Source organism: Cohnella ginsengisoli (genome assembly GCF_029525555.1).
In the GTDB taxonomy this organism is placed as follows: Bacteria; Bacillota; Bacilli; order Paenibacillales; family Paenibacillaceae; genus Cohnella; species Cohnella ginsengisoli.
Map to the genome: position 1 here is coordinate 1 of NZ_JAPDHZ010000008.1, position 57,671 is coordinate 57,671.

The window sequence follows — 57,671 nt, forward strand, 5'->3', positions numbered from 1 at the left end:
TTTTATCCGTTGAGCGATGGCCCTTCATTCAGTACCACCGGATCACTAAGCCCGACTTCGTCCCTGCTCGACTTGTGGGTCTCGCAGTCAAGCTCCCTTATGCCTTTGCACTCTTCGAATGATTTCCAACCATTCTGAGGGAACCTTGGGGCGCCTCCGTTACGCTTTAGGAGGCGACCGCCCCAGTCAAACTGTCCGCCTGACACGGTCCCTTCACCGGATTCACGGTGACAGGTTAGAACCTAGATACGATCAGGGTGGTATCCCAACGGCGCCTCCACCTAAGCTTGCGCTCAGGCTTCCAAGGCTCCCACCTATCCTGTACAGACCGTACCCAAGTTCAATATCAAGCTACAGTAAAGCTCCATGGGGTCTTTCCGTCACGTCGCGGGTAACCTGCATCTTCACAGGTACTAAAATTTCACCCGGATCTCTCGTTGAGACAGCGCCCAAGTCGTTACGCCATTCGTGCGGGTCAGAATTTACCTGACAAGGAATTTCGCTACCTTAGGACCGTTATAGTTACGGCCGCCGTTTACTGGGGCTTCGGTTCACAGCTTCGGGTTGCCCCTAACCGCTCCCCTTAACCTTCCAGCACCGGGCAGGCGTCAGCCCGTATACTTCGCCTTACGGCTTCGCACAGACCTGTGTTTTGCTAAACAGTCGCTTGGGCCTATTCACTGCGGCCCCCTCGGGCTATTCACCCTACCGAGGCACCCCTTCTCCCGAAGTTACGGGGTCATTTTGCCGAGTTCCTTAACGAGAGTTCTTCCGCGCGCCTTAGAATTCTCTTCTCGCCTACCTGTGTCGGTTTGCGGTACGGGCACCTTCTCCTGGCTAGAGGCTTTTCTCGGCAGCGTGAGCACGGAACCTTCGGTACTGTAATTTTCCCTCCCCATCACAGCTCAAGGTATTAGTGTGCGGATTTGCCTACACACACCCCTCACTGCTTGGACGAGCTATTCCATCAGCTCGCGTTCTTGCCCTCCTGCGTCCCCCCATCGCTCATAACGGATTACGGTGGTACAGGAATTTCAACCTGTTGTCCTTCGACTACGCCTTTCGGCCTCGCCTTAGGTCCCGACTTACCCTGAGCGGACGAACCTTCCTCAGGAACCCTTAGGCTTTCGGCGGACAGGATTCTCACCTGTCTTTTCGTTACTCATACCGGCATTCTCACTTGAATGCAGTCCACCGGTCCTCTCGGTCCGACTTCAACCCGCATTCAACGCTCCCCTACCCAAGTACCCTAAGGTACATGCCATAGCTTCGGTGGTGTGTTTAGCCCCGTTACATTTTCGGCGCAGAGTCACTCGACCAGTGAGCTATTACGCACTCTTTAAATGGTGGCTGCTTCTAAGCCAACATCCTGGTTGTCTTCGCAACTCCACATCCTTTCCCACTTAACACACACTTGGGGACCTTAGCTGATGATCTGGGCTCTTTCCCTCTTGACGACGGATCTTAGCACTCGCCGTCTGACTCCCGAGCATACATCCATGGCATTCGGAGTTTGACTGGACTTGGTAACCCTTGGCGGGCCCCGCACCCAATCAGTGCTCTACCTCCATGATGCTAAATCTCGAGGCTAGCCCTAAAGCTATTTCGGGGAGAACCAGCTATCTCCGAGTTCGATTGGAATTTCTCCCCTACCCCCACGTCATCCCAGAGCTTTTCAACGCTCACGAGTTCGGGCCTCCAGTAAGTGTTACCTCACCTTCACCCTGCACAGGGGTAGATCACCCGGTTTCGGGTCTACGACTACGTACTAAAGCGCCCTATTCAGACTCGCTTTCGCTGCGGCTCCGTCTCTCCGACTTAACCTCGCACGTAAACGTAACTCGCCGGTTCATTCTACAAAAGGCACGCCATCACCCCTAGATCGGGCTCTGACTTCTTGTAAGCGCACGGTTTCAGGTTCTTTTTCACTCCGCTCCCGCGGTGCTTTTCACCTTTCCCTCACGGTACTGCTTCACTATCGGTCGCCAGGGAGTATTTAGCCTTGGCAGATGGTCCTGCCGGATTCCCACGGGGTTTCTCGTGTCCCGCGGTACTCGGGATCCGTCTCGGAGGGAGTAGACTTTCGGCTACAGGGCTTTTACCTTCTATGCCGGACCTTTCCAGATCTCTTCGCCTAACCTATCCCTTTGTAACTCCATGTGAGACGTCCCACAACCCCTGAGAGCAAGCTCTCAGGTTTGGGCTAATCCGCTTTCGCTCGCCGCTACTGACGGAATCACTCTTGTTTTCTTCTCCTCCAGGTACTTAGATGTTTCAGTTCCCTGGGTGTGCCTCCTTATGAGCTATGTATTCACTCATAGGTGACTGGGCATGACCCCAGCCGGGTTTCCCCATTCGGACATCCCCCGGATCAAAGCCCGCTTACGGCTCCCCGAGGCAATTTCGCTGTTCGCCGCGTCCTTCTTAGGCTCCTGGCGCCTAGGCATCCTCCGTGCGCCCTTAATAGCTTAACCTGTCGGCTAAACCACACAAGGCATTGCATGAGAATTTCTAATTTGCGCATTTCGTTTCGCTATCCGGTTTTCAAGGTGCAAACTTTCTGCTTCCTCCGCCCATCTGACAAGCAGGCTGTGCGGAGAAGTAAAGATGGTGGAGACTAACGGGATCGAACCGTTGACCCCCTGCGTGCAAGGCAGGTGCTCTCCCAGCTGAGCTAAGTCCCCATGGGAAGTATTCAATTGAAACTTGGTGGTGGGCCTTAGTGGACTCGAACCACCGACCTCACCCTTATCAGGGGTGCGCTCTAACCAGCTGAGCTAAAGGCCCGCATTCTATGGCCAGTCTCGCTGGCTTGATCTTCATTCCGATAAAGGAATCAAGACCGGCTTGGCGACGTCCTACTCTCCCAGGACCCTGCGGTCCAAGTACCATCGGCGCTGGAAGGCTTAACGGTCGTGTTCGAGATGGGTACGCGTGGAACCCTTCCGCCATTATCACCAAACCGGTATCGATGAAGGATTTCTCCTTCAAAACTGAACTCGAGCGTTAAAACCACGGACTTCGTATTGCCCCGAAGGGCTCCTTAGAAAGGAGGTGATCCAGCCGCACCTTCCGATACGGCTACCTTGTTACGACTTCACCCCAATCATCTACCCCACCTTCGACGGCTGGCTCCCTTGCGGGTTACCCCACCGGCTTCGGGTGTTGTAAACTCTCGTGGTGTGACGGGCGGTGTGTACAAGACCCGGGAACGTATTCACCGCGGCATGCTGATCCGCGATTACTAGCAATTCCGACTTCATGCAGGCGAGTTGCAGCCTGCAATCCGAACTGAGACCGGCTTTGGTAGGATTGGCTCCGTCTCGCGACTTCGCAGCCCGTTGTACCGGCCATTGTAGTACGTGTGTAGCCCAGGTCATAAGGGGCATGATGATTTGACGTCATCCCCGCCTTCCTCCGGTTTGTCACCGGCAGTCGATCTAGAGTGCCCACCCAAAGTGCTGGCAACTAAATCCAAGGGTTGCGCTCGTTGCGGGACTTAACCCAACATCTCACGACACGAGCTGACGACAACCATGCACCACCTGTCTCCTCTGTCCCGAAGGAAAGGTCTATCTCTAGACCGGTCAGAGGGATGTCAAGACCTGGTAAGGTTCTTCGCGTTGCTTCGAATTAAACCACATACTCCACTGCTTGTGCGGGTCCCCGTCAATTCCTTTGAGTTTCAGTCTTGCGACCGTACTCCCCAGGCGGAGTGCTTAATGTGTTAACTTCGGCACCGAGGGGTGGACCCCCCCCAACACCTAGCACTCATCGTTTACGGCGTGGACTACCAGGGTATCTAATCCTGTTTGCTCCCCACGCTTTCGCGCCTCAGCGTCAGTTACAGTCCAGAGAGCCGCCTTCGCCACTGGTGTTCCTCCACATCTCTACGCATTTCACCGCTACACGTGGAATTCCGCTCTCCTCTTCTGCACTCAAGTCTCCCAGTTTCCAGTGCATCACGGGGTTGAGCCCCGCACTTAGACACCAGACTTAAAAGACCGCCTGCGCGCGCTTTACGCCCAATAATTCCGGACAACGCTTGCCCCCTACGTATTACCGCGGCTGCTGGCACGTAGTTAGCCGGGGCTTTCTTCTCAGGTACCGTCATCGAATGTGCAGTTAACACATCCTTATTCTTCCCTGGCAACAGAGCTTTACGACCCGAAAGCCTTCCTCACTCACGCGGCGTTGCTCCATCAGGCTTGCGCCCATTGTGGAAGATTCCCTACTGCTGCCTCCCGTAGGAGTCTGGGCCGTGTCTCAGTCCCAGTGTGGCCGTTCACCCTCTCAGGTCGGCTACGCATCGTCGCCTTGGTGAGCCGTTACCCCACCAACTAGCTAATGCGCCGCAGGCCCATCCCAAAGCCACAGCTTGCACCGTGTTTCTCAACCCGGTCATGCGACCCAGTTGCCTATCCGGTCTTAGCATTCGTTTCCGAATGTTATCCCGGTCTTTGGGGCAGGTTGCCTACGTGTTACTCACCCGTCCGCCGCTAACTCAGTTTGTAGCAAGCTACAAACTAAATCCGCTCGACTTGCATGTATTAGGCACGCCGCCAGCGTTCGTCCTGAGCCAGGATCAAACTCTCCATAAAGGTAAGCTTGACTTGCTCATTTCATTGCTGGTATAACTTTTGCTTCCGCCCCGAAAGGCTTCAGCGTCCGTTTGTTTTAACGCTCGATGTTCAGTTTTCAAGGAGCAATCTCGTCTTCGCTCTCGGCCTCTTGCTCGGCGGCCTCTCAGCGGCGACTTGAATAATATATCACACTCGCCCAATCCGATGCAACACATATTTTCTGGAAGTTTGCTTTCTTTCCAACGGCCGTTTGGCCGCCGCTCTTAGGCGCGAGAATTAATTTAACACATCTCGGTATAGGTCGTCAATGCGTTTCGCTCTTTTTCTTGCATTATGAGATAAGCATGTGCTGCAGGCCGAGTACGAGCGCGACGCCAGGCAGCCCGAGCAGCGTCACCGCGCCGATCGTCGCCGGATTCAAGGGCACATGCCATCCGCTAATCCAGCCCGAGAAATTAAGCGCATAGATCGCGAAGGCCGCTAACGCCAGATGGGTACCGAACCGCAAAAGCCAGCCTCCCGGAGCGCTTCTCCGCAAGAGAAGCAACAGCAGGGAGGCTGCAGAGACGACCAGCATGATGAGCCATACCGTCTTCACGCGCCTTCGCCCCCGACTACGGCAGACTCCATGCGAAACTCGGGCAGCTGCGCGGCTTGGTCTGCATGCCAGTGCATGCGCGCGCGCCGAAGCGTCATGTCGAGCTTCTGTTCGGCCGCTTCAAGTAGATAGATGGCATAATCGACCTGATCTGCGCCCAGCGCATCGTCGAAACGAACGCACGCCTGCCTCCACTCCGCCTCGGCCAGACGAACCTCGTCCACGAGCCGTTCCCGTTCGGACATGCGCTGCTGCGCCGCCAATCTGTCCCGTCTCCCCTTCAGCATTGCTCACCGCTCCCTCTCCTGTGTGGTCAAGCGCCCGCGAAGGACAACCCGATACCATTTATATGTCACAGAATCGGTATTCAGAATCAGGCAAGCATAGAAAAAAGCGCCCATAGGCGCTCTTTCGCAAATATTTTATTAAAAATCCGAGCTGGAGCGGCGCTTCAGAATAGCTCGCGGCGCCCTTCGAGCGCCTTGGAGAGCGTCACTTCGTCCGCGTATTCCAAATCTCCGCCCACCGGCAGGCCGTGCGCGATGCGCGTCACCTTGATGCCGAATGGCTTCACCAGCCTGGACAGATACATCGCGGTCGCTTCTCCCTCGATGTTCGCGTTGGTCGCCAAAATCAGCTCCTGCACGCGTTCGTCGCTAAGGCGCTGCACAAGCTCCTTAATGCGAATATCGTCGGGACCTACGCCGTCCATCGGCGAGATCGCCCCGTGCAATACGTGATAATAGCCGCCGAATTCTCGTGTGCGCTCCATGGCGACAAGATCCTTAGGCTCCTGCACGACGCAGATCGCGGAAGGATCGCGGGTCTTGTCGGAACAAATCCGGCAGGGGTCCGTGTCGGTAATGTTGCAACAGATCGAGCAATACGTCAAATTGCGCTTGACGCTGACCAGCGCCTTCGCAAAATCGATCGTGTCTTCTTCCTTCATCCGAAGCACGTGAAACGCAAGCCGGGCCGCCGTCTTGGGACCGATGCCAGGCAGACGGGAGAAGGACTCGATGAGCTTGGCGATCGGTTCAGGATAGAACAAGAATCAGGCTCCTCGCTTAGAACAAGCCCGGAATCTTCATTCCGCCCGTATATTTGCCCATGTCCGCGTTCGCCAGCTCGTCCGCCTTGGTCAGGGCGTCGTTGACGGCGGTCAGCACCAGATCCTGCAGCATTTCGACGTCCTCCGGATCTACCGCTTCCGGCTTGATCGTCACGTTCAACAGCTTTTTGTGGCCGTTCATGGATACCGTCACGACGCCGCCGCCAGCCGTACCCTCGATCGTCTTCTCGCCGAGCGCCCCCCTGGGCCTTCAGCATCTGCTCCTGCATCTTCTTCACTTGCTTCATCATTTGGTTCATGTTGTTCATCTTATAGTCCTCCTCAGTCTTCTCTAATAACGACCAATTCTTCTCCGAAAAGCCGAAGCGCCTCGTCGATCAGCGGTTCGCCCTGCGGGCCGGCGCCGTCGTCCGGGACGAGCTGCAGCTCTTCGGGCTCTTCCTTGCCCGCCGCCGCGGCACCGGCGGATGCGAGCGCCTCCTGCCACTCCTTCTGCAGGAGGGTAGCCAGCTGGGTCGGTCTCCCGATCACCGCGCTAAGCACGCCTTCGATCACCTGCCGGTTGGCAGGCTTCTCCGTCGTCTCGCGGTGGATCGAATTGCGGAAGGCGACGAGCACCGTATCGTCCGCATAGGACACCGGCTCTCCGTCGACCAGCCAGGCATGCACGGTCACGCGCTCTTCCTTGACCCGCTGCATGGCCTGCGGCCACTTGCCGAGCGCCTGCAGCGCGTCCGGCGAGCCCTTGGCCGCCAGGAACGGCTCGACCTTGACGCGGGCGCGCATCGGCGCCTTGGCCGAGCCCCCCCGACGCCGCGGCGGAACCGGCGGAGCCGCGGGCCGAACCGGAGCCGCCGACGCGACCGCCGCCAGCGTCGGCGGAACCGCCCGCGCCCGCAGCTCCGGCCGCCACGCCCGTACGCGCCAGCTCCGCGAGCTTGCGCTCCAGGCCGGCCACCTGCTGCTGAAGCCGCTGCAGGTCGGCGCCACCGGCAGCGGCAGCGGCAGGGGCGGCTGCCGCCCCTGCTTGTCCGCCGGAAGCGGTGGCGCCGCCGTCCGAGCAAAGCTTGAGCAACGCGATCTCGAACATGGTCTGCGGATGCGCCGCGTACTTCATCTCCGTCTGATATCGGTTCAGATGGTCGATGACGGCGAACAACCGCTCCCGGCTAAATCCCGCGGCCGCCTGCGCGAGCGAAGCCGGATCGCCGGCGCGGCCCGTCGCCCCTTCGGCATCCGGAGCCAGCTGCGACAGCAGCATGTCGCGAAAATAATGCATAAGCTGCTCGAGACACTTGTCCGCGCTCTTGCCGGCCTGCATCATCTCGTCGATCTCGCGAAGCGCCGCGGCTGCGTCCTGATCCCTGATCGCGTTCGCCATGCGCACGAACTGATCGGCCGGCAATCCGCCCGTCGCGTCGACCGCCCCCCTGGAGCGTGACTTCCCCGCCCGTGAACGAAGCAATCTGGTCTAGCAGGCTTACCGCGTCGCGCATCCCGCCGTCGGACAGCCTGGCGATATAGCCCAGCGCGTCCGGCTCGGCCGCGATGCCCTCCTCGACGGAAATCTCGCGCAGCCGCTCGACCTGCTCGGATAACGGCACGCGGCGAAACTCGAAGCGCTGGCACCGCGAGATGATCGTCGCCGGCAGCCGATGCGATTCGGTCGTCGCCAGAATGAACATCACGTGCGCCGGCGGCTCCTCGAGCGTCTTGAGCAGGGCGTTAAAGGCCTCTGTCGTCAGCATATGCACTTCATCGATAATATACACTTTGCGCCGAACCTCGGTCGGCGCGTACTTCACTTTGTCGCGGATGTCGCGAATCTCCTCGACGCCCCGGTTGGAGGCGGCGTCGATCTCGACGACGTCCATCACCGCGCCGGACGTGATCCGCCGGCAAGCGTCGCATTCGTTGCAAGGCTCCGTCGCGGGGCCGCGCTCGCAGTTGACGGCCTTGGCCAATACCTTGGCCGCCGTCGTCTTGCCCGTGCCCCTGGGACCGCTGAAAAGATAAGCATGAGACAGCCGGTCTTCCCGGATGGCGTTCTGCAGCGTCTGGACGATATGTTGCTGCCCGACCATGTCCTTGAACGTCTGGGGACGCCAGGCACGGTACAATGCCATATGGGCCATTCCAAGTCGCTCCTGCCTGTGGTGTATTGCTATTTATTATACATCATCGGGGGGGAAACGCTCCACCGCCGGATGCTTGATCGCCTGGACCGGAAGGGACGCAGGGAATCAAGACGGTGAAAACCGTGCCGGCCTCCGAGGAGGCGACCGCGATCCTCCCGCCCAGATCGTGAACGATCCGCTGGCAAATGGACAGGCCGAGTCCCGTTCCGTTTTCTTTTGTCGTATAAAAGGGGTCGAATATGCGGTCGAGCGCGGCTTTGGGAATGCCGGGACCCGAGTCGCACACTTCGACCGCGACGAAGCCGGAGAGCGCGGGACCGCCATGCCGCTCGCGAATGAGCAGACGGCCGCCCTTGCCCATCGCTTCGATCGCGTTTTTGCCTAAATTCAAAATGACCTGCTTGAGCATCTCCTTGTCCGCGAGCACGGGCGGAAGATCCGGCTTCGTCTCGTACAGGAGGACAATATCGTGAAGCGTAGCCTCATTGCGCAGCATCGGCATCATCTCCCGCATCACGTAGCCAAGACGCACCGAGGAAAGCTTCGTCTCCTTCGACTTGCTGAGCAGCAAAAATTCGCCTACCAGCTCCTGCACGCGGTCCAGCTCGGACAGTACGATATGCGCATATTCCTGCTCCTTGGTCATCTGGCGCTCGTCGAACGACTTTTTCATCAATTGGACGAAGCCCTTGATCGCCGTCAGCGGATTGCGAATCTCATGCGCGGTTCCCGCCGCGACTTGTCCGATCATCTTGAGCCGGTCCGAACGGCGCACCTGCTCTTCGAGCATCATCCAAGGCGTGACGTCGTGGAAAAGCAGATAGGCCCCGATTACTTCCCCGCCGGAGACGAGCGCATCCCCGTCGACGACGACTTCCCGGGACTCCCCGTCTTTGGACCATGCCAGCTTGCGGTTGCGAAACGCTTCTCCTTGAAGAAGAGAACGCCCGAAGGGCAGCGGCAAGCCCAGCGTCTCGGCCCAAGCGTCCGCCGGCTGACCGGCCCACGCGGACCGGTCGCCGCCGAATATGCCGCCCGCCATCGGATTCGCCTCCACGATCCGGAAATCGGCGTCGAGAAGCAGGACGCCCGTCCATTCGTCGGCCAGCATCCGATCCGCGAACAATCGCACGAAGTGATCCCGGCGCGCTCGCGGATCCCCCCCGCCACTGCGCGACCGCCCTCAATGCCCTTTGCTGCTGACTCTTGTCCCCCATGCTTCCCCTCCGCTCTGACACCTCGACCGTCCGCGCCGCCCGCCCTCTCGCGTTGGAATACGCTTACGCAGAAAATGAAAAAACACACCTCGGCGCAGCTCTGTCTACGCTGAGGTGTGTTGATGTTGGAATATGAAAAATCGTCCTCGAATGAAGGACCGTGCACCTGCCCTCGATCGATGCCATCCAGCCGTACCTCGCTCGTACGCTCCCGAAGGGCTACCCTTCAGCACAAGAACGTGACCACTTACGGCTGCTTCCTTCCGGACCTGACCGGGTTCATGGGCGTCCCTCGCGAAGGACCCTGCGATCAACGCGCCGGGACGAAGCCGGAACTGCGTGGCATGACCTCAAACAGGAATTCGATCTCGCTATAGCGGATTGCGAGTGACAGGGCACCGCTACCTCCCCATCTAGCACGGCATGACCTAGTATAACGAATATCGTCGCCAGGCGCAACTAAGTCCGACATATCTCCGCGCGGGAATCGTTCCCTGTCGGCGGCGCCCGACGATCGGAGCGACCGCTCGGCCGGCGGGCGCCGCCGTAAGCCCATGTCAGCGGCCGCCGACCGTACTCACGTGAATATTGTATCTCGGGAAATTGAAACGTAGCACGGTCGTCGCCTGGCTCTCCACCGTCTGCCGCTGCTTGGCGTCAAGCCCCGGCTTCAGCTTCACGGTCACGTAGGCGTCGGCGCCGTTGAAGGTGACTTGCGAACCTGCGACGCCGTTCAGGTTTTTGATCGTCGTCGACATCATCTTGAAGTCGTTGTCGTAATTGAGCGCCATATGGCGCCCGGGAATGCGCGGGTAGCTGCTTGTCCGTCCGAGCAAGCCGTCGTCCGCATAGCTTTGCTGCTTGATGGAGCTGCTGTTGGAACCGCCGGAAACGCCGCAGCCGGCGATCGGCAGCGAGGCCGCGAGAAGCGCGGCAGCCAGCAGCATATTAAGGCGGAATCCCGTTGGCTTAAGCATGAAAAAAACCTCCCTTCGTATCCGTTCAGGATGCGGAGGGAGGCTGCGCTCTATTCGTGATGATACGGCTTCGATTAGATGCCGTACTTCTTCTTGAACTTGTCGATCCGGCCGCCGGCGTCCAGGAACTTTTGCTTGCCGGTAAAGAACGGATGGCACGCGGAGCAGATTTCGACCTTGATGTTCGGGCGAACCGAACCGGTCTCAAACGTGTTGCCGCAAGCGCACGTAGCCGTCGTGACGGAGTACTTCGGGTGGATGGCTTCTTTCATCTTAGAATTCACCTCTTCTGCCCTGGAACGCATGCGGATCCAGAGTTAATGGACATACCCGAACATTATAGCACCAATGTCCGCATCCTGCAACGGGATCGCATACGTGCGTTAGACGCGGGCGATCGCCCGGTTTTTCCGCGATGGCGGAAGATGCGTGTAGGACCCGATGACGACGTCCGGCAACTCCTCGCGGAAAATCTCGAGCAGCGTCTTCATGCCGTAAATCTCGCCCTTGGCCTTTGGGATTAAGTTCAGGTAAGCGTCGGGATCGATGTTCAGGTTGCGCATCTGAATGAGCTTAAGCTTCGTCCGTCGCGCAAATTCGATCATGGCTTCGATCTCTTCCTCCCGGTCCGTGACGCCGGGGAAGATGAGATAGTTGATCGAGGTATAGACGCCTTGGCTCTCCGCGTATTTCATCGTCTTTTCGACGTTGGCGAGCGTGTAGCCCCGCGGCTTGTAGTAAGCGTTGTAGTGCTCGTCGATCGCGCTGATCGTGCTGACGCGCATCAGGTCGAGCCCCGCGTCGGTAATGGCGCGCAGATGATCGCTGAGTCCGGCATTCGTATTGATATTGATGTAGCCGTTCGACGTGCGCTCGCGCACCCTTTTTGATCGCTTCGATGATCGTCTTGGCCTGCGTCGACGGCTCGCCCTCGCAGCCTTGGCCGAAGCTGATGATCGTATCGGGCTTTTTCAGATGCTCGAGCATGATGTCGACGACTTCTTCCGTCGTCGGCTTGAACTTGAGACGCGTCTGCGGAGCCACGAAGCCGCTGTCGTCGGGCTGTTCGGAGATGCAGCCGAAGCAGCCGGCATTGCATGAAAACGACACGGGCACGGCTCCCTCGAGACGCTGGAGAAACGTATTGGAAGCCGTCAGGCACTCGTAACCGAGCGCGCAATGAGAAAGATGCTGGTACAGCCGATTGTCCGGGTAGGAGGCAAGCAACCTGCTCACTTCGACCTCCAGTTCCTTGCGGTCGCAGTTGTCCGGATTCCAAGGCTCGGGATCGTCCGTGCCCGCAGCCGCTACGTAGAAGCCGCCGTCTTTCCAGACGACGGCCGTATAGCCGAACAGAGGGAATATCTGCGTCTTGTCCGTCTTGGTGTAGCCCGGGACATAGAACCGCGTGAAGCCCTGAGGCAGCAAAGCGCCGACCGCCTGGCTGCCCGCAGGCAAAGCCTTCATCTCGCCGGTCTTGGGATTCATCCCGATGGCGCGCGTGTGCGGCAAGCCGACCAGCGTAGCGCCGGCAGGGAGCGGAATCAATTCGTCTTCAAGCAGCTCGACCAGCCTGTCGCCGCTCCGCGCAACGGCATGAAGTTTGTCGTGATCGTATACATTGCCGTGCTCGTCGGCGTAAACCAGGTACATGGCGTATAGCTCCTTTCGTGACTCGGACGCGCCCGGACGAAGCCGGGCGCGTCCTGTATGACTGAGGCGGGCTTATTCGCTCGCCGGGTTGTTCTTGGTCGTGCGCCGCTGGCGAGGCGCTTTGGCCGGCGCCTCGGCTTCCGCGGATGCGGCTGGCGCAGCCGGCGCGGAAGCCGCGGGCGCATCGCCTGCGGCGCTGTCCGCGGCCGCCTTGGCGGCGCGAGCGCCCGTCTTGGCGCCCGCGGAAGCGCGGGTGCGCGGCGCGGCGGGCTTAGCCGCTGCCTGCGGAGCCGCGGCGGGCTCCGGCGCCGGCGCGGCTGGCGCGTCTTCGGCCGCCGCCGAGGCGGCACGGCTGCCGCGGGCGGTGCCGCGCGGCGTCGAAGACGAAGCGCGCGCGGACGTGCGCTTCGCGGCGGATGGCGCGGCGTCGCCGGTTGCCGGCGCCTCGGGCGCCGAGGCAGCCGGCGTAGCGGGTGCCGCCGGCGTCGGTGCGCTTGGCGCGACCTTAGCTGCGCCCGCCGCCGTTGCCGACTCGGCGCCAGCCGGCGTCGACGACGCTGGCGCCGCTGCGTTGGCCGCAGGCGAAGCCGTTGTTGCCGGCGCCGCTGCCGTTGGCGCGACAACAGGAGGCGTCGCTGCTGCCGTCGCATCGGACTGCGCAGCCCCCGAGGCGGCGGCAGCGCCGCCCGATGCCGGACGGCTCGGCGCGGCGGACGTGCCGCCAGCCGGCCTAGCAGCGCGAGACGCCGCTTCTGGCGAAGACGCGGCTGGTCGTGTCGTCGCTCTCGCGGCCGACGATGCAGACGAGGCGGACGATGAGGACGTCGCGCTCGTTCTGGACGAAGCGTTCGGACGCGGCGCGGCTCCCGTCGGCGCAACGCCGCCCGCCGAAGCGGTCGTGCCTGCGCCCGGGTTCGTCGCGGCCGAAGGCGCGATTGGCGCCGTGTTCCCTGCGCCCGGAGCTGCGCTTGGCGATGTCCCTGCCCCGGTCCCCACCGTTGCCGAAGAGCCGGCAGGAGAAGACGGCGCCTGAGAGGCAGGCGATCCGCCGCCCGCGGACGTCGAAGACGCGTTAGGCCGTCCGCCATAGGAGGAAGTGCCGTTCGAATAGGTCGGACGGCTGCTCGAGTAGCTGCCGCCGCGCGGTCCGGCATTGTAACTGCCCGGACGCGACTGAGACAGCGGCCGGGAACCCGACGTGCCGGAATACCGCGGACCGCCGGTCGATCCGGCGCCGGAGCTGTAGCCCGTCCCCGAGCCCGATACGCCGCCCGAAGACGAGCCGCCGGACGTAGAGCCCGCGGATGCAGACCCGCCGCTCACGGACGAGCCGTTCGTTGCAGTGCTGCCGGAAGTTCCCGGAGACGACTGGCCTCCGGACTGTCCCGGACGCAGCGGCCCGCGTCCAGGCGCGTTCGCAGCGCTGTCCAGCACGGCCAGGAATTCCACGTTGGTCTTCGTGCCGCCCAGCTTGCGCAGGAATTGATCCACGAACTCGATCGAATCGTTCATGCTCTTGCGCAGCGTCCATACCTTGTCGAGCTCCTCCTTGGAGAGGAGCATCTCCTCGCGGCGCGTGCCGGAACGGCGGATGTCGAGGGCCGGGAAAATTCGGCGCTCGGCGAGCTTGCGGTCGAGATGCAGCTCCATATTGCCGGTGCCCTTGAACTCCTCGTAGATGACGTCGTCCATCCGGGATCCCGTCTCGACGAGCGCGGTCGCCAGGATGGTCAAGCTGCCGCCTTCCTCCACGTTCCGCGCGGCGCCGAAGAAGCGCTTCGGCCGATGGAAAGCCGCAGGATCGACGCCGCCCGAGAGTGTACGGCCGGACGGCGGCACGACGAGGTTGTAGGCGCGCGCCAGCCGCGTGATGCTGTCGAGCAGGATGACGACGTCGCGCTTGTGCTCCACGAGACGGCGCGCCCGTTCGAGCACGAGCTCCGCCACTTTAATATGGTGCTCGGGCACTTCGTCGAACGTCGAGGCGACGACTTCGCCTTTGACCGAACGCTGCATATCCGTGACTTCTTCAGGCCGCTCGTCGATCAGCAGCACGAACAGATCGATATCCGGGCGATTCGCCGAGATGCTGTTGGCGATCTCTTTGAGAAGGAGCGTCTTGCCTGCTTTGGGAGGAGCCACGATGAGGCCGCGTTGGCCGAGTCCGACGGGAGCCAGGAGATCCATGATGCGGGTAGACAGGCGATGAGGCGTCGATTCGAGTACGAGCTTCTGATCCGGAAAAAGCGGCGTCAGCGCCGGGAAGTGAAGTCTCTCTTGCGCGACTTCGGGGGGTCTCGCCGTTGACGAGGTTTACTTGCAGCAAGCCGAAGTAACGTTCGTTTTCCTTGGGCGTCCGGCATTTGCCGGAGACGAGATCGCCGGTGCGCAAGTCGAACTTGCGAATCTGGGATGCGGAGATGTAGATATCCTCCGCGCTGGGCAAATAGTTGATCGGGCGAAGAAAGCCGTAACCTTCGGGCAATACCTCCAGCACGCCTTCGAGAAACATGTGTCCGCCGCGTTCGGCCTGCGCGCGCAGGATGGCGATCATGAGCTCCTTTTTTGATCATCTGGCTGTAGCCTGCGATCTGAAGGTCCTTTGCCAGCTTGTAGAGCTGGGTCAGGCTGAGGCCTTCCAGATCGGACATTTTAAAATCCGTCAATACAATCCCCACTTCATATTAGGATGTGCGGAACGCCGGAGCGGCTGCCGCCGCTCAAGCTTCGCGCCATACGTCCGCGCCAAGGCCGCGCAAATGCTCTTCAAGCCTCTCGTAACCGCGGTCGATGTATTCCAGACCGGTGATCTCCGTCACCCCTTCTTCGACGGTCAGCGCAGCCACGACGAGCGCAGCGCCCGCGCGCAAGTCGGATGCCCGAACCTTGGCGGCGTTGAGCTTGCCGCCTTCGACGATTGCCGAGCGTCCTTCGACGCGGATCTGAGCGCCCATCCGCGCAAGCTCGGGAACATGCTTGAACCGGTTGCTGTACACGAAATCGGACAGGATGCTCACGCCGGTCGTCTGGGTGAGCAGGCTCGTCATCGGCGACTGAAGATCCGTGGCGAACCCCGGATAGACGAGCGCCTTGACGTCGACGGCTTCGTAGTCTTGCTGGCCGACGACGCGGATGGATTCGTCCATCTCGTAGACGTGAACGCCCATTTCTTGAAGTTTGGCGGTGAGTGCTTCCATGTGCTTGGGAATGATGTTGTCGATGAGAACGTCGCCGCGCGTCGCGGCGGCCATGATCATATAAGTGCCGGCTTGAATGCGGTCGGGAATGATGGAGTGTCTGCAGCCGTGCATGCGGTCTACGCCTTCGATGCGGATCGTCTCGGTACCCGCGCCTTTGATCTTCGCGCCCATGGCGTTGAGGAGCGTGGCCACGTCGATGATCTCGGGTTCCTTCGCGGCGTTTTCGATGATCGTGGAGCCCTTCGCTCTGGCCGCTGCCAGCATAATATTAATCGTGGCGCCTACGCTGACGACGTCCATATATATTCTAGCTCCGCGTAATTCGTTAGCTTTGATGCGGATAGCTCCATGTTCGTTGGTTACGATTGCGCCCAGGGCCTCGAAGCCCTTAATGTGCTGGTCGATCGGTCTCGGCTCGAAGTTGCAGCCGCCCGGCAGTCCGATGGTGGCTTCGCCGAAGCGTCCGAGCAGAGCGCCCATTAAGTAATAAGAAGCTCTCAATAGCTTGACCCGGCCGTTGGGCATCGGGATCGATTGAATGCCGGTCGGATCGATAGATAAAGTCTCCTCTTGCCAAGAGACCCGGCAGCCTAGTTCTTGTAGCAATTCCTTATAAATCTCGACGTCGCTGATATGAGGCAGATTGTCGAGCCTGACCTCGGATTCGGCGAGAATGGCGGCAGGGAGCAGCGCGATCGCGCTGTTCTTGGCGCCGCTGATGGAGACCGTTCCGCGAAGCGGACGTCCCCCGCGTATCATCAGTTTTTCCATGAATGCATGGTCCTCCTCGTAGATGCTTCATCTACTCCGGGGGGCGCGTGGCGACCGCGTTCGATGAAGGAAAGGAAAGACGCCCGGCGAGGCGTCTTGTCCGTACGTAAGACAGACGCCGCCGTCCGTCCGGATCTCCGGCTGCGGACAAGCCGCGGCGCGGCGGGACGGATTGCGGCGACTATTCTTCGATTAGGCTTGGTTGCTGCTGCCGAAGAGACGGATCTTCTCTTGAACGACGGCCTTCATCGCGGTGCGCGCAGGCGTCAGGTACTTGCGGGGATCGATGACGTTGGCATCCTTGCCGAGCACTTCGCGGATCGCCGCGGTGCAAGCGACTTGGTTTTCCGTGTTGACGTTGATCTTGCCGGCGCCCGCTTGGATCGCCTTGCGGATCATGTCGTCCGGTACGCCGGAGCCGCCGTGCAGAACGATCGGCACAGGAATCTTGGCGACGACCGCTTCGATGATATCATAGTGGATCTTGACTTCGCCCTTGTACATGCCGTGAGCCGTGCCTACTGCGATAGCCAGCGCGTCGACGCCGGTTTCTTCGTAGAAACGGATCGCTTCTTCAGGCTTGGCCAGCGATGCGTCGGCTTCGTCCACGCTCAGGTCGTCCTCGACGCCGCCGATCGTGCCCAGCTCGCCTTCGACGGAAACGCCCATCGCGTGAGCGGCCTTGACGATCTCCTTGGTCAGCTTGATGTTCTCTTCGTACGGGTGATGCGAGCCGTCGAACATGACGGAGGAGAAACCTGCGCGGATACACTTCATGGCGATGTCGAAGGTGCTGCCATGGTCGAGGTGCAAGGCGATCGGAAGGCCGGATTTCTTCGCTGCCGCCTCCGCGATGGCAACCGTGTACTCGATGCCCATGTACTTCAGCGCGCCTTCGCTGACGCCGAAGATGAAGGGGGGATTTTTCTTCCATGGCGGCTTCGGTGATCGCTTGGGCGAATTCAAGGTTGTTCATGTTGAATTGGCCTACCGCGAACTTGTTCGCCTTCGCCTTGGGAAGGAATTCGTTCATTGATACGAGTGGCATTGTGATTCCTCCTGCGCTCTGAATAAGTCGTGTGCTGTCTTACGCCCGACTTGCATGCGACGTTATTATATCACAAATGAAAGAAGGATTGTAAAATGCCTGCGTCCGGCAAAGCGCCCGCCCTGCGGCACGAAAAACAAAAACCGCCGGTCGTCTCCGGCGGTTCCCGCTTCGATATTCCCAGTCCTTCTCAGGTGCCCGCCGCAAACCTCGGCGACGGCCCGCCCTCCGTCAGCTGCATATTGACGGCCACTCGCAATTCGTCGATATCGAAGGGCTTCGTGAAGTGCATCAGCGCGCCCAGATCGGTGGCTTCCTTGATCATGTCCAGCTCGCCGTACGCCGTCATCATGATAACCTTGACGTCCCGGTTCATTTCCTTGATCTTTTTCAAAATCTCAAGCCCGTCCATGCCGGGAATCTTCATGTCCAGCAGAACAAGATCCGGGGTATGCGTGCGTACGATCTCCAGCGCCGCGCGTCCGTTCGCCGCCTGGAAAGTCTCGTAGCCTTCGACGCTGAATACCTCGAGCAGCAAGATCCGAATGCCGATCTGATCGTCGACAATTAGCAATCTCTTCTTGGCCACTTCATGATCCTCCTCTTCCTGTTGGTTCCTTCTTCCCGTATTCGCGCCCCGACCGGGAATTCCTTCCTAACTTCTGGCAATTGCAAAAAAAAGCTCCGGCTTTTGCCGAAGCTGGAATGCTTATGTTGAAATAATCAAGATTCTTCGCCGCCCAGCGCCGCCTTGACGAATTCGCGGAAAAGCGGCTGCGGACGGTTCGGACGCGAGATGAACTCCGGATGGAACTGTACGGCCAGGAACCAAGGGTGGCCCGGCAGCTCGACCATCTCGACCAGCCGGCCGTCCGGAGACGCGCCGCTGATCTTGAGCCCCGTCGACTCGATGAGGTCTCGGTACTCGTTGTTGAACTCGTACCGGTGACGATGGCGCTCGTAGATGAGCTCTTCGCCGTAGCACTCGGCCGCAAGCGTGCCCGGCACGATCTTGCAAGGATAGAGGCCGAGGCGCAGCGTACCGCCCATGTCCTCGATATCCTTCTGGTCCGGCAGCAGATCGATGACCGGATACGGCGTAGCCGCGTGGAACTCGGAGCTATGCGCGCCGTCCAGGCCGGCCATGCTCCGCGCGAACTCGATGACCGCCACTTGCATGCCGAGGCAAATGCCGAAAAACGGCACCTTGTTCTCGCGCGCGTACCGGATCGCCGTGATCTTGCCCTCGATGCCCCGATCTCCGAAGCCTCCCGGCACGAGGATGCCGCCGACGCCGCCCAGCAGCTGCTGCACGTTGGCAGGCGTGACTTCCTCGGCGTTCACCCAGCGGATGTTCACCTCGGCGTCCGCGTCGATGCCCGCATGCGCGAGCGATTCGACGATACTGAGATAAGCGTCGTGCAGCGCGACATACTTGCCGACGATCGCGATCTCCGTCGTGCGCTTCAGCGACTTGACGCGGTTCACGAGCTCGATCCACTCGTCCATGTCTGGCTTGTCCGCGCCTCCGAGCTTCAGATGGCTCACGACATAGTCGTCGAGACCCTGCTCCTGCAGCATGAGCGGCACCTCGTAAAGCGTGGAAGCATCGCGGCATTCGATGACCGCGTTCGCGTCAATATCGCAAAACAGCGCGATCTTGCGCTTCAGGTCTTCGGCCAGCGGATGCTCGGTACGGCAGACGATGACGTTCGGCTGGATGCCGATGCTGCGCAGCTCCTTGACGCTATGTTGTGTCGGCTTGGTCTTGACCTCGCCGGCCGCCTTGATATATGGAATCAGCGTCACGTGGATGTACATGACGTTATCGCGGCCGATGTCGCTCTTGATCTGGCGGATCGCTTCGAGGAACGGGAGACTCTCGATGTCGCCGACCGTGCCGCCGATCTCGGTGATGACGACGTCGGAGCCGGTCTCGCGGCCGGCGCGGAACACGCGGTCCTTGATTTCGTTCGTGATATGAGGGATGACCTGGACCGTGCCGCCCAGATACTCGCCGCGGCGCTCTTTGCTGATGACGGTGGAGTAGATCTTGCCGGTCGTCACGTTGCTGTTCTTGGAGAGATTGATATCGATAAAGCGCTCGTAGTGGCCGAGGTCGAGGTCCGTCTCCGCGCCGTCGTCGGTTACGAACACCTCTCCGTGCTGATAAGGGCTCATCGTGCCCGGGTCTACGTTAATGTACGGATCGAACTTCTGGATCGTCACTTTGAGGCCGCGATTCTTAAGCAGACGCCCCAGCGACGCCGCCGTGATTCCTTTGCCGAGCGAGGATACGACGCCGCCCGTCACGAATATATATTTGGTCACCCTCTGTCATTCCTCCCGCATGTGCCCCTGGCATCATGTTAATGGTCTCCAAAAAAAACAAAAAAAGCGACACCCAATTAAATGGGGGCACTTTTAAAAATAACGCTATGAAATGCCTGCTTGAAAAGCCCAAGCATAAGTTTACCCGCTGACCACAGTGGTGTCAAGCCTTCGGAGCCCGCCGCCACCGCGGCCGATCAGGCCTTAAAACGCTCGGAAAAGACTCGAGCCAAGCCGCGCGCTCGCCGCGGCCGGTCGCGGAAAGGGACGCCGGTTCGGCGTCCCTTCCGGACGAAATTAACGCTCTTCTTCGTCTTCCTCTTCGTCAGAGTCTTCCTCGTCCTCATCCTCGTCGAAGCCGTCGTCTTCCTCGTCGACTTCGCCTTCGATGCTTTCCTCTTCTTCGGATTCCTCGTCGATCGCGACTTCTTCGTCGGACTCGCTCGCTTCTTCGCCTTCGTCGAAGATCTCCTCGCGGTCTTCGTCGAACAGGTCGAAGCCCTCTTCAGCCTCCGTGAAGGTCTCTTCCTCGTCCTCGCCGTACAGATCCTCGTCGTCGAGGTCGTCGTCGTCGTTGATGATGCGCGGACGCTTGGCGCCGCCCGTGACCGGATCGTCGGAGCGATCGACCGGATACCAGCGCTTCAGGCCCCAGACATTGCTGCCGACGCACGCGAAGCGGCCGTCGATATTAATCTCTGTATACACCTGCGCGATAAATTCGTTGATTTGCTCGGGAGAGAATCCCCGCAGCTTGGCAATCTCCATCATGAGATCCCGGTAATAGAACGGCGTATTAGCCGCCTTGAGCACCTCGAAGGCCAGGTCGACCATCGGCATCTCCCGGATCTTCTCGGCGTCGAACTTCAGGACGTATTCAGCGCTCACGCTCTAAGTCCCCATCCTCTCTGTATGTTAAACGTTCTTATACCCCTCGGGCGTCAACCTTTAGTTAACCGCATTTGCCGTCAAAATGCAAGTACGGCGGCCTGCGGCGAAGGCTTAACGGCGATCGCCTTCCTGTGCTTTTATTCGCCAATTTCCGCGGGAACGATGCGTAGGTTGAGCGTTTTGCGCTGCCGCGGGCTTGTCCTTCGCCATGCGGACGCCATTAAGCGAAGGCGCCTCGGATCCGCGCCTTCGCTTAACCGACTGTACCCTTCCGCGCTCCTCGGGAGGAGGAACCTACATGGGTGCGAGAGTCTCTCCGGGGAAACTCCCACTTCATATTATGTGGCGGGAACCGAATTGACACCGCTTGTCGCCCAATTTAGCATTCCCGGGCCATACTCCCAAGCTTTGCTCCGCCGGTGTACATAGTATGGGGAATCTAAGCCGGGAAGGAGGCCAGCACATGGACACGAGCGCTCTCCTTCGCCTCCTCCGCCGCCTGCTCGCCGACGGCGGGGAGCGTGGCGCCAGAACGATCGTACGGTTCGCGAGGCATGAGGACGGCCGCCAATTCCTCGCGAAGCTGGCCGCCAGGCGGACGAGCGGCGCCGCGCTGCGCGCCGCTCGTCCGATCCGGGTCATCGGCGGCTTCAGCCTCCCGCTGCCCGCCGCCTCTCTAATCCCTCTGCTGGATTACGGCTGCGTGCTCGAGGAAGACCGGAGCGTCCAGATCAGCCGCGCGCTCCCGAGGCCGATCGTCCGCGCGGACAGCAAGATGGACATCCCTTGGGGCGTTCGGCGCATCCGCGCGCCGCAGGCCTGGAGCCGCACGACGGGGCAGCGGGTCAAGGTCGGCGTGATCGACACCGGCGTCGACTTCGGTCATCCCGACCTTCGCCACGCCCTGAGCCGCGGCATTAATCTCCTGCAGCGAGCGTCGCTGCCGCACGACGACAATGGGCACGGCACGCACATCGCGGGAATCATCTCCGCGGCCAACGCCTCGCGCGGCATGATCGGCGTGGCGCCGCGAACGGAGATACACCCGGTCAAAGCGTTCGATGCGGACGGCTCCGCGTACGTGTCCGATATCATCCTCGGGATCGAATGGTGCGTCCATCACGGCATAGATATCGTGAACATGAGCTTCGGCATGCCCAACCGGAGCGAGGCGCTGCTGAAAGCGGTGGAGAGCGCGCACAAGGCCGGCGTGCTCATCGTCGCCTCATCGGGCAACGACGGCAGGAAAGGCCGGATCGACTATCCGGCCGGCTTCGGGCGCACCGTCGCCGTCGGAGCGCTCGACCGGCGCGGCCGGGTCGCGCGCTTCACGAACCGCAGCGCCGCCATCGACATCTACGCCCCCGGCGCGAAGGTCGATTCCGCCTGGCCGAACGGCCGCCGCCGCGTCATGAGCGGCACGTCGATGGCGACCTCGCACGTCACCGGCGCGGTAGCGCTGCTGCTGGCGCTCCGGCCGGGGCTGTCCCCGGGCCGGATCAAGGATATTCTGCGCCGGTCCGCGAGGCCGCTTGGATACGACAAAGCTCCCCCAGGGAGCCGGGGAGCTGGATGTTCTGCGCATGCTGGAGGTTGCCGGCGACTTGTCGGCCGGGACATCCGGGATTGCGGCGCGCAATAAAGACTAAGAGGCACTGCGCGAAATAACGGTGCTGCGCGCCGCTATTCGCTCAGTATCGTAGCCGCGAAATAGAAATAACGGCGCTAGGCACCGTTATTCCAGCGATATCGTTTCCCGCAGATTACATCTGCTCCGGCGCGGATACGCCGATCAGACGCAAACCGTTGGCCAGCGCGTGGCGAAGCGCGGCCAGCAGTTGCAGGCGCGCCTGGCTCTGCGCGGCGTCCTCGGTGATGACCCGCTCCGCGCGGTAGTAGCTGTGGAACAGCGCGGCCAGCTCGTACACGTAGCGCACGATGTGGTGAGGCGCGTAGTCTTTCGCCGAATCGGCGACGACGGCGGGGAACTCGCCCATTTTGCGCAGCAGATCGTATTCGTGCTCGGTCGCGAGCAGCTCCAGGTTCGCTTCCGCCACCGGAAGCACGGCGACGCCTTGTTCCTCCGCCTGGCGGAAAATGCTGCAAATGCGCGCATGCGCGTACTGCACGTAGAACACCGGATTCTCGTTGGACGTCGAAACGGCGAGGTCCATGTCGAAGTCCAGGTGCGTATCCATGCTGCGCATCGTGAAAAAGTAGCGGATGGCGTCGACGCCGACTTCGTCCATCAGGTCCTCGATCGTGATCGCCTTGCCCGTACGCTTCGACATTTTCACTTTTTCGCCGTTCTGGAACAGGCTGACCATCTGCGCGATCAGCACCGTCAAGCGCTGCGGGTCGTGGCCGAGCGCCGCCATCGCCGCCTTGACGCGCGGAATGTATCCGTGGTGGTCGGCGCCCCAGATGTTGATCAGCTCGTCGAAGCCGCGCGCGAACTTGTCCATATGATAGGCGATGTCCGGCGTCAGGTACGTGTAGCTGCCGTCGTTTTTGACGAGCACGCGGTTCTTGTCGTCCCCGAACGCCGTCGTATTCAGCCACACCGCGCCTTCCTCTTCGTACACGTGACCTTGCGCGCGCAGCGCTTCAAGCGCGCCTTCGACCTTGCCCGTCCGATAGAGCGAAGTCTCGCTGTACCAGCTGTCGAAGCTTACGCCGAACCGGCCGAGGTCGCGCTTGATCTTGTCCAGCTCGCGCTCGAGTCCGTAGCTGCGGAAGTAATCGAAGCGTTCTTCGTCCGTCTTTTCCAGCAGGCGCGCGCCTTCGCGCTCCGCGAGCTCCTTGGCGAAGCCGACGATATCCTCGCCGTAATAGCCGTCCTCCGGCATCGCCGCGTCCTCGCCCAGCGCCTGGCGGTAGCGCGCCTCGATGGAGCGGGCCAGGTTATTGACCTGGTTGCCGGCGTCGTTAATATAGTATTCGCGCGAAACGTCATAGCCTGCAAACGCCAGCACGTTGCACAGCGCATCGCCGACCGCGGCGCCGCGCGCGTGGCCGAGATGCAGGCTGCCTGTCGGATTCGCGCTGACGAATTCGACCTGCACCTTGCGTCCGCCGCCGGCGTCCGTACGGCCGTATCCCCCGCCCTGCTCAAGCACGGATGCGACGACGGGCAGCAGATACCGCTTGTCCATGCGGAAATTGATGAAGCCCGGACCCGCGATTTCCGCGGACGTGACGTTCGCCTTCGCCTTGTCCAGGTTCTCGATGATCGCGGTCGCGATCTCGCGCGGATTTTTCTTCGCGATGCGCGTCAGCTGCATGGCCGCGTTGGTGGCCAGGTCGCCGTGAGCCTTGTCGCGAGGCACTTCGATGACGATCGCCGGCACCTGCTCCCGCTCCACGACCCCCGCCTTGACCGCGGCGTCCGCGATCGCTTCCTTTAACACTTCGTATGTCTGCTCCAGCACGTTCATGACCCTATTCCTCCCGTATATCCAGTCCGATCTCGAACCGGCCCATCTCCTGATCCTCGCTGCGCATATCGTAGCGCCAGAACAGCGTGCCCCCGGCATCCGTCAGCGCCGCAGCCAGCTCGTGCGTGAACGCCTCCACGGCCATCGGGCCCTGCGGCAAGCGCACCGCGCCAGGCGTCGCCGCCCCCAGTCGAAACGTCTGCTCGACGCCGATCTCGCCCTGTCGCACGACGCGCACGTCGCCTTTCAGGATCGAGACCGTCATCGCGTCCGGGCACCGCAGCACCCAGCCCGTCGCCATCCGGAACCACTGGCCCGTCAGCCGCTCCTCCGCCCATTCCCCGGATTCGCCGCCCTGCCGGCTGCGGAACACGACCGTCACGCGCCTGTAGTCCGGCATTCCGATCCGCTCCCGTCTGTCCGATTGTCTGTTATTACTATATACACAACGCTCTTTGAATTCAACGACGGCGGGCGCTTGCCCCTCTTGCCCCCGCCGCCTCGGCATGCTATGATATGGGCCAATATCCGATCGACGATGAACGGGAGAGTACCGGATCGCATAGCCGTACCAGAGAGCCGGAAGGGTGGGAACCGGCACGGCGGGATCTTCGGGAAGCGGACCCGGGAGTCGGTCGCCCGGACCGGCGCGGCGCCAAGCCGCAAGTCCGTTAGTAGGGCGATCCGGCCTTGCGGCCGTTATCCGTTTGAGCGGCGTCCCGCGCAGTCCATCTGCAAGGGCGCTATAAGAATGGTACCGCGGACACACCTCCGTCTCTTGATGAGACGGAGGTTTTTTGCGTCCGGATGGACGCATGCGTATTGATGCGTTCGGCTTGATGCGTTCGGCTTGATGCGTTCGGATCGATGCATGCGTATTGATGCGTTCGGCTTGATGCGTTCGGATTGATGCATGCGTATTGATGCGTTGTGATTGACGCGCGCGGATCTAAGCGAAGGAGGACATCGACATGCTGTTGGAACAAGCCGCAGCGCTGCTGCAACCCCACGTACCGTTAGAAAAGGAGGCGCTGCTCCGCCGGCTCGAGACGCCTCCGGAGCCGCACCTCGGCGACGTCGCATTTCCTTGCTTCGTCCTGGCGAAGCAGCTCCGCCGCGCGCCGTCCGCGATCGCCGCGGAGCTCGCCGACGCAGTCGCCGCCGACGCTCATGGCGTCCGCGCCGAAGCTGCGAGCGGGTACGTCAACCTGTTCTTCGATCCCGCCGTCTGGCTGGGCCGGATCGTCGACGCCGCCCTTGAACCCCGCTTCGGGCGCAGCGACGAGAGCCGCGGCCGACATGTCGTCATCGACATGTCCTCGCCAAACATCGCCAAGCCGCTTGGCGTCGGCCACCTGCGCTCCACCATGATCGGCAACGCGCTGGCCAACCTTTACCGGGAGACCGGGCACGCAGTCACGACCGTCAACCACCTCGGCGATTGGGGCACTCAGTTCGGCAAGCTGATCGTGGCCTACGGCCGTTGGGGCGGCAAGTCGGCGCTGGAAGCCGATCCGATCGGGGAAAGCCTGCATCTGTACGTTCGCTTTCACGAAGAAGCCGCGAAGAAGCCGGAGCTAGAGGACGAGGCCAGGGAAGCCTTCCTGCGGCTCGAGCAAGGGGACGAAGAAACGACGGCACTCTGGCGCTTTTTCGTCCAAGCGAGCATGAAGGAGTTCGAGCGCGTCTACGCGCGACTCGGCGTCCGGTTCGACGAGGTGCTCGGCGAGAGCTTTTACAACGACAAGCTGGCGCCCGTGCTGGACCGCCTCCGCGCGCAAGGGCTGCTCGAGGAGAGCGACGGCGCGCTCGTCGTCAGGCTGGACGAGGAAGGACTGCCGCCCTGCCTGATCCTCAAGAAGGACGGCGCCACGATTTACCCGGTCCGGGATTTGGCGACCGCGATATACCGCAGGCAAGTTATGAAGGCGGACCGGCTGCTGTATGTCGTCGGCGCGGAGCAGCAGCTGCATTTTAAGCAAGTGTTCGGCGTGTTGGGGAAAATGGGAGAGCCGTGGACGGGAGACTGCGAGCATGTGCCGTTCGGGCTGATGACCGTGGAGGGCAAGAAGATGTCCACCCGCAGGGGAAAGGTTGTCTTCCTGGACGAGGTGTTGGACGAAGCGGTGCGCAGAGCGCGCGAGATCATCGCGGCCAAAAGCCCGGACCTGCAGGACGCGGACCATGTCGCCGAAGCCGTCGGCATCGGCGCGGTCGTGTTCGGCGACCTGAAAAACCGCAGGCTGCTGTCCGTGGACTTTAAGCTGGAAGAGGTCGTCAGCTTCGACGGCGAGACGGGGCCTTACGTGCAGTATACGCACGCGAGAATCGCCAGCTTGCTGCGCAAGGGCGGTTTCGAACAGCACCCCGGGCAGGACGGTGCGAACGGTGCGCCGCGTGCGGCGGACGAACGCGTCGATATGGCGGATGCCGCTTGGGTTTGCGCCAAGCGGATCACGCAGTGGAGCGCCGCCGTGCGCGAGGCGGTGCGGGACAACGAGCCATCGGCCGTGGCGCGTTACCTGCTGGAGCTGGCGCGCGACTTCAACCGCTTCTATCACGACGGCAAGGTAATCCAGCCGGACGACGCGGCAGCCACGCAGGCGCGCTTGCGATTGTCGGCGGCGGTCGGCCATCTGCTGGGACGCGGCTTGAAGCTGCTGGGCATCGCCGCGCCGGAGCGGATGTAAATCGGGGCGGCGATGCCCCTCGGAGGCAGCTGCCCGAGATTGCCGAATTAATCGGCTATTTCGGGCTTCGCCTAGCCCAAGCACACCCGTTAGCCGATATAATCGGCTATCTCGGGCCTCGCCAAGCCCCAAGCTCCGCCGTTAGCCGATATAATCGGCTATCTCGGGCCTCGCCAAGCCCCAAGCTCCGCCGTTAGCCGATATAATCGGCTATCTCAGGCTTCGCGAAGTCCCAAGCTCCGCCGTTAGCCGATATAATCGGCTATCTCGGGCCTCGCGAAGCCCCAAGCTCCGCCGTTAGCCGATATAATCGGCTATCTCGGGCTTCGCGAAGCCCCAAGCTCCGCCGTTAGCCGATATAATCGGCTATCTCAGGCTTCGCGAAGCCCCAAGCTCCGCCGTTAGCCGATATAATCGGCTATCTCGGGCCTCGCGAAGCCCCAAGCTCCGCCGTTAGCCGATATAATCGGCTATCTCGGGCTTCGCCAAGCCCCAAGCTCCGCCGTTAGCCGACTAAATCGGCTATCTCGGGCTTCGCCAAGCTCCAAGCATCGCCGTTAACCGATAAAATCGGCTATTTCGGACCCTCCTTGCCCGCAGGCTCCAATTGGCTAAGAAACGTGACATAATAGCCGGAGTTAGCGCCCTTTGCGCTTATCGGCCAGTCCGGTATGTAGCGGAGTTAGCGTTAACGCCTTTTGGCGCTTATCGACACATTTCCGAGCGTTGCGGCGGCGGCGTTAGCGTCCAGAAGCGCTTATTTCCGGCATCAGGCTGCGCTTGGCAGGCACGTTAGCGTCCAGAAGCGCTTATCTCGGCCGCACACTGCAGCACTCTAACGAAGAAGCCCGGAACGCGATACGTCTTACGACGCTCCCGTCCAGGCTTTTGCTTGCCAAACCCTATCCCTTCATCGCTTAGCGAACCCGCGTTTCCGTCAACTGGAACTGCCCGACCAGCTGCCGGAGGAACGCGGTAATGCCTTCGACGCCGTGCGACGTATGCCGGACGCCGACGATCTCTCCGAGCAGCACCTGCACCTTGGTCTCGACCTCGGCCGAGATGGCGCGGTTCTCCTTGCTGACGTCGGCGATTTTCTCCATCAGGGCGACGACTTCGTCCACGACCTGCGTCTTCATGGCATCCTCCGACTTCGCCGCTACGAGCGTCTTGGCTGCAACGGAGACCAGCTCCGTACCTTCGTCGACCACGCGCGTGCCTTCTTCCATCGAGGCGGAGGCAAGCTTCGCGTGGTCGTATATTTTGGCCACGATGGCGTTGACTTCCTCCGTCGAGCGCCGCGTGGAGTCGGCCAGCTTGCGGATCTCGCCGGCGACGACGGCGAATCCGCGCCCGTGCTCGCCGACGCGCGCCGCCTCGATGGAGGCGTTCAGCGCGAGCAAATTAGTCTGCGCCGAGATCTCCTCGATAACGGCGAGCACGCTGCGAATCTCGGCCGCCGTATCCATGAACAGCCGGATCGTGCCATTCGTCTGCGCGACGCGGTTCGAGATCTGCGACATCTTGCCGCCGATCCGCTCGACTTCGCCCTGCGCGAGCTCGATCTGCACCGCGGCCTTCCGCTCTAGCTTGGCTAGCGTCTCCCGCATCTCGCCGGCCACGTCCTTGGCGACGTCGATATCCTTCAACTGGCGGCGTAGGCTGCGGATCATGTCGTGGATGCGCTCGCTGACCCGCTCGGTCGAGCCGGCCGTGGACGCGGCGGTCTCGTACATGAGCCGCTGGCTGCTGGATACGTCCGATGCGGCAAGGCGCACCTGCAGCATAATGCCCTCGAGCGAATCGATCATATTGTTGATCCATTTCGCCAGGTCCCGGATCTCGTCGTCGTCGTAGTCGGCCGTTCGTATCCGCTGCGTCAGGTCGCCCTTGCCTTCGGCGTTGATCCGGATGAACTTGCTCAGGCTGCGCAGCGGCTCGGAGACGCGGCGATCGCTCCGGCGCTGCACCAGCGCGATGCCCGCCCAGCCGGCAATCAGCGACAGCGCAAATTCGCAGACGGCGGTCCATCCGGGGGATGCTTCGGCGGCGAGAAATCCGACGAGCGCGGCTGATACGGCAGAGAAAGCGATAACGCCCAGCCACAGCGGCTTCGCAAGTCGCACCGACACGCTGCGAATCCGGTACACTTCCTCCAGGTCGCCCTCGCACATCATGCCCCAACGGTCCGGACAATGCGGGAGCTCGAAGGTCACCCCTTTGCCGATAACGGGAATATGGCGGTAATCCGAGTAGCCGGGAAATTCGACGAACAGGTTGCTGCCGTTGCGGATCGTGCTCTCGACGCCCGGATGAAGCTGCCCGGTGGCCGGATCGGTGAACACAAGCTCGAGCTCGGTGTGCTCCTTGACGGACACGACGCCCCAGTCGGTGGCGACCCCGTCCTTCAGGTTTTCGCCGTGGGTGAAGGTTCTGTCCTCGAACCGGCTGCGCGACAGCGCGGTGCCCGGCCCGATATGCGTATTAAGCGCAGGCTTCGCCATGAACAGGTAGTTGTCTCCGGAGTCGGGATAGACATGGCCGGATTCGCGCTGGATGAGATCCCCGATGACGTCGTTCGGCACTCTTCCGCACAACGCCCCTTTCCACGCTCCGCTCTCTGCGAGCGGCAGAATGAAGAGCAGGGTCATCTTGTCGTGAAACGCGGACGAACGGGCTCCGATCTCCTCCGTCATCGGATCGGGGTAAGGACCGAAAAGGCAGGGACGCGCGCCGGCGCCGCCCCCCTTCGCATAGTCCATGCCCGACGCGAAACCCGCGCCAATTCCGTAATTCCGCCCCTCGTGGGAAAGATGCGTCGAATAAACGACCGTCCCCGCGGCGTCGGTCAGAAAAATCTCGGTAAAGTCCATCGCGCGCGTATACGCCGAGCCGATCAGCTTTTCTATCGTCTCGCGGGCAGCCCCGCCGCCCGAATGCGCCGGACCGCCTTCTTGCGATCGAAGCTGCTCCAGCAGCCGCTCCAGGTGACGCCAATAATCCGTCGTCCAGTCCTTCAGAAGCTGCATTCGCGTCTCCGCGATCCCTTCGAAGATCTCCTCGATATCGCGTTTCAACCGCTTGTTCAACCTGTACGACCACCATAACGGAAGTCCCTTTTTTAAACCCGAGCCAGTCGAACATCCCGCCACCCCTTTTTCCTATTTATATGTAAGTAATAATAACATCTAAAATTACAAATTTCCTCCGTTTTCCGAATATTCGCAATTAAATTTTGATAAATGTTAGTTTTTATAACGCATTCTAGGTTTCGAGCATGCAAAAAAGCCCACCTCTATAATGAGCTGCACCCCTTAGAATGGACATTGAGAAAAACCCTCTCAATGACGATCTATTCTAGGGGGGTGCTTTCGTTATGGCGAAAAAAGGGCAGAAGTTGCTTACTTACAGTTTTGAAATGAAAAAGAGAGCCGTGGAAATGCGACTTCAAGGAATGACGAAGCAGCAAGTGGCCGACAAGCTGGGGATCGTTGATTTAGATCGTTTAAAAGTATGGTTGAGACGTTATAAGCAGATGGGCGAGTTTGGGCTTATGGATGGGCGTGGGAAACGGAAGCAATACAGTGATGAGGAGCGTTACGTCAAGCGATTGGAAATGGAGAATGCTGTCCTAAAAAAAGTGGTTGGCCATTACGAAGGCGGAGGTGTATCAGAGAAATACCGGCTCGTCCATGAATTGCGTGGAAGCTTCAGCGTTACAGCGCTTTGTAAAGAAGTAGGCGTCTCGCGGAGCGGTTATTACGACTACCTGGACCGGATGAACGAGGATAAGGACGCGGAATCTAAGGCGCTTATCCAGAAGACTTACACGCGTTACAACGGCATTTACGGCTACCGGCAAGTGCAGCTTTTCCTACATCAGGACCACGGTGTATGGATGAATCATAAGAAGGTATTGCGACTGATGCAAGAAATTGGGTTGAGCGCTAGAATACGCCGAAAGTACCGTCACCACGCGCGTACTTGGAACACGGGCGACCGCGTCGTGAAAAACGTCTTAGCGCGCAAATTCGAAGCGGATGCACCGAATCAAAAGTGGGTAACCGACGTCACCCAATACCGCGTAGGAAACGAATGGCTATATTTGTCCGCTATTAAAGATTTGTATGACAACTCCATTGTGGCGTACCACATGAGTGAGCGCAATGACCTAGAACTTGTGCTCACGACCTTTAAGAAGGCCTTTAAAGGGAAGAAGGACGTGGCCGGAATGGTCGTTCACAGCGACCAAGGATCCCAGTACACGTCCTACAAATACCACGACATGCTGCCAAAGGTTGGCGCCCAAATCAGCATGTCTCGCCGAGGCAATTGTTATGACAACGCCTCAATGGAGAGCTTCTTCTCCCATTTGAAGACAGAAGCACTCTATCCTTATCATATTCGATCCGTTCAAGAAGCACAAAGACGAATTAAAGCTTATATTCATTTTTATAACAACCGTCGACCGCAAAGAAAACTAAACAAGCTGACCCCGGCTCAATACCGGAACCAGCTTGTGGGGTAGGGCTTTTCTTACATGTCCGCTAAATGGGGTCTTGACCATAAGGAGATGGGCTTTTCCGAACAGGGCCGATACCCGATTACTTGGTCAGATCCTCGACGAACTTCGGCAGCGCGAAGGCCGCGTGATGCAGGCGAGGCGTGTAGTACTTCGTGTCGAGCTCCGGCAGCTTGGACGCATCGACCTGGAGCGGATCGTGCTTTTTTGCTGCCCATCGTGAATGTCCACAAGCCGCTCGGGTACGTCGGGATGTTTGCCGTGAACACGCGCACGATCGGGAACACTTCCTTGACGTCGCGGTTTACGCTTTGGATGAGATCCGCCTTGAACCAAGGGTTGTCCGTCTGGGCGACGAACAGGCCCTCTTCCTTCAGCGACTCGTAGATGCCCTGGTAGAAGCCGCGCGTGAACAGATGCGCCGCGGGGCCGACCGGTTCGGTCGTATCCGCCAGAATGACGTCGTACGTGTTTTTATGATCGAGAATGTGCTTGAAGCCGTCGTTCACCTGCACGTCGACCCGCGGATCTTCAAGCTTGCCGGCGATCGAAGGCAGATACTGCTTGGAATATTCGATAACCTTGCCGTCGATGTCGACGAGGACCGCTTTTTTCACCTTCGGATGCTTCAGCACTTCGCGGATGACGCCGCCGTCGCCGCCGCCGACGACCAGCACCTGCTCCGGATTCGGATGCGTGAACAGCGCGGGATGCGCGACCATCTCATGGTATACGAACTCGTCCTTGACGGTCGTCATGACCATGCCGTCCAGCACCAGCATGTTGCCCCACTCTTCCGTCTCGATCATGGCCAGTTCTTGAAAGTCGGTTTGCTCATGTACGTATGTTTGCTTGATCTTCGCCGTAATGCCGAAGTTTTCGGTCTGCTTTTCGGTGTACCACAATTCCATGGAGGACATGGGATCCCTTCTTTCCTGTCGGATTCGACTAAACAAGTTGTATTATAGGGGATCGTGCGCAAAATGCAATGCGGATTAGGAAAGGGCGCGGAATAAGAGAGAGCCGACTTTTCCATAATAAGGGGTGAGTATGTTCGGAATGTCACGTTAAACGTCGACCTGTGTCAGACGATAAGCGGATTCGCTCGGCGCGATGCCCGCAAAATTCGCATATGGCGCAAAGGAGGGTTCGAATTGGATATGCACTCGGAAAAGAGGGCGGCCGGCCGGGAGAGCGGAGGCCCTCCCTTGCATGCGGAAACGTCTCTACGTCCGAAACGGCCGCAACGACCTGAACGGGCCGGCGGCGGCAAAGGGCGCAGATTCGGCTGGCGAATGGCGCTCGGCATCGCCCTACTGCTGCTCGCAGGCGCAGTCGCCGCTGCCGAGCTGGCGCTCCGGTTCGGCAGCCTGCCGATGGCCGAGCTGCCCCAGTCGACCCGCATTCTCGACATGGACGGCCGGGTGCTGTCCTCTCTGCAAGGCGGCGTCAACCGCAGGACGGTGGCGCTGCGCGACATCTCGCCCTGGCTGACGAAGGCGACGCTGGCGGTCGAGGACCGCCGGTTCTATTCGCATTCGGGCGTCGACCTGCGCGGACTCGCGAGGGCCGCTTGGGTCGACGCGCGCCATCTGTCCCGCGAGCAGGGGGCCAGCACGCTGACGCAGCAGCTCGCCCGCAACCTGTATCTGAGCCACGAGCGCACCTGGACCCGCAAAGCCAAGGAAGCCTGGTACGCGGCCATGCTGGAGCGCAAGTACAGCAAGGACAAGATTCTCGAGATGTACCTGAATCAAATTTATTACGGAAACGGCGTCTACGGCGCCGAAGCGGCGGCGCAGCTCTACTTCGGCAAGCCCGCCGCCTCCCTTAGCCTGGCGGAGAGCGCCCTGCTCGCCGGGATCCCGAAGGGACCGCGCTACTATTCGCCTTATACGCGGTTGCCCCAGGCGCTTCAAAGGCAGCGCATCGTGCTGCAGTCGATGGAGGACAGCGGCGCGATCGATGCGCAGCAGCGGCGACAGGCGCTGTCCGAGAAGATCGTCGTCCGGTCGATGCCGGACAATCGCGGACAGAGCGCGCCCTACTTTACGGATTACGTTAGGAAGCTCGCGGCAAGCAAGCTCGGCATTGAGGAGCGGCTGCTCAACGAGGGCGGACTGCAAATCTATACGACGCTCGACAGCCGGATGCAGCGCGAGGCGGAAGCGGCCGTCGAGAAGCAAATGCCGAAGAACAGCCAACTGCAGGCCGCGCTCGTCTCGATCGATCCTGCGACGGGATACATCAAGGCGATGGTCGGCGGCCGCCATTACGTGGACAATCCTTACAACCGCGTCTTCGCCGCCACGCGCCAGCCGGGCTCCTCCTTCAAGGCGGTCGTCTATGCGGCTGCGCTCGAGAGCCGCGCCGTCACTGCCGCGACGACTTTTCGCAGCGAGCCGACCGTCTTCTATTATGACGACTATCGCAAAGCGTACCGGCCGAGCAACTACAACGACCGCTACTTCGGCGCGGACATCGGTCTGCGCCAGGCCATCGGCGCCTCGGACAATATTTTCGCGGTTCAGACGCTCATGAAGACCGGTCCCGAGACGGTCATCGCGATGGCGCGCAAGCTCGGCATCGCCGCCAAGATGGACGCCGTGCCGTCACTCGCGCTCGGGACGTTCCCGGTGAGCCCGTACGAGATGGCGTCGGCTTATGCGGTGTTCGCCGCGGGCGGCGTGAAGCGGGAGCCGACGGCCATCCTGCGCATCGCGGACAGCGCCGGGCACACGTTGTACGAAGCGCGTCCGAAAGCGGAGCAGATCGTGTCGCCCGCGCTCTCCTACGTGCTGACCGACCTGCTGGGCAGCGTGTTCGAGCCTGGCGGCACCGCACGGCGCGTCGCCCATCTGCTGCACCGGCCGACGGCGGGCAAGTCGGGCACGACGAGCTCCGACGCCTGGTTCGTCGGCTACACGCCGGACCTGGTCACCTCCGTCTGGGTCGGCTACGACAAAGGACGCGCGATCACCTCCAGCGAAGCGCACCGGGCGGCCCCGATCTTCGCCGAATATACGGAGGCCGCGCTGGCCGGCGTTGCGCCGCACGCCTTCGCGATTCCGGAGGGCGTCGTCTCGGCGGACATCGATCCCGCGTCGGGACTGCTCGCCTCCGCGGCCTGTCCGGCGCGCGTGCGCGCGGCATTTCTGGCCGGCACGGAGCCGACCGGCACCTGCGGCGAAGATCCGGAGGCCACAGCGAAGGACGGCGGCGGCCCGCAGTCTCTCTGGAGCAAGATACGCGGGTGGTGGAAGAGCTGAGACACTGACGAAGTGCGGACCCCCGCACAGCACGCCGCGCTAAAACAAAAAACTGCCCAGGCTCGCGCAGGAAAATTCCCGCGACCTAGGCAGCTTTTTTTATGCTGCGACGATAATTAAGCCAGCTGGTCCTTCAGCGCCTCTGGCGAGCGGTCCCACCACTCGTAATTGTGCGATTGCAGCAGCCGGCGGAGCGCCGCCTTGTCCTCGTCGCCCAGCTCCTCGAGCAGGAACTTGCGCTTGATCGCGCGGTCCATGCGGTTCACGTGCTCGGCCAGCACCTTCCAGCCGCGCCTCGCTTCGGTATCGATCAGCATCTCGCAGGCAGTCGCGCCCCCGTAGAAGCTGCCCCGCTCGTCGCGGTCGACGGCGACCCAGACGATCCACACCTGGCGGCCGTTCGGGACGTTTTCTTTTTCCGGCGAAAACTTGATGCCCTTCTCCACTTTGCTCTTCGCATGCATCGCGCCTACATCGATATAGGCCTCGCCGCCGTCGATAATGACGGGCGATACTTGGCTCAGATCGATGGTCCCCGCGCCAAAGCCTTTATGTTCTTTACTGCTCACTACATTCAGCGCCAGCTTCTTTTTTTCCGGCTTGGGCTGCTGTTCGTTCGCATTCGTGTCCACGACTCATCCTCCATCCTTTTCGCTAATCCTTATTTTATCGAAAAGCAGGGCAAAAAGCACCACGCGGCGCCCTCTCCTCCAGCCATGCGATCGGTTGCAGCAGTTACGCACCAGGCTCATCCAAGCCCCCGCCCGATACCCGCCTCGCCCGCGCGCCAAAAAGCCGCCCGCCGCATCTTCCGCGGCAAGCGGCTTCCTTTCCTTAGATATCGTCGCTTGGCGTCGTCGGTCCTTCCGACTCCGTCAGATTCTTCTGCGCGACCGGCTTGCCGCTCGCGTCCGCGAGCGTCGCAAGCTCGGGCACAAACGCGCCGTAACGGTACGTATAGGTCGTTCGCAGCCAGCCGATGGCCGTCCGTCCGTCCCCCGACTCGCCCGAGACGCGTTGCACCGCGACGATCTCCCCGGATGCGATCTCGTAGGAAGTCACCGGGTCGACGGTCGCTCCCCTTGCGGGAACGCCCGGGATAACGCCGCTGATCCCGCTTGCCGGATCGGTCAGCCTGACGCCTCCGCCAGCGGTTTCCTTCAGCTCGTAACGCTGCGCCAGATCCGCGATCGTGAAGGCCGGATCCGTCACGTCGAACAACAATCTGAATCCTTTCGCGCCGTCGTAAACGCTAAGTCCCGTCCCGGCCTCGACCTTCGCAGCCTTGCGGTAGACTAGCAGCTCCGGTACGCCGTCGCCGGTGACGTCCTTGAACTTGACCTCGGGCTTCTTCAAGTAATCGATCTCGGCCGCCTGCATGAAGGCGAACCGAAGCGTGCCGTCCGTCAGTACTCGCCATCTGACCGGACGTCCCGCTTCGTCCAGATCGGCTTGGATATCGATCCCTTGCCTGAGATTCAGCGTCTCGGCCAACGCGGGATCGTGATTCGTATATACGGTTTCCGTGCGCGCGATCGGCAGCGTCCCGCCGCCTGATACGCCGCCGGCCAAGGGAGGCCCGGCGAAAGCTATGGATGGGATTCCCGCGAACGCGGCGGCAGCCGTGCCTGCCGCGATCAAGCGGAGCGTGCGATGAATGGGGTTCATGACCATCCCTCCTTCTATAATAGTTGTACCCATTCTATGTAGAGGAACAACCGGATAGACCGGCTTGTCCTTCGCGTACACGGCTCCGAGTCTCGGGCGGCAGGCGAATTTCAATTATTTGGGACAAAGATATAATCCGCGGACAACCCACATATACATCTGCTAGACGCTTGTCAACGGGAGGGTTACCGTCATGCCCCAACGCCCCATCTATCGCATCGCCGCGCTCGCGGTCTCCGCCGCCGTGCTGCTCGGCTCAGCCAGCTTCGGATTCGATGCCGCCTGGCAATCCCAGTTCACCCTGCCCGCCTATGCCGCACAGGACCCGCTGAACGCCGCCTCCCGGGAGTCCGGCGATTCGGCCGGAGCCCCTGCGGCCAACCCTGAAGCCGATCCCGCCGCCGCGGCACCCGCCGGCGCAGGCGCTTCCGACGGGCAGCACAGCGCGACTGCGGCGCCGCAGTCCCAGCCGTCCCCGATTCCTGCGCCGCAGCAGTCCGTCGCGCTCAGCAACCGGATCGTCGACTACGACATCTCGGTCAAGCTCCTGGACGGCGGCCAATTAGAAGGCGCGGAGACGCTGACTTGGAAAAACCCCGGACGCAAGCCCGTGACGGATCTGTACCTGCACCTGTATCCGAACGCCTTCGCGCCCGGCAGCACGTTCCTGAACGAATCGAACGGCCAGCTTCGCGGCGTGAAGATGACGCCGGGCAAGGACGGCGCCATGGCGCTGACCGAGCTGACGACGGAGGACGGCGAGACGCTGCTGCCGCGCCTTCGTTACGTCCAGCCGGACGACGGAAACGCGAAGGACCGGACATTGGTCTCCTTCCGCTTGCCGAAGGCCGTCGCGCCCGGGCAGAGCGTCACCGTCCGCATGAAGTTCGCCGTCAAGCTGCCGCAGGTATTCGCCCGCATGGGGCAGGCCGGGGACTTCGTGATGGCCGGCCAATGGTTCCCGAAGGTCGCCGCCTACGAGACGAACGGCGTCCGCGGACGCGCCTCGGAGGGTTGGGATCTCCATCAGTACCACGGCAATTCCGAGTTCTACTCGGACTTCGGCGTGTACGGCGTGAAGATCGACGTGCCCGAGGACCGCATCGTGGCGGCGACGGGGTTCCAGTACAAGCAGCCCGTCGTCAAGGACGGCCGCAAAACGTATCAGTTTTACGCCGAGGACGTGCATGACTTCTCCTGGTCCGCCTCCCCGGACTTCGTGACATCCGAGGACTCGTTCTCCTCGGCCGGCGTGCCTGGCGTACGAATCAAGCTGTACCTCGACCCGCTGCACGCGAAGCAGCAGGAGCGCTACATGCACGCCGCCAAGTCCGCGCTGGCCAAGCTCGGCGAATGGTACGGCGACTACCCGTATACGACGCTCTCCGTCATCATCCCTCCGGCCGACGCGGAAGGCGCGGGCGGCATGGAATATCCGACGCTCGTCACCGGCGCGGCAGCGAAGAACGACAACCCGGGCTACGAGCTCGAGCGCACGCTCGTGCACGAGATCGCGCACCAGTACTGGTACGGCATCGTCGCCTCCAACGAGTTCGAGGAAGCATGGCTGGACGAAGCCTTTACGTCCTACAGCGAGGATAAGCTCATGGCCGCCATCTACGGCGTCTCGGCTCGGACGCCGATCGAGTCCCTCTACATGACGAACCCGATGCCGCTCAAGCTGGACGCATGGGATTACGGCGGTTCGGATGCCTACGCGGAAAACGTGTATATTCGCGGCAAGCTCGTGCTCAAGGCGATCGAGTCCAAGACCGGGGAAAAAACGATGTCCAAGATCATGCGGACTTATTTTCAAAAATACCGCTTCAAGCACCCCGACAGCCAAAGCTTCCAGCGCGTGGTCGAAGCCGTCACCAAGGACGACTGGAAAGACTTCTTCCAGTCCTATGTCTACCGGGGGGGAATCGGCCGACTTCGCGGTCGCATCCATCCGCACGGAGCCGGACGGCGAGGGCGGTTATCAGTCCATCGTCCTGCTCACGAGGACCCAGGGCAGCCCGCAAGCCGCGACGGTGCAGTTCGGCTTCAAGGACGGCAAGACCGTCCGCAAAACCTGGGACGGCATCCAGAGCCACATACAGATCCGCCTGCAGTCGGCGTCGCCGCTGTCGTACGTGGCTGTCGATCCGATGCTCGACATCGTGCTCGACCACAGCCGCTACGACAATTTACTGAAGGCCGAAGCGCCCGCGCGCGAACGGACCAAGCTCGACGTGACGCTGGGGCAGCTGATCGACGCGATCGTCGGCAGCATGGCCTGGTGAAGGAGGGGGGAAGCGACATGAACGACGCGATCCGGCAAGGCTGGGAGACGACCAAGCGGCACAAATACGTGCTCGTCGCCTTGTTCCTCTATCGCCTGCTGTGGGGGGTTTTTCCTCTACCGGTTTATCGACTCGGTCGTGACTCCGCTCCTGGTTCGGTATCCGGACGAGCATCCGCTCGGCGAGGCGGCCAAGCAGCTGTTCGCGATCGAGGCTCAGTTCCGCCTGCTCAAGACCGATCTTGCCGACCGCACGCTGCTCATGCTGGGCGCCATGCTCCTTCTTCGCATGCTGCTCACGCCGATCTTGAACGCCGGGCTGTATTACTCCTTCGCTCACGCCGAAGATTATGGCGGCACCCAAGTGCTGCAGGGCATCCGGCGTTCGTGGAAAAGGGTGTCGCTGCTATACGGCGCAGAGAAGCTGATCGCTTTGGCTCCCGCGTTCTGGCTGATCCCGTTCGGAAGGAGCGCCTACCTGGAAGTGCCCAACGCCACGTCATGGCTCGGTCAAATGCTCCCTTACGCGGCGGGTTGGGCGCTCTGGATGCTGGCCGTGCACCTCCCCCTTCTTGTTCATGCAGTTCAGCGCCGCCGCCGGCGACAGCCCTTGGCAAGGCGCGCTCCGATCGGTTCGCCGCATGCCCCCCCTTGCTCGGCGTGACGATCCTGCTGCCGCTGCTCTCTCTGCTCGGCTCCGCCGCGGTATCGGGCGCCGCATGGATCTGGACCGGCTTGCTTGCGATCGCGCTGAACCAGGCGTTCCACTTCGCCAGGGCGATGATCGCGCTCTGGACGGCGGCCTGCCAGCATCGGCTATGGCAACGCGAAGAAGCTTGACCGGGATTCGGGTATTCGGCCCTGACCGGACACCAAAACCGTAAATAGGCGACGCTCGGTTCATCTTCCGATGATCCGGGCTTCGCCTATTTTTGCGATTGTTATTAATATCGAACGAGAGAGCGGCATAGACTACGATCATACTTCTAGCGACCGAAGACCTGTCGAAGACTTGCGCCCTCTTAATCTTTCTCATTTATTCATAGGCTTGGCCACTCGTCGCCCTGCAGCTCGCATCCCTTGCCACGCTTGGGTTTTTGGATGTCGCCAGCATATTCCTTTTTTATTTGGGACATTAAGGAATTCTAATCTTTAAGGAGCAGGAGTTGGGGCCTAAAAATCGAATTTCTAAAGCTAAGGTGCGAAAACTGCCGAATTCCCGCGCACTGGGAAACGGGGGAACCAGTCTTTACCGGGTGAATTGGCTTCGCCTCGCGCAGAAGCCATAGGGAACCTTCAACCGAACCCTCCAGCTAACCTCGTAGGCACTTGGAAGGAGCTTCTCGTTTTGCGTAAAGTTACTGTCCTCATTCTTGCTTTATCCTGCCTCCTGGCTTTCCAGTTGGGCAGCGCATCCGCGGCTTCCAAGCTTGACTCGACCGTCTCCAAGCTGATCGGCATCGATTACGATTACGGCGGCACGACGACCAGCGGCTTCGATTGCTCCGGATTCACGGCTTATGTATTCAAGAAGTTCGACGTCAAGCTGCCTCACTCGTCCAAGGGCCAATACGCCATGGGCAATAAGGTCGCTCGCGACGATCTTCGCCCGGGAGACCTCGTATTCTTCAACACGAGCGGCGAAGGCGTTTCCCATGTCGGCATTTATGTCGGGGACAACAAGTTTGCGCACTCGGCTTCGAAGGGTGTCACGATCTCGGATCTGGATGAAAAGTATTACGCGAAGCGCTATCTGGGCGCCCGCCGCGTAATGGACTCCGACACTTACACATCCGTGGCGATCGACCACGTGTAAGCTCGGCTGAAGTGGAATAGCTTAGGCAAAGACCCGCCCCCAAGCGGGTCTTTGCTGCTGCATGGAGTGAATGGAGAGGTTACTAAGATTGTACCCGTCCTCTCAGGGGCTTGAAACAGGCGTTGCGTAAAAGACGATCGAAAAAAAACGGGCTTTGGCGTTCTGCGCCAAAACCCGTTTTTTCGTCATGTTTTCCAAGGAAATTCCGCGCCGATTCGGTCGGCTTCCTCGGGCTTCACCCGGCCGCCGTAGCGGGCCCTGCCGTAAAGCTCGCCTAGCGGCCCGGACATTCTCGCCAGCCACCCGCGGGATGCCGTCTCCGCCGCGCGTCCTGAGGGAGCTTCGTTCAACCCGCGCCACTTTTCGATCGCCCCGATCGTCTCGGACGGCGTCAGCGATTCCCGGTGTGCGTATCCTTCCTGGATCGCGTCTGCGAGAACTGCGGCATACAGGCTTCTGACCCGGTCCTCCGCGGACATCGCCGTCCATTCCTCGCGACGAAGCGCGCGTCTTGCCTTCGACCGATTCCGCGCGAACAGTCTGCCCAGCAGCTTCTCCCCCTGAAGCAAGCTCTCGCGCTCTTCCGTGTAACCGAGATCTGTCTCGACCGGACGACGCCCTGCGAGAAGCCTGTCGTACCAAGCCGCAACGCGATCCACGATGCGCCGCCACCAGACGGCGTTTAGCAAATATCGCCGCGCCAGGCGATTGACGACGGCAAGCGCCAACAGCGCGAGCACGACGTAGAGCGCATATTCGAGCCAGATCCAGAACCGCCCCGTTCCTCCCTCCTGCGGCGGGAATACCGGCGGCGGCGCGGAAGGCTCAGGCTGGGGCGTCGGCTGGGGCGCGGGCTGGCCCGCCGGCACGAACGAGAGCAGCCAGCGGATGAGGCGCGCGACCTGCGGCCAGATCGGCAATCCCGCGAACGGGAGGAAGACCAGCACGACGATGATGCCCCACAACGCGAGATACCGCTTGCCCGCGACAGCGAGCCGTCTTGTAACCAAGCCTGCGTGTAGACCGGCTTCGGCCAGCGACTTGGCCTGCATAAAATAGAACGCCGCAGCCAGCCAAACGATGCCCGCCGAGAGCAGCAGCGGCTTCGCGTAGCCTGCGATGCCGAGCGGCGACGCGGCCGCGAGGACGATCGCGTGAAGACCGACAGCGACGGAGCAGCGAACGGTGCGCGCCCAGTCTAGCCGGGCGATCCACGACAAGATGCCGAGAGGCAGCAAAAGCCATAGCAGCCGCCAGTTTGCTGCGCATGCGGCGGCGGTTGATGCCGCGATCAGCGCGAGGTGAACGAGCGACGCCGGCAGTTTGCCGCGCAGCATGGCTGGCAGCGCTCGCCCGATCGCCGCGCTCAGCCAGGCGAGAGCGATCCAGCCGACCTTAGGGAGGGCGAGACCGGCCTGCGCATGGAGCGCCAACAGAAGCGGGTAAAAGGCCAACGCGTCAGCCAAACTTCGGATGATGAGCTTCATGACGCCCCTCCTGCCGCTTGGCGCGAAGATTGCCTATCCTTGTACAGCAACATGACTTCTACTCGATTACCCGCTTGTCGGAGCTGCCGCACGGCCAGCTCCTGCTTCGGCGTCAGGAAGGCGGTGATCAGCAGCAGATTCGCTCCGCGCATCCGTCCCTGGATCAGATCGCCTAACAGGTAGCCCAGTTCCAGCCGGACGACGGGCTCGAAGCCGGTCATCGCCTCGAGCAAGGCATGGAGCTGTCTGCGGCCTCGGGCAGGCTCGATCCGAAGAGGGACCGACTCGTCGCCCTGCACGCGGCCGTTGAAGATCACCCCTGCCCTGCCCCCGCTGTCGAGCGCCTGCTTGGCGACGGAAGCGGCGATGCTGACCGCTTCCTCGAACTGCTCGTGCGGGAGCCGCCTGTTCGTCGAAGCGTCGGCGAGCTCCGCGTTGAGCAGTACGGTCACGTCGCCGCCCACCATCGTCTCCCTGCGGTTGACGAGCAATTCGCCGGTTTTGGCGGTGGCGTTCCAATTCACCTGCTTCATGGCGTCCCCGCCCCGATAGGCTCTGACGCCCGCCGTATGGTAGTGATCCTCGCGAAAAGCGTCCGGCGAGCTGAGCGCGCTGTGCATCCATTCGCGCGCCGTACGAGGGAGCTCCCTGGCGCCGAGCAGCTTCGGATACACGGTAACCGCACAGTCCGACTCGACCTGAAGCGCCCCGCTCGTCATGCCCAAAAGATCCCCATGCGTGATCGTCAGCGTCTGAATCCGATATCGCCCCCGCTGCAAGCAGGTCACCTCATGACGCCGCACGAGCTTCGTATAGGGCCCTAGCGTGAACAAGCTCGCATGGTTTTGCAAGGTCTGGCCGACGCTCACCGCAAGATCCGACGTCTCCTTGCCGAATCTCAGCGCGGCAGGCATCTGCGTCTCGGCCCGCAGCCACGGGATCGGCAGCCACTTGGCATTGACGAGCCGCTCCTCCAGCCAGATTTTGTCCCCGGCGAACGCACGAGGCACGCTGAACCTGCGTTCGTAACGGATTTTGCGGAGCCCGCTCCAACCGAACAGCATCCGCTGCGCCATCGCGAGGACGGCGACAACGACGAGCAGCTTAATGATCGGCATGATCTATGCGTATACCGCATCCTGCTCGGCAGGCACCGCGGTCTTGTTCACGATCTCGCGCACGATCGCTTCGGCCCGGCCGCTGCCCGCCAGCGGATCGTGAAGGACCAGCCGATGGGCGAGCACGGGAACGGCCAGTGCCTTAACGTCCTCGGGCAGCACGAAGTCGCGCCCGCGAAGCAGCGCCCTCGCCTGTGCGGCGCGCATGAACTGAAGGCTCGCGCGCGGGCTCGCGCCGACGGCCGTATCTTCGCTGTCCCGCGTGGCGGAGACGATCGCGAGCATATAATGCAGCACGTCGTCATGGCAGCGCACATGTTGGAGCGCTCCCTGAAGCTGCACGACTTCTTCCAGCGCGAGGACCGGCTCGGCCGACGCCAACGGATCGCCGCCCATGAACCGACGCAGGATTTCCGCTTCCTCCCCGGCGGCGGGATAGCCCATCGGGATTCGCAGCATGAAGCGGTCGAGTTGCGCCTCGGGGGAGCGGGAACGTGCCGTGGCTTTCAACCGGGTTTTGCGTGGCGATGACGAGGAAAGGCCGCTCGAGCGGATAGGTCTCGCCGTCGATCGTCACCTGGCGTTCCTCCATGCTCTCCAGAAGGCTCGATTGCGTGCGCGGCGTCGCCCGGTTCAGCTCGTCGGCCAGGAGAATATTCGTGAAGACCGGCCCTTTTCTAAGTTCGAAGACGCCTGCTCGCTGATTGTAAAAGTTAATGCCCGACACGTCCGAAGGCAGAAGGTCCGCCGTGAACTGGATACGCTTGAACGCGCAGCCAAGCGATCGGGCGAGCGATTTGGCGAGCAGCGTCTTGCCTGTGCCAGGCACGTCCTCCAGAATGATATGACCGGAAGCCAGCAGCGCGATGAGCGCATAATCCGCGGCGTCCGGCTTGCCGACGACGATCGCGGCGATCTGATCCAATACGCGGCGCGTCTTGCCCCGTACGTCTTCCAGATGAACCATGGATAAGAGCCTCCTCTTTCTCAAACGCTTTCAATTCCAGCTACCTTCCATATTACAGAGGCGGGCGCGGAATAACAATCAGCGTGAGGCGTAGGCGAAGGCGGGCTTGCCAAACAGGAAGTGTGAAAGGTGCGGTTGGGGAAGCGACGGCGGCCTGCTGCAAGCGAGAAAAGCGCGGTTGCAGTAGCTGGGGAAGCGGCGGCGAGGTCTGTAGGCGCGGAAAACAACGCTACTGCGGTGGCGGACTGCTGTAACAGCAGTTTCTGCGGCTACAGTGGCGGCTGACGCGACCTGGGCTGCTGTAACAGCAGTTTCTACGGTTACAGCGGCGTCGGACGCAACAACGAGAGCAATAGCCGCGGAATGCAACGTTGCTGCGTTGCCGACGACGGCAACGCAGCAAAAAAAAGACCGCCTCCCCTAGCAAGGGGAAGCGGCCTCCAACAACCTACTGCTATACGACCGCAGCCGTCAAGCGGCCTTCTTCGCGAACCGCGGCCGATTGGCTTGCTGCCGGCGCTTGGCCGATGCCTTCGGCCAAACCGTACGGCAGGCAGAGCGGCGCGCCCGTGCGCGGATCCGGGATCACGTCGGCGTCGATGCCGAACACGTCGCGCAGCATATCCGGCGTCATGACGGCCTCGGGATGACCTTCGTAGAGCACCGTGCCGCGCTTCAGCGCGACGAGATGCTGGGAGAAGCGCGCCGCATGGTTGAGATCGTGCACGACCATGATAATGGTGCGCTTTTGCTCGCGGTTCAGCTTTTCAAGCAGGCTCATGACTTCGATCTGGTGCGCCATGTCGAGGAACGTCGTTGGTTCGTCGAGCAGCAGCACTTCGGTGCCCTGCGCGAGCGCCATCGCGATCCAGGCGCGCTGACGCTGGCCGCCGGAGAGCTGGTCGACGGCGCGGTCGTGGAATTCGCCCATGCCGGTCGCTTGCAGCGCCCAGTCGATCATCCGGTTGTCCTCGGCGGACAATGCGCCGAAGCCGCGCTGGTGCGGGTAGCGTCCGAACGAGATCAGCTCCCGTACCGTCAGCCCCTCCGGCGACGTCGGATTCTGCGGCAGGATGGCGAGCTGCTTTGCCACTTCCTTGGTCGGCTGGCGGTGGATTTGCTTGCCGTCCAGATACACGCCGCCACTCTGCGGACTCAAGATGCGCGCGAGCGACTTCAGGATCGTGGACTTGCCGGACCCGTTCGCGCCTACCAGGGAAGTGATCTTGCCGTCGGGCACGGAAAGATTCAGATTCTCCACAATACGCCGGCTGCCATAGGCGAGAGTCAGCTGATTCGTGCTTAACCGCGACATATCTTCACTCCTCCGGCGAACGGGTTCGCCTTTATGTTAGGTATGTGATAATCGTTATCATTATCAATTCACAATAAGAATGATAATGGTTCTCAACCCGGAAGTCAACGATTTACCATATTTGTTTTCGAATTTTTTAAATGCAGCATCTCCGATACGGTCACGAACCGGTAACCCTCCTCCGTCAGCTTCGGCAGAATCACGCGAAGCGCGTCGATGGTCTGCGTCTTGCCGCTCACGTAGTCATGCAGCAGGACGATGTCGCCGCTGCGCACGTCGCCCAGAATTCCTTTGACGATATGGTTCACGCCGGGACGCGCCCAATCGTCCGTCGGATGATGCCACGACCAGAGCACGGTCATGAGCCCTTCTTCGCGGCCGACCGTTAGCACCCGCGAATTAAAAAAAACCTTCCGGCGGCCGAAAAAAGGACCGGCTCGGCGCCGGCGGCCATGCCGATGCTCTTTTGGGCCATCGCGATCTCGCCGCGAATCTGCGCATCCGTGCAGTGCAACAGCATTCGGTGCGAATATGTATGGTTCGCGACCTCGTGGCCTTCCATTGCTTCCCGCCGCACGATGCCGGGGTATTGCTCCGCTTTTTTGCCCGTGATAAAAAACGTCGCGCGCGCCCCGTACGTCGCGAGCAGGTCCAGAATCGCAGGCGTGTCCGCCGGATCGGGACCGTCGTCGAACGTTAGCGCGATAAACTTCCCCTCCAGCGGCACCTCCCAGATCGCCTCGCCTCTGGATTCATAGTACGCCCTGCCTTTGAAGGCCGGCGCGTATCCCACCGCGTCCGCAGTGCCGCCGCGATCGGCTGCGAGCATGACGGGCGCAGCGAACAAGATAGCAACAACGACTGTTTTTATCGCGAAACGGCGAATGATAGCCGAGGCCTTTCCATGCCGCATATCTTTGCCCCTTTCTATTGAAGAAGGAGTCCCGGGCGCGCCGGAACTCCCTTCCTTGAACCGTGTCGGCGATCCTAAAATCCTTTGTACTGCGGCTCTTCCTGCTCCAGCTGCTGAACGCGCTGCTCGACCTGGTCGACGATCTGCTGGGTTTGCGCAGCCGCGTCGGTGAAGAGCTGCTTGGCTTGCTGGTTCTGCGTGCCGATCGCGAATTGCTCCAGGCTCGCTTGAGCGCTCTTGAGCGATGCGACGGTGGTTTTTACTTGGGATGCTACGGTCATGTATGCACGCCTCTTTCTCTTCGGTAATGTTCCCCGCAGAGGGACCCGTCTACTTTGCCCGTCTTCGGCGCACTTCACAACTGTAAACATCTGGTCGATGCACAGTCGCCTGTTCCGTGCGGGTAAAAATCGCGCCGGCGAGGCATCCTCAACTTATATTGCCCGTCATTTGCACGAAAGTAGGAGGCGAACGCCATGGCGAACAACAAAATCAAAAAAGCTGACGCCCGTCCAGCAAGAATACCGCCAGCTTGCATTGAAACGGCAGCCCGCGCGTCCCGTCGCGCTCAACTGTCTGCGCGCCTTTGTCGCGGGCGGTCTCATCTGCACGCTCGGCCAAGGCATCCAGGAAGCGTTCATGCACTTCGCGGACATGACGCTAAAGGAAGCGGCCGCCCCGACGGTCGCCGTCCTGATCGCGATCTCGGTCGTGCTCACCGCGGCAGGCGTCTACGACAAGCTCGGGCAATGGGCCGGCGCCGGTTCGGCCGTCCCCGTGACGGGCTTCGCGAACGCGATGTCATCGGCCGCCATCGAGCACCGCAGCGAAGGCCTCGTGCTCGGCACCGGCGCGAATATGTTCAAGCTCGCGGGCTCCGTCATCGTGTTCGGCACCGTGGCCGCGTTCATCATCGCGCTCTTGCGATTTATTTTCGGATATGGAGGGTGAACGAATGACGATCCTGAAGGGACATCAGAGCTGGCTGTTCCGCGACAAGCCCGTCCTTTTAACGTCCGGCACCGTGGTCGGCCCGTTCGAAGGGCGCGGTCCGCTCGCCAACGACTTCGATATCGTGCACGACGACTCGCTGGTCGGCCAGGACAGCTGGGAAAAGGCGGAGCGCACGTACCTGGAGGAAGCGGCCAAGATCGCGCTGCAAAAGGCGGGCATGACGCAGGACCAGATCAGCTTCTATATCGGCGGGGACCTGATGAACCAGATTACGAGCAGCAGCTACGCGGCGCGCACGCTGGCGATGCCCTATATCGGCATGTTCGGCGCCTGCTCCACCTCGATGGAGAGCCTCGCGATCGCTTCTTATCTCATCTCGACGGGCGGCGCCAAGCATGCGTTGGCCGGCACCTGCAGCCATAATTCGTCCGCCGAAAAGCAATTCCGCTATCCGACCGAATACGGCTCCCAGAAGCCGCCTTATGCCCAGTACACGGTGACCGGCGCAGGCGCCGTACTCGTCGCGAGCGAAGGCGACGGTCCGCGTGTGGCCGCCGCCACGATCGGCCGCGTCGTCGACATGGGGATCACGGATCCGTTCAACATGGGCGCCGCGATGGCGCCTGCCGCGGTCGATACGATCATCTCGCACTTCCGCGATCTCGGCGTCGGTCCGGACCACTACGACCTTATCGTGACGGGCGACCTGGCGAAGGTCGGCTACGAGCTCGCGAGCGACCTGTTCCACAAGCATCGCATCCCGATGCACAAGACGCGCTTCCGCGATTGCGGCATGATGATTTACGATTACGACAAACAAATGGTGCAGGCCGGCGGCAGCGGATGCGGATGCTCCGCGGTCGTGACCTACGGCCACCTGCTGAAGAAGCTGCGCGAAGGCGAGTTGCGCCGGATCCTCGTCGTCGCGACGGGGGCGCTCATGTCGCCGCTGGCGCTGCAGCAAAGCGAGTCGATCCCCGGCATCGCCCACGCAGTCGCGCTGGAGGCGCCGGATTCCATTTTGGAGAAAGAGGGTTAACGTCATGCCCATGTGGGGCCAAATCATATTCCGCTCGCTAGGCGCGCTGATCATCCTGTTCGTCATGGCCCGGCTGCTCGGCAAAAAGCAGATCTCGCAGCTTACTTTTTTCGAGTATATATTGGGCATCACGCTCGGGGAACTGGCAGGCTTTATTTCCACCGATATGGAGGCCCATTATTCGCACGGGCTCATCGCGCTGGCCGTCTGGTTCGCCGTGCCTTTTACGCTGGAGTATATATCCATGAAAAGCATTCGGCTGCGCCACCTGCTCGAGGGACGCGGCAGGGTCGTCATCAAAGAAGGCAAAGTAATGGAGGACAATCTAAAGAAGGAGCGTCTCACGACGGACGAGCTGATGGAGCAGCTGCGCGGCAAAAGCGCCTTCAACCTGGCCGACGTCGAGTTTGCGGTCATGGAGACAAGCGGCGAGCTTAGTGTCCTGCTCAAAAAAGGAGAAGCAGCCGCTCACGCCGAGCGATATGGGCATGCCGAAGGTGCATGAAGTCGAGCCGCAGGTCGTCATCATGGACGGCAAGATGATGAACGAGCCGCTCGCCACCGCAGGTCTCAGTCCGGGGTGGCTGGCGACCGAGCTGGAGAAGATCGGCGTTACCGTAGACAATGTGTTTCTGGGGCAAGTGGATGCATACCAGCAGCTGTACGTCGACTTGTATGACGACAAGCTTCAGGTGCCCGCGCCGCAGGGCAAGGCGCTGCTACTCGCCAACCTGAAAAAGCTCGAGGCGGATCTGGAATTGTTCGCCGTGTCGACGAAGGACGCGGAGGCGAAAGCCATGTATACGCGAACGTCCGCCGCGATGGCACAGGTCATCTCGGATCTGAAGCCGATGCTGCAGGGGTGATGCGGCGGGAACGAGCCTTTCAATAAATGCGGCTGACGATCTCCTCGAACGCGGGCTCCTCGACGTGCACGTCCGCGATATCGCCCCATGCGGACAGCAGTCGCAGCACCTCCATGACACCGATCCGCTCGCGATTGAAGCTGACCTCCGCCTCTCGTTCAAGCACGTTTACCATTCGGACCTCGCCAGAGGCGGCCGACAGGCCGTCTCCGATTCGCATGCCCGGCGCGAGGCTCGTTGCCCCGGCATACGTCACGCGCACGGTCGTCGGCAGCCCGATCCGCTCCCGGAGCTTATCCAGCTCGCCGTCGTAGAGCAGCTCCCCGCGGCTGATCACGATGACCCGCCTGCACAGCGTCTCGATATCGTCCATATCGTGCGTCGTGAGCAGCACCGTTTTGCCGAATTGATCGTTAAGCAGCCTAAGGTGGTCCCGAATCTGCCGCTTGGCCGCGGCATCCATGCCGATCGTCGGTTCGTCCAGCACCAGCAGCTCCGGATCGTGCAGCAGCGCCGCCGCCAGATCGCCCCGCATCCGTTGCCCGAGCGACAGCCGGCGGACCGGCGTATCCCAGAAATCCCGCAGCTGCAGCACTTCCTCCAGCTTCGCCAGCTGCCGCTCCTTCTCCGCGGCGCCGAGCCGGAACATCGCCGCCAAAATGTCGAAGCTGTCCTTGAGCGGCAGATCCCACCACAGCTGCGACCGCTGGCCGAATACGACGCCGATGCGCCTTGCCACGCGCCGCCTGTCCCGCTGCGGGCTGAGCCCGCCGATCCGGACTTCGCCCGCGCTTGGGTGCAGGATCCCGCACAGCATCTTGATCGTCGTGGACTTGCCAGCCCCGTTGGGACCGATGAAGCCGACGAACTCGCCCTCTCCGATTCGCATATCGAGCGCCTTCACCGCCGTCACGATCTTGCGCTCGCGGGAGAACAAGGTCCGTACCGCTTTAAGCCTGCCTTCCTTAGGCAGCGTCGTCTCGAACGTTTTGCCGAGCCCCTTGGCTTCCAGCATCGTTTTCATGCCGATCCCTCCTACATCTAATTTTGCCGAACAACATCGAAGCATCTTCAACCAGTCAGGTGCCCGTACTTTGATATTTCCGCACCCCGACGCGCCAGAGGGCGAACGCCGCCCCGAGGGACAGCGCCGCTACGGCTGCCGCAGCCGGGATCGTCCACCATCCCCACTCGGACCGAACGATGAACATCGCGGGCACGTAGTTGATAAATCCGAACGGCACGACGGTCAGCAGCAGCGTGCGGAGCCAGTCCGGAAAAAGGCTAAGCGGCAGCTGGCACGCCGTCGTCGACGCATTGTCGGTGAGCACGGACAGGTCCTCGGTTCGCGTCGTCCAGAAGCCGGCCGCCGCCGTCGCGAGGCCGACGGCGAACATGATGACGGTCCCGGTGCAGACGATCAGCAGCGTCAAAGGGATCGCGGCCCAGCCGACCGTCCCCTCCCCCCAGCAGCTTCCCGAGGCAGACGCCAAGTACGGACAGGCTCTGGAGCAGCTCGCCGCCGACCATTCGCGTCCGGGACGTCAGCACGGACAGCAGCAGCGGCATCGGCCGCAGCAGCAGCTGGTCCAGCTGACCGTTCACGAGGTACGGCTCGAAGTTGTTCACGGCGGAGCCGAAGCCCCGATACAAATACTTGGCCGTCATCAGCACGCCGTAGAGGTACCCGATCTCCCACACGTTCCAGCCGCGGATCGCGCCGAACGCATGCAGCACCACCGCCAATCCGAGAAACTCGGCGACGGTCACGACCGACGCGAGCAGCGTGGTCAGCAGAAAACTGACCCTGTACTGCATCCTAGCGCGAACGTTGATCTTGTAAAGCATCCAGGAGATGCGCAGCCAATTCATCCGCCTTGCACCTCCACCTTGCGCCGTACGGCAGACGTCGCCGCGACGCAGGCGAGCGAGAGCAGCGCGCACCAGACGAGAGGCGTCAGCAGCGCTGACGGCGCGGCGGTACCGAGATAGGTACGGGTCGGGACGTCGTTGAAAACGGGATACGGCGACAGTCTCGCGATCGTCTGCAGCCAACCGGGCATCCAAGCGATCGGCATGAGAAAACCGGACAGCACGAAGCTCAGCGAATAATTCAGCAGGCTGAACCAGCGGCTCTCCACCGTCCAAAGCGCCGTCACGCCAATGCAGTAGGAGATGCAGATGCCGGTATAGGCTGCCATGACGAGCGCCGCGAGCGTACGCAGCCAGAGCGCCGGATCCGACGGGACCGGCAGCCCGACGAACAGCGCGTAGAGGACATAGAGAGGCAGCGCGGTGAACAACATGTTATAGGCGATCGAACCCGTTTCCCGCCCCGCGGAGAACGCGAAAAGATGCACGGGGCGGATAAGATCCAGCGCGATCTGGCCGGTCCGGACCCGATCCTCCAGTCCCAGCCCGTGCGAAGTGAAGGTCAGCCACAGAATCACCTGGTTAAACGCGATGTAGGCGACCATCCCCTCCCGGCCGTAGCCCTCCAGCGCATATTGGGCGCCGATTCCTTGCCAAATCGAGATATAGATCATGCCGAAGATCACGCTGGCAACCGTGCGCACGGCATGCGACGCCGTATATTGCAGGCGGCTCTCGTACGCGCTTCTGGCCAGCACCCAAAGCACGGTCATTGGATCCCTCTTTTCCGCGTTAGATTGGCTCTCCCGGGAAGAGCATTCCAAATGATAACAAATCCAGAAAAAAAAGACTAGACTATTCTTTTCCGGCGTGCTATTCTAATATTATAGATGTCGAGGATAACTATTTCTTTTTTCGATCAGCAACCACTGATCCCCCTTACTTAAAATTTGCCTAAAATCCGCCGATGGCGGTTTTTTTTTATGCTTTTAAAAGGTAATATGAAGTTGCTCCGTGCCGAAGCATACGGAAGGCGCGGCGCGGCATAGGATAGAGGGAAGTTTGGGACGGCTTCGTTCCAAAAAGTGGTTGTCGAAACGTGACATCGCTTGTAAAATCAGTATGGATTGGGACAGACTTCTGCACGACAACTCATGACGCAAAGGTGGAATTGAGCAAATGACGACAAGTTCGGAGCTTCGGGCACGGGCAAGAACGACATTGCAAGGCAAATGGACGGAGCCGGTGCTGCTCGCGCTGGTTTATTTCGTCATCTTGACGGTAATCGGCTTTCTCGAACGAATCCCGCTGATCGGCTGGGTGGCTTCTCTTGTGCTGACCGGGCCGTTGATGCTTGGGCTGTATGGATACTTCCAGGACCTCGTGCGCCAGCGCAATCCGGGCATCGGGGGGGTTGTTCGGCGGCTTCAACCGCTTCTCCGAAGCCTTTATCTTAAACCTGCTCGTCGGCATCTTCACGTTCCTCTGGACGCTGCTGTTTATCGTACCGGGCATTATCGCCGCGATTCGCTATTCGCAAGCCTTCTTCATCTTGCGCGACAATCCGGGCATCGGCGGCCTTGAGGCCATCCGGCGAAGCAAAGCGATGATGGCGGGTAACAAGGGTCGCTATTTCTTGTTCTGCCTGAGCTATCTCGGATGGGCCATTCTCGGCGCGATTCCGTTCGGCATCGGCCTGCTGTGGGTCGTTCCGTACTTCTACACCGGACTCGCCCACTTCTACGAGGACCTGAACCAGTCGGCTTACGCGGAACCGCCTGTCCAGCCGGGACTGAACAACTACCAATACTAATAATCGAAGCCTTTCCGCAAAAGGGAGACTGAACGATGACATCCGACGATTCGAACAACAATTGGGGCGGGCCGGGACCGACGGATCCCTCCCCTGGCCCGGATGCGGGCACGGCGCCGGACGCTTCGCCGTCCCAGCCGGCGGACCGCGGCGGCGAAGCCGCGGGAGATCGCGCGCCGCTCGCGCCGAGCGAGCCGGCGCGAGCGCACGATGCGCAAGCCGACAGCGGTTATCGCGCGGCCAACGAGCATGCGCGGACGCACGAGGCGCAAGCCGAGCGCGGCTCCCCCGCTGCCGACGATCGAACGCGGACGCACGAGGGACATGCGGCCGCCGGCGGGTATCGCGCGCCGGATGAGCCGGCGCGATCGGCGCAGGGCTGGCGGCCGGAGCCTCAGCAGGGCGGGTACCCGCCGCGTGCGGATGAGCCGGCGCGGCCGCACGATCGGCATGCGGACGGCGATGGATATCGCGCGGCCGATGAGCAAGCGCGTGCTCCTCAGGGCTGGCAGCCCGAGCCCCAGCAGGGCGGGTACCCGCCGCGCGCGGATCACCAGCATGCACCGCATGCGGTCCAACCGCACGCGCCGAATCAAGGCGGCTACTATCCACCGCCGCCCCACGGTTCCTCCTATGGGCAGCATCCGAACCATGGCCAGCATCCGTACGGCGGCGGGTCGGCGCATCCCTCTTCTTTCCGTCCGCCGGCCTACGATTATGCCCGCCCGCCCCTGACGCCGCCTGCACGCTCGAACAGCAAGTCGGTAGCCGCGCTCATTCTCGGCATCGGTTCGATCGTCATTCCGTTCATCGGCTTCTTCCTTGGCGTCGTCGGCATCATCGTATCCGCGATCTCGCTGAAGGAGATCCGCGTGCGCGGCGAACAAGGCTCCGGCATGGCCGTCGCCGGACTCATCTGCTCGATCGTGGGCACGGTGCTGTACTTTGTCATTATCGCGCTGATCATTATCTTCGCCATCGCCGGCGCGACGGATAACAATTACGATTACAACAATTACTCGAACATCATCATGGAAGCCTAAAAAAAGGCTGTCCTTGCGGTTGCGGAATGCAACCGAAAGGAACAGCCTTTTTTTTATTGACGCCTTGACCGACAACGACAACGACAACGGCTAATTTGGCGCAAAAGCCGGATCCCGCCTCAAATCCTGGCTTCCTATCGCGCAAAAAACCGCTACACTCGCCTTGAATGATGTATTTTTGCATGATAATCCTTGCACTGGCTACCGGGGGCGCTCCTACAAAATTGCTTCGTTGCAGCGGTTTTACTCCTGTAACCGCGCTATTCTCGTTTACGGCACGGACCGGCGCCCTCGTCGCTCCTGTAATGTTAGTTTTCTCGCTTTCAGCGGCTGAAGCATGACTTCACCTAGGCGAGTTATAAACTCCCGTCGGTTAAAAAAATCCTCCAGCGACGCCCTTTGAAGGCACCCGTGGAGGATTTCCTCTCTTACTCCTCGTAGATCTTCGACAGCAGCGGTCCAAGCTCCCGAAGCGCTTCGTCCTCGCGCTCGCCGTCGACTTCCAACGTCACCTCGTCGCCTTTGGCCAGTCCGAGCGAGAGCAGGCCGAGCGAGCTTTTGCCGTTGACCTTTTTTGGATCCTTTGATCAAATTCACCTTACAGTTGAACTGCGTCGCCGCATGAACGAAGATCTTAGTCGGACGCGCGTGAAAGCCGGACGGATGGATGACGGTAAACGTTTCGGACAGCATTAGGCATGACTCCTTTGTTCTACGAATTGTTGGACTTCCTCTTGGGTACCGAGCTGCAGCGCCTCTTCGGCTAGTCGCGACCATTCTTCCTTGGACAAACGACCGATCAGCTCGCGGGCCGGCAGCACGGACGACGCGCTCATGCTGAACTCGCCGAGACCGAGGCCGAGCAGCAGCGGGATCGCCGTGAGATCCCCCGCCATTTCGCCGCACATGCCGGTCCATTTGCCTTCCCGCTCCGCTGCGCGGATGACCATGCGAACGAGGCGAAGGACCGACGGGTGATACGGCTGGTACAAATACGAGACGGCATCGTTCATGCGGTCCGCCGCCATCGTGTACTGGATCAGATCGTTCGTGCCGATGCTGAAAAAGTCGACTTCCTTCGCCAAGTAGTCCGCGTTCAGCGCGGCAGCCGGAATCTCGATCATGATGCCGACCTCGATGTCGGCGGCGACCGGGATGCCTTCGCTCTCGAGCTTGGCGCGCTCCTCGGCCAAAATCGCCTTGGCCTGGCGCAGCTCGGCGGCAACGGCGATCATCGGGAACATGATATTCAGCTTGCCCGCCGTGCTCGCGCGGAGCAGCGCGCGCAGCTGCGTGCGGAACACGTCCTCGCGGCTCAGGCAGAAGCGGACCGCCCGCAGGCCGAGGAACGGATTACTCTCCTTGGGAAGCGCCAGATACGGCAACTCCTTGTCGCCGCCGATGTCGAGCGTTCGAATGACGACGCGTTTGCCTTTCATTTTATCCAGCACGTGCCGGTAGGTCTCGTACTGCTCCTCTTCGGTCGGCAGGCTCGTGCGCCCCATGTACAGAAACTCGGTGCGAAAAAGCCCGACGCCATCGGCGCCGTTCTCCAGCGCCTTGGCGACGTCCTCGACGCCCCCGATGTTGGCGGCGAGTTCGACATGCGCGCCGTCGGCCGAGACCGACGGCTCGGACGCCAGCCGCTTCAGCTCGGCCACCCGCGCGTCATAAGCTTCCTTTCTCGCCCGATAGTCCGCAAGCTCCTCGACGCTCGGATCGACGACGATCCGCCCCTCCGTCGCGTCGAGAACGATCGTCGTCCCGTCCGGGACGTCCGCCGCAGCTTTGCCGGCTCCGACGATCGCGGGCAGTTCCAGCGAGCGCGCCATGATCGCGGAATGCGACGTGCGGCTGCCGATCTCGGTGACGAAGCCGCGTACGTAGTGCAGGTCGAGCTGCGCCGTATCGGACGGCGTCAGATCCTGCGCGACGATGATCGTCTCCTCCGAAATGCCGGACAATGCGGCGTACGGCCGACCCTGCAGATGGCTCATGACCCGGCCGGAGACGTCCAGCACGTCGGCCGCCCGCTCGCGAAGCATCTCGCTGTCCATGCCGCGCAGCATCTCGACGATCATGCCCGTCACCTCGTGAAGCGCGTATTCGGCGTTCACCGAGTCATTGTCGATCTGCTCGAGGACGGCGTCGACGAGGTCGGGATCGTCGAGCAGCATGAGATGCGCTTCGAAAATCTCGGCTTTGGCAGCGCCGAGACGGCGCTCCGTCGATTCGCGGATCGCGTCGATCTCCGTCTTGGCCTTCGCGACGGCTGCGCGAAAGCGCTCCACCTCCGTGGAGGCGTCAGCGACCTCGGTACGCTGCGGCGCCTCGGCCGCGGCATGCGCGTAGCGAAACGCTTTGGCGATGGCGATGCCGGGAGAAGCGGCGATGCCGGTTAATGATTGGGACATGGTGCATCTCTCCTTTTATATAAAGCCGTCACCCCGGCAGACCGGACGACAGCGCTTCGTGTTGTTCCATCGCGAGCCGGTGCAGCGGATGCTCCGGCTGCAAAGACGTATAGGCCGTCAACGTCGCGGGGACGCCCTTCTCCTTCAGCGATCGCTGCAGCTCGGCCGACTCCGGGTCGTCCGGGTAGTCGAAGCGCAGCGCGGCGGCCATGACCTTGGCTAGTGCCTCGGGCCGGGCGCCCTGCTCCAACGCCTGCAGCGCCGGACTGACAAGTCGGTCGTTCGGCGACAGCTTGCGGATCGGCGAACGGCCGACGCGCGAGATCTCGTCCGTCAGATGCGGATTGCGGAAGCGCCCGAGAATCGTCTCGATGTAGCGCCCGTGCGCCTCCGGGTCGAAGCCGTGCTTGCGGACGACGACCGCGCCCGTCTCGTCCAGCACCGCGCGCACTTCGCCCACGAGCGCCTCGTCTTCCATCGCCTGCTGAATCGTCTCGTAGCCCTTCAGGTTGCCGAGATACGCGGCCGAAGCGTGACCCGTGTTGACGGTGAATAGCTTACGCTCGATATACGGCGTCAGATCGTCGACGTAGTGCACGCCTTCCACCCGCTTGAACCCCGGGAACATCGCGGACGCGTCGACCGCCCATTCGTAGAACGGCTCCACCGTCACCGCGAGCGGATCCTCGTTGTGCTGGATCGGCACGATCCGGTCCACCGCCGCGTTCGGGAAGGCGCACATCGCGTCGGCCCTCACGCGCGTCTCCTCGTCCAATAGCGCATATACGTGCGCTTTGAGCTGAGCGCTGCCGCCGATCGCGTTCTCGCAGGCGATCAGGTGAAGCGGACCTGCGCTCGCGGCGATGCGGCGCTCGATGCCGCGCGCGATACCCGGAGCGATATGCTTCAAAATGTTCACGCCGACGGCGGTCGTGACCAGATCGGCTTCGGCCACGGCGGAGGCCACTGCCGCAAGGTCGGTGCCGTCAATCGCAGTCACGCCCGTCACGCGAATCCGCTCCTGCTCGTCGTCGGCCAACGTCACCGTATACTCGCCCCGTTCGCGAAGCGCGTCGACCAGCGTCTTGTTTACGTCGGAGAACGTCACCTCATAGCCCGAGCGCGACAACAGCAGTCCGATGAAGCCCCGCCCAATGTTGCCTGCGCCGAAATGCAGGGCCTTCATTCCTCCACACCGCTCTCGAAAATTTCGATCATCTCGGCGGGCGTCCGGGCCGCGAGAATGCGCGCCATGTTCTCGTCGTCCGAGCAGATCATCGCCACGTTCGTCAAAATATCCAGATGGTCGTCGCCGACCGCCGCGATGCCGATGACCAGATGCGCCTTCTCGCCGTCGCCGAAGTCGACGCCGGCCGGCAATTGGACGATCGACAGGCCCGTAGACTTGATCGTGCCCTTGGATTCGCTCGTTCCGTGCGGGATCGCGAGCCCGCCTCCCATGTAAGTGGACAGCGAGTTCTCGCGTTCGATCATGCTGTCGACATAAGCCGGCTCTACGTGGCCCGCCTCCACCAGCAGCTGGCCGGCCAGGCGAATCGCTTCGTATTTGTCGCCGACGGATGCGTTCAATTTCACTTTGTTTGCGGATAGAATGCTCATATCGTTCACTCGCTTTCGGTTTTAGTTAGAAAAAAGCCTCTCAGATGCGTCGTCATACGCTCGCGGATCGCCGTCTCGTCGCCGC

Annotated in this window: 43 protein-coding genes, 2 tRNA genes, 3 rRNA genes, 1 other RNA gene, 7 pseudogenes and 1 riboswitch (1 of these 57 running past the window's edge); of the genes and pseudogenes, 12 read left to right on the plus strand and 44 right to left on the minus strand. The window is 61.3% G+C overall.

The genetic code is table 11. The features are described from left to right. The 21 genes and pseudogenes from OMP38_RS30765 to rpoE all read right to left on the minus strand — a co-directional run. Positions 1 to 2,474 (minus strand): 23S ribosomal RNA (locus OMP38_RS30765); the annotation flags it as partial. A gap of 134 nt (positions 2,475 to 2,608) precedes the next feature. Continuing rightward, positions 2,609 to 2,684 (minus strand) — tRNA-Ala (locus tag OMP38_RS30770). Positions 2,685 to 2,710: 26 nt separating this feature from the next. Next, positions 2,711 to 2,787: transfer RNA gene (locus tag OMP38_RS30775), tRNA-Ile, on the minus strand. Positions 2,788 to 2,845: 58 nt separating this feature from the next. Further along, positions 2,846 to 2,962 (minus strand): 5S ribosomal RNA (rrf, locus tag OMP38_RS30780). Positions 2,963 to 3,047: 85 nt separating this feature from the next. Continuing rightward, positions 3,048 to 4,601: ribosomal RNA gene (locus OMP38_RS30785) — 16S ribosomal RNA — on the minus strand. 313 nt (positions 4,602 to 4,914) lie between these two features. Next, the gene (locus OMP38_RS30790; protein WP_277568466.1) at positions 4,915 to 5,181 is read right to left on the minus strand and encodes a pro-sigmaK processing inhibitor BofA family protein; all 267 of its coding nucleotides are present in this window, start codon (positions 5,179 to 5,181) and stop codon (positions 4,915 to 4,917) included. After that, complete coding sequence (locus OMP38_RS30795; protein ID WP_177244299.1) at positions 5,178 to 5,468, minus strand: DUF2508 domain-containing protein; 291 nt, start codon at positions 5,466 to 5,468, stop codon at positions 5,178 to 5,180. Before OMP38_RS30795 ends, OMP38_RS30790 begins: the two co-directional genes overlap by 4 nt. Positions 5,469 to 5,632: 164 nt before the next feature. Then, positions 5,633 to 6,232, minus strand: a complete 600-nt coding sequence (gene recR, locus OMP38_RS30800) for a recombination mediator RecR (RefSeq protein WP_090117672.1) — start codon at positions 6,230 to 6,232, stop codon at positions 5,633 to 5,635. A 16-nt stretch (positions 6,233 to 6,248) separates the two neighbouring features. Next, positions 6,249 to 6,561: pseudogene (locus OMP38_RS30805) on the minus strand (YbaB/EbfC family nucleoid-associated protein). Between the two features lie 13 nt (positions 6,562 to 6,574). Further along, positions 6,575 to 8,388: pseudogene (dnaX, locus tag OMP38_RS30810) on the minus strand (DNA polymerase III subunit gamma/tau). A gap of 43 nt (positions 8,389 to 8,431) precedes the next feature. Continuing rightward, entirely contained in the window at positions 8,432 to 9,523 is a 1,092-nt protein-coding gene (locus OMP38_RS30815) for a two-component system sensor histidine kinase NtrB (RefSeq protein ID WP_277568467.1), read from the minus strand. A gap of 243 nt (positions 9,524 to 9,766) precedes the next feature. Next, positions 9,767 to 10,030, minus strand: an RNA gene (gene ffs, locus OMP38_RS30820) — signal recognition particle sRNA large type. A gap of 135 nt (positions 10,031 to 10,165) precedes the next feature. Next, a complete protein-coding gene (locus OMP38_RS30825; protein WP_277568468.1) occupies positions 10,166 to 10,585 on the minus strand; it encodes a hypothetical protein in 420 nt (139 codons plus the stop codon). A 74-nt stretch (positions 10,586 to 10,659) separates the two neighbouring features. Then, on the minus strand, positions 10,660 to 10,857 hold the full coding sequence (gene rpmE / locus OMP38_RS30830; RefSeq protein ID WP_090117667.1) for a 50S ribosomal protein L31: 198 nt from the start codon (positions 10,855 to 10,857) through the stop codon (positions 10,660 to 10,662). A 111-nt stretch (positions 10,858 to 10,968) separates the two neighbouring features. Then, positions 10,969 to 12,238, minus strand: a pseudogene (locus tag OMP38_RS30835) (radical SAM family protein). Between the two features lie 1,335 nt (positions 12,239 to 13,573). Then, positions 13,574 to 14,889, minus strand: a pseudogene (gene rho / locus OMP38_RS30840) (transcription termination factor Rho); the annotation flags it as partial. A 69-nt stretch (positions 14,890 to 14,958) separates the two neighbouring features. After that, positions 14,959 to 16,209 (minus strand): UDP-N-acetylglucosamine 1-carboxyvinyltransferase, encoded by a 1,251-nt coding sequence (locus OMP38_RS30845; RefSeq protein WP_090117657.1) that lies wholly within the window; start codon positions 16,207 to 16,209, stop codon positions 14,959 to 14,961. Positions 16,210 to 16,401: 192 nt separating this feature from the next. After that, positions 16,402 to 17,257: pseudogene (fba, locus tag OMP38_RS30850) on the minus strand (class II fructose-1,6-bisphosphate aldolase). A 190-nt stretch (positions 17,258 to 17,447) separates the two neighbouring features. Next, the gene (locus OMP38_RS30855; protein ID WP_090117655.1) at positions 17,448 to 17,846 is read right to left on the minus strand and encodes a response regulator; all 399 of its coding nucleotides are present in this window, start codon (positions 17,844 to 17,846) and stop codon (positions 17,448 to 17,450) included. Between the two features lie 134 nt (positions 17,847 to 17,980). Continuing rightward, on the minus strand, positions 17,981 to 19,588 hold the full coding sequence (locus tag OMP38_RS30860; protein WP_277568469.1) for a CTP synthase: 1,608 nt from the start codon (positions 19,586 to 19,588) through the stop codon (positions 17,981 to 17,983). Positions 19,589 to 19,885: 297 nt separating this feature from the next. Next, positions 19,886 to 20,476 (minus strand): DNA-directed RNA polymerase subunit delta, encoded by a 591-nt coding sequence (gene rpoE, locus OMP38_RS30865; protein ID WP_277568470.1) that lies wholly within the window; start codon positions 20,474 to 20,476, stop codon positions 19,886 to 19,888. Between the two features lie 466 nt (positions 20,477 to 20,942). Here rpoE and OMP38_RS30870 point away from each other — a divergent pair, with 466 nt between their 5' ends. Further along, positions 20,943 to 22,121, plus strand: coding sequence for a S8 family peptidase (locus OMP38_RS30870; RefSeq protein ID WP_277568471.1), 1,179 nt, complete (start codon positions 20,943 to 20,945; stop codon positions 22,119 to 22,121). A 121-nt stretch (positions 22,122 to 22,242) separates the two neighbouring features. On the opposite strand, the gene argS (OMP38_RS30875) is transcribed toward OMP38_RS30870, so the two are convergent. Together argS (OMP38_RS30875) and OMP38_RS30880 are read right to left on the minus strand one after the other, a co-directional pair. Beyond that, positions 22,243 to 23,916 carry an arginine--tRNA ligase gene (gene argS, locus OMP38_RS30875; RefSeq protein WP_277568472.1) on the minus strand — a complete coding sequence of 558 codons (1,674 nt, stop codon included), beginning with the start codon at positions 23,914 to 23,916 and terminating at the stop codon, positions 22,243 to 22,245. Between the two features lie 4 nt (positions 23,917 to 23,920). Then, positions 23,921 to 24,316: a DUF1934 domain-containing protein gene (locus OMP38_RS30880; RefSeq protein WP_277568473.1), complete on the minus strand. Its 396-nt coding sequence runs from the start codon at positions 24,314 to 24,316 to the stop codon at positions 23,921 to 23,923. 571 nt (positions 24,317 to 24,887) lie between these two features. On the opposite strand from OMP38_RS30880, the gene argS (OMP38_RS30885) reads away from it, so the two are divergent. Next, a complete protein-coding gene (gene argS, locus OMP38_RS30885; RefSeq protein ID WP_277568474.1) occupies positions 24,888 to 26,606 on the plus strand; it encodes an arginine--tRNA ligase in 1,719 nt (572 codons plus the stop codon). Between the two features lie 917 nt (positions 26,607 to 27,523). Here the strand turns inward: argS (OMP38_RS30885) and OMP38_RS30890 are convergent. Further along, a complete protein-coding gene (locus OMP38_RS30890; protein WP_338130705.1) occupies positions 27,524 to 29,695 on the minus strand; it encodes a methyl-accepting chemotaxis protein in 2,172 nt (723 codons plus the stop codon). A gap of 287 nt (positions 29,696 to 29,982) precedes the next feature. Between OMP38_RS30890 and OMP38_RS30895 the strand changes: the two genes are divergently transcribed. Further along, on the plus strand, positions 29,983 to 31,134 hold the full coding sequence (locus tag OMP38_RS30895) for an IS3 family transposase (RefSeq protein ID WP_277568475.1): 1,152 nt from the start codon (positions 29,983 to 29,985) through the stop codon (positions 31,132 to 31,134). An 8-nt stretch (positions 31,135 to 31,142) separates the two neighbouring features. Here OMP38_RS30895 and speE read toward each other — a convergent pair whose 3' ends face one another. Beyond that, positions 31,143 to 32,048, minus strand: coding sequence for a polyamine aminopropyltransferase (gene speE, locus OMP38_RS30900; RefSeq protein WP_277568476.1), 906 nt, complete (start codon positions 32,046 to 32,048; stop codon positions 31,143 to 31,145). A gap of 288 nt (positions 32,049 to 32,336) precedes the next feature. On the opposite strand from speE, the gene OMP38_RS30905 reads away from it, so the two are divergent. Beyond that, complete coding sequence (locus OMP38_RS30905; RefSeq protein ID WP_277568477.1) at positions 32,337 to 34,397, plus strand: transglycosylase domain-containing protein; 2,061 nt, start codon at positions 32,337 to 32,339, stop codon at positions 34,395 to 34,397. A 116-nt stretch (positions 34,398 to 34,513) separates the two neighbouring features. On the opposite strand, the gene OMP38_RS30910 is transcribed toward OMP38_RS30905, so the two are convergent. Both OMP38_RS30910 and OMP38_RS30915 read right to left on the minus strand, forming a co-directional pair. Beyond that, entirely contained in the window at positions 34,514 to 35,029 is a 516-nt protein-coding gene (locus OMP38_RS30910) for a YwhD family protein (RefSeq protein ID WP_277568478.1), read from the minus strand. A 202-nt stretch (positions 35,030 to 35,231) separates the two neighbouring features. Continuing rightward, a complete protein-coding gene (locus tag OMP38_RS30915) occupies positions 35,232 to 36,065 on the minus strand; it encodes a hypothetical protein (RefSeq protein WP_277568479.1) in 834 nt (277 codons plus the stop codon). A 193-nt stretch (positions 36,066 to 36,258) separates the two neighbouring features. Here OMP38_RS30915 and OMP38_RS30920 point away from each other — a divergent pair, with 193 nt between their 5' ends. Next, positions 36,259 to 39,189: a M1 family metallopeptidase gene (locus OMP38_RS30920; RefSeq protein ID WP_277568480.1), complete on the plus strand. Its 2,931-nt coding sequence runs from the start codon at positions 36,259 to 36,261 to the stop codon at positions 39,187 to 39,189. Positions 39,190 to 39,548: 359 nt separating this feature from the next. After that, positions 39,549 to 39,692: riboswitch (cyclic di-AMP (ydaO/yuaA leader) on the plus strand. Between the two features lie 5 nt (positions 39,693 to 39,697). Next, the gene (locus tag OMP38_RS30925) at positions 39,698 to 40,165 is read left to right on the plus strand and encodes a C40 family peptidase (RefSeq protein WP_277568481.1); all 468 of its coding nucleotides are present in this window, start codon (positions 39,698 to 39,700) and stop codon (positions 40,163 to 40,165) included. A 185-nt stretch (positions 40,166 to 40,350) separates the two neighbouring features. Here the strand turns inward: OMP38_RS30925 and OMP38_RS30930 are convergent, their stop codons facing one another. The 7 genes and pseudogenes from OMP38_RS30930 to OMP38_RS30960 all read right to left on the minus strand — a co-directional run bounded on the left by OMP38_RS30930 (position 40,351) and on the right by OMP38_RS30960 (position 46,246). Continuing rightward, entirely contained in the window at positions 40,351 to 41,652 is a 1,302-nt protein-coding gene (locus OMP38_RS30930; protein WP_277568482.1) for a hypothetical protein, read from the minus strand. Then, entirely contained in the window at positions 41,649 to 42,770 is a 1,122-nt protein-coding gene (locus OMP38_RS30935; protein WP_277568483.1) for a DUF58 domain-containing protein, read from the minus strand. The genes OMP38_RS30930 and OMP38_RS30935 overlap by 4 nt, the downstream gene beginning before the upstream one ends. A gap of 3 nt (positions 42,771 to 42,773) precedes the next feature. After that, positions 42,774 to 43,737 (minus strand): annotated as a pseudogene (locus OMP38_RS30940) (AAA family ATPase). 454 nt (positions 43,738 to 44,191) lie between these two features. Further along, on the minus strand, positions 44,192 to 45,052 hold the full coding sequence (locus OMP38_RS30945; RefSeq protein ID WP_277568484.1) for an ABC transporter ATP-binding protein: 861 nt from the start codon (positions 45,050 to 45,052) through the stop codon (positions 44,192 to 44,194). 104 nt (positions 45,053 to 45,156) lie between these two features. Further along, positions 45,157 to 45,414, minus strand: coding sequence for a polysaccharide deacetylase family protein (locus OMP38_RS30950; RefSeq protein ID WP_277568485.1), 258 nt, complete (start codon positions 45,412 to 45,414; stop codon positions 45,157 to 45,159). 23 nt (positions 45,415 to 45,437) lie between these two features. After that, a complete protein-coding gene (locus tag OMP38_RS30955; protein WP_277568486.1) occupies positions 45,438 to 45,881 on the minus strand; it encodes a polysaccharide deacetylase family protein in 444 nt (147 codons plus the stop codon). Positions 45,882 to 46,039: 158 nt separating this feature from the next. Continuing rightward, the gene (locus OMP38_RS30960; RefSeq protein WP_090117637.1) at positions 46,040 to 46,246 is read right to left on the minus strand and encodes a DUF1657 domain-containing protein; all 207 of its coding nucleotides are present in this window, start codon (positions 46,244 to 46,246) and stop codon (positions 46,040 to 46,042) included. 220 nt (positions 46,247 to 46,466) lie between these two features. Between OMP38_RS30960 and spoVAC the strand changes: the two genes are divergently transcribed. The 4 genes from spoVAC to OMP38_RS35275 are packed head-to-tail and all read left to right on the plus strand — an operon-like array spanning position 46,467 to position 48,824. Then, complete coding sequence (gene spoVAC / locus OMP38_RS30965; RefSeq protein ID WP_420869801.1) at positions 46,467 to 46,916, plus strand: stage V sporulation protein AC; 450 nt, start codon at positions 46,467 to 46,469, stop codon at positions 46,914 to 46,916. 10 nt (positions 46,917 to 46,926) lie between these two features. Then, a complete protein-coding gene (gene spoVAD, locus OMP38_RS30970; RefSeq protein WP_277569009.1) occupies positions 46,927 to 47,958 on the plus strand; it encodes a stage V sporulation protein AD in 1,032 nt (343 codons plus the stop codon). A 4-nt stretch (positions 47,959 to 47,962) separates the two neighbouring features. Next, complete coding sequence (locus OMP38_RS35270) at positions 47,963 to 48,463, plus strand: DUF421 domain-containing protein (protein ID WP_338130706.1); 501 nt, start codon at positions 47,963 to 47,965, stop codon at positions 48,461 to 48,463. After that, positions 48,447 to 48,824: a DUF1657 domain-containing protein gene (locus tag OMP38_RS35275; RefSeq protein WP_338130707.1), complete on the plus strand. Its 378-nt coding sequence runs from the start codon at positions 48,447 to 48,449 to the stop codon at positions 48,822 to 48,824. Before OMP38_RS35270 ends, OMP38_RS35275 begins: the two co-directional genes overlap by 17 nt. Positions 48,825 to 48,843: 19 nt before the next feature. Here the strand turns inward: OMP38_RS35275 and OMP38_RS30980 are convergent, their stop codons facing one another. From OMP38_RS30980 to OMP38_RS30995, 4 genes are all read right to left on the minus strand, one after another. Then, the gene (locus OMP38_RS30980; protein ID WP_277569010.1) at positions 48,844 to 49,839 is read right to left on the minus strand and encodes an ABC transporter ATP-binding protein; all 996 of its coding nucleotides are present in this window, start codon (positions 49,837 to 49,839) and stop codon (positions 48,844 to 48,846) included. Positions 49,840 to 49,903: 64 nt separating this feature from the next. Beyond that, a complete protein-coding gene (locus OMP38_RS30985; RefSeq protein WP_277568488.1) occupies positions 49,904 to 50,221 on the minus strand; it encodes an ABC-2 family transporter protein in 318 nt (105 codons plus the stop codon). After that, complete coding sequence (locus tag OMP38_RS30990; protein ID WP_277568489.1) at positions 50,109 to 50,696, minus strand: ABC-2 family transporter protein; 588 nt, start codon at positions 50,694 to 50,696, stop codon at positions 50,109 to 50,111. The genes OMP38_RS30985 and OMP38_RS30990 overlap by 113 nt, the downstream gene beginning before the upstream one ends. After that, a complete protein-coding gene (locus OMP38_RS30995; RefSeq protein WP_277568490.1) occupies positions 50,693 to 51,469 on the minus strand; it encodes an ABC transporter permease in 777 nt (258 codons plus the stop codon). Before OMP38_RS30995 ends, OMP38_RS30990 begins: the two co-directional genes overlap by 4 nt. Positions 51,470 to 52,110: 641 nt before the next feature. Here OMP38_RS30995 and OMP38_RS31000 point away from each other — a divergent pair. After that, complete coding sequence (locus OMP38_RS31000; RefSeq protein WP_277568491.1) at positions 52,111 to 52,509, plus strand: DUF975 family protein; 399 nt, start codon at positions 52,111 to 52,113, stop codon at positions 52,507 to 52,509. A gap of 35 nt (positions 52,510 to 52,544) precedes the next feature. Then, positions 52,545 to 53,552, plus strand: coding sequence for a DUF4190 domain-containing protein (locus OMP38_RS31005; RefSeq protein WP_277568492.1), 1,008 nt, complete (start codon positions 52,545 to 52,547; stop codon positions 53,550 to 53,552). 428 nt (positions 53,553 to 53,980) lie between these two features. On the opposite strand, the gene OMP38_RS35280 is transcribed toward OMP38_RS31005, so the two are convergent. The 6 genes and pseudogenes from OMP38_RS35280 to OMP38_RS31030 all read right to left on the minus strand — a co-directional run. Beyond that, on the minus strand, positions 53,981 to 54,097 hold the full coding sequence (locus OMP38_RS35280; protein WP_338130735.1) for an HPr family phosphocarrier protein: 117 nt from the start codon (positions 54,095 to 54,097) through the stop codon (positions 53,981 to 53,983). Positions 54,098 to 54,179: 82 nt separating this feature from the next. After that, positions 54,180 to 54,245, minus strand: a pseudogene (locus tag OMP38_RS35285) (HPr family phosphocarrier protein); the annotation flags it as partial. After that, the gene (ptsP, locus tag OMP38_RS31015) at positions 54,245 to 55,966 is read right to left on the minus strand and encodes a phosphoenolpyruvate--protein phosphotransferase (protein ID WP_277568493.1); all 1,722 of its coding nucleotides are present in this window, start codon (positions 55,964 to 55,966) and stop codon (positions 54,245 to 54,247) included. The gene ptsP and the pseudogene OMP38_RS35285, both read right to left, overlap by 1 nt. Positions 55,967 to 55,994: 28 nt before the next feature. Then, positions 55,995 to 57,152: a mannitol-1-phosphate 5-dehydrogenase gene (locus tag OMP38_RS31020; protein WP_277568494.1), complete on the minus strand. Its 1,158-nt coding sequence runs from the start codon at positions 57,150 to 57,152 to the stop codon at positions 55,995 to 55,997. Further along, on the minus strand, positions 57,149 to 57,586 hold the full coding sequence (locus tag OMP38_RS31025; protein ID WP_277568495.1) for a PTS mannitol transporter subunit IIA: 438 nt from the start codon (positions 57,584 to 57,586) through the stop codon (positions 57,149 to 57,151). Before OMP38_RS31025 ends, OMP38_RS31020 begins: the two co-directional genes overlap by 4 nt. Positions 57,587 to 57,591: 5 nt before the next feature. After that, positions 57,592 to 57,671: the end of a PTS sugar transporter subunit IIA gene (locus OMP38_RS31030; RefSeq protein ID WP_277568496.1), read on the minus strand. The gene runs 493 nt beyond the window's last position; 80 of the gene's 573 nt are visible here — the last part of the coding sequence; the start codon falls outside the window, past its right edge; its stop codon occupies positions 57,592 to 57,594.

Excerpts from the sequence above, each read along its gene's own strand:
- OMP38_RS30985 (WP_277568488.1), bottom strand. The coding sequence starts at position 50,221 with ATGTTCGCCGTCGGCCTCGCGACGGCGGCGGCCGGCTTCTGGACGACG.
- OMP38_RS30870 (WP_277568471.1), top strand. The coding sequence starts at position 20,943 with ATGGACACGAGCGCTCTCCTTCGCCTCCTCCGCCGCCTGCTCGCCGAC.
- OMP38_RS31020 (WP_277568494.1), bottom strand. The coding sequence starts at position 57,152 with ATGAAGGCCCTGCATTTCGGCGCAGGCAACATTGGGCGGGGCTTCATC.
- OMP38_RS30995 (WP_277568490.1), bottom strand. The coding sequence starts at position 51,469 with ATGACCGTGCTTTGGGTGCTGGCCAGAAGCGCGTACGAGAGCCGCCTG.
- OMP38_RS30945 (WP_277568484.1), bottom strand. The coding sequence starts at position 45,052 with ATGTCGCGGTTAAGCACGAATCAGCTGACTCTCGCCTATGGCAGCCGG.
- OMP38_RS30895 (WP_277568475.1), top strand. The coding sequence starts at position 29,983 with ATGGCGAAAAAAGGGCAGAAGTTGCTTACTTACAGTTTTGAAATGAAA.
- OMP38_RS30980 (WP_277569010.1), bottom strand. The coding sequence starts at position 49,839 with ATGCTGGAAGCCAAGGGGCTCGGCAAAACGTTCGAGACGACGCTGCCT.
- argS (WP_277568472.1), bottom strand. The coding sequence starts at position 23,916 with ATGAACGTGCTGGAGCAGACATACGAAGTGTTAAAGGAAGCGATCGCG.
- argS (WP_277568474.1), top strand. The coding sequence starts at position 24,888 with ATGCTGTTGGAACAAGCCGCAGCGCTGCTGCAACCCCACGTACCGTTA.
- OMP38_RS30930 (WP_277568482.1), bottom strand. The coding sequence starts at position 41,652 with ATGAAGCTCATCATCCGAAGTTTGGCTGACGCGTTGGCCTTTTACCCG.
- OMP38_RS30920 (WP_277568480.1), top strand. The coding sequence starts at position 36,259 with ATGCCCCAACGCCCCATCTATCGCATCGCCGCGCTCGCGGTCTCCGCC.
- OMP38_RS35275 (WP_338130707.1), top strand. The coding sequence starts at position 48,447 with ATGCCGAAGGTGCATGAAGTCGAGCCGCAGGTCGTCATCATGGACGGC.
- OMP38_RS31025 (WP_277568495.1), bottom strand. The coding sequence starts at position 57,586 with ATGAGCATTCTATCCGCAAACAAAGTGAAATTGAACGCATCCGTCGGC.
- OMP38_RS30825 (WP_277568468.1), bottom strand. The coding sequence starts at position 10,585 with ATGCTTAAGCCAACGGGATTCCGCCTTAATATGCTGCTGGCTGCCGCG.
- OMP38_RS30990 (WP_277568489.1), bottom strand. The coding sequence starts at position 50,696 with ATGAATTGGCTGCGCATCTCCTGGATGCTTTACAAGATCAACGTTCGC.
- OMP38_RS30955 (WP_277568486.1), bottom strand. The coding sequence starts at position 45,881 with ATGCTCGCAGCCGATCGCGGCGGCACTGCGGACGCGGTGGGATACGCG.
- speE (WP_277568476.1), bottom strand. The coding sequence starts at position 32,048 with ATGTCCTCCATGGAATTGTGGTACACCGAAAAGCAGACCGAAAACTTC.
- OMP38_RS30950 (WP_277568485.1), bottom strand. The coding sequence starts at position 45,414 with ATGACCGTGCTCTGGTCGTGGCATCATCCGACGGACGATTGGGCGCGT.
- OMP38_RS35270 (WP_338130706.1), top strand. The coding sequence starts at position 47,963 with ATGCCCATGTGGGGCCAAATCATATTCCGCTCGCTAGGCGCGCTGATC.
- OMP38_RS31005 (WP_277568492.1), top strand. The coding sequence starts at position 52,545 with ATGACATCCGACGATTCGAACAACAATTGGGGCGGGCCGGGACCGACG.
- OMP38_RS30915 (WP_277568479.1), bottom strand. The coding sequence starts at position 36,065 with ATGAACCCCATTCATCGCACGCTCCGCTTGATCGCGGCAGGCACGGCT.
- OMP38_RS30935 (WP_277568483.1), bottom strand. The coding sequence starts at position 42,770 with ATGCCGATCATTAAGCTGCTCGTCGTTGTCGCCGTCCTCGCGATGGCG.
- rpmE (WP_090117667.1), bottom strand. The coding sequence starts at position 10,857 with ATGAAAGAAGCCATCCACCCGAAGTACTCCGTCACGACGGCTACGTGC.
- OMP38_RS30845 (WP_090117657.1), bottom strand. The coding sequence starts at position 16,209 with ATGGAAAAACTGATGATACGCGGGGGACGTCCGCTTCGCGGAACGGTC.
- OMP38_RS30880 (WP_277568473.1), bottom strand. The coding sequence starts at position 24,316 with ATGCCGGACTACAGGCGCGTGACGGTCGTGTTCCGCAGCCGGCAGGGC.
- OMP38_RS30795 (WP_177244299.1), bottom strand. The coding sequence starts at position 5,468 with ATGCTGAAGGGGAGACGGGACAGATTGGCGGCGCAGCAGCGCATGTCC.
- OMP38_RS30960 (WP_090117637.1), bottom strand. The coding sequence starts at position 46,246 with ATGACCGTAGCATCCCAAGTAAAAACCACCGTCGCATCGCTCAAGAGC.
- ptsP (WP_277568493.1), bottom strand. The coding sequence starts at position 55,966 with ATGTCCCAATCATTAACCGGCATCGCCGCTTCTCCCGGCATCGCCATC.